Source organism: Arenibacter troitsensis (assembly GCF_900177645.1).
Taxonomy (GTDB): domain Bacteria; phylum Bacteroidota; class Bacteroidia; order Flavobacteriales; family Flavobacteriaceae; genus Arenibacter; species Arenibacter troitsensis.
On record NZ_FXAO01000014.1, the window covers coordinates 1 to 57671 of the forward strand.

General features: G+C 38.5%; 36 protein-coding genes (1 of these 36 running past the window's edge). 11 read left to right on the forward strand and 25 right to left on the reverse strand.

Annotation, left to right across the window (positions count from 1 at the left end):
- Positions 1 to 2375 (forward strand): ThuA domain-containing protein (locus tag B9Y87_RS20710; RefSeq protein WP_176225694.1); only part of this gene is annotated, 2375 nt, incomplete at its 5' end.
- Between the two features lie 189 nt (positions 2376 to 2564).
- Positions 2565 to 4640: a CehA/McbA family metallohydrolase domain-containing protein gene (locus B9Y87_RS20715; protein WP_085500861.1), complete on the forward strand. Its 2076-nt coding sequence runs from the start codon at positions 2565 to 2567 to the stop codon at positions 4638 to 4640.
- Between the two features lie 75 nt (positions 4641 to 4715).
- On the opposite strand, the gene B9Y87_RS20720 is transcribed toward B9Y87_RS20715, so the two are convergent.
- The 3 genes from B9Y87_RS20720 to B9Y87_RS20730 all read right to left on the reverse strand — a co-directional run bounded on the left by B9Y87_RS20720 (position 4716) and on the right by B9Y87_RS20730 (position 10585).
- A complete protein-coding gene (locus B9Y87_RS20720) occupies positions 4716 to 6044 on the reverse strand; it encodes a vanadium-dependent haloperoxidase (protein ID WP_085500862.1) in 1329 nt (442 codons plus the stop codon).
- Positions 6041 to 9586 (reverse strand): VCBS repeat-containing protein, encoded by a 3546-nt coding sequence (locus B9Y87_RS20725; RefSeq protein WP_085500863.1) that lies wholly within the window; start codon positions 9584 to 9586, stop codon positions 6041 to 6043. The genes B9Y87_RS20720 and B9Y87_RS20725 overlap by 4 nt, the downstream gene beginning before the upstream one ends.
- Before the next feature lie 537 nt (positions 9587 to 10123).
- The gene (locus B9Y87_RS20730; RefSeq protein WP_072861073.1) at positions 10124 to 10585 is read right to left on the reverse strand and encodes an Lrp/AsnC family transcriptional regulator; all 462 of its coding nucleotides are present in this window, start codon (positions 10583 to 10585) and stop codon (positions 10124 to 10126) included.
- A 157-nt stretch (positions 10586 to 10742) separates the two neighbouring features.
- On the opposite strand from B9Y87_RS20730, the gene metE reads away from it, so the two are divergent.
- Positions 10743 to 13070, forward strand: a complete 2328-nt coding sequence (gene metE / locus B9Y87_RS20735; RefSeq protein WP_085500864.1) for a 5-methyltetrahydropteroyltriglutamate--homocysteine S-methyltransferase — start codon at positions 10743 to 10745, stop codon at positions 13068 to 13070.
- A 363-nt stretch (positions 13071 to 13433) separates the two neighbouring features.
- A complete protein-coding gene (locus B9Y87_RS20740) occupies positions 13434 to 15104 on the forward strand; it encodes a response regulator (protein WP_245808768.1) in 1671 nt (556 codons plus the stop codon).
- Between the two features lie 161 nt (positions 15105 to 15265).
- On the opposite strand, the gene B9Y87_RS20745 is transcribed toward B9Y87_RS20740, so the two are convergent.
- The 6 genes from B9Y87_RS20745 to B9Y87_RS20770 all read right to left on the reverse strand — a co-directional run bounded on the left by B9Y87_RS20745 (position 15266) and on the right by B9Y87_RS20770 (position 27129).
- Positions 15266 to 19348: a PAS domain S-box protein gene (locus B9Y87_RS20745; RefSeq protein WP_085500866.1), complete on the reverse strand. Its 4083-nt coding sequence runs from the start codon at positions 19346 to 19348 to the stop codon at positions 15266 to 15268.
- Between the two features lie 221 nt (positions 19349 to 19569).
- Positions 19570 to 19977 carry a response regulator gene (locus B9Y87_RS20750; protein ID WP_085500867.1) on the reverse strand — a complete coding sequence of 136 codons (408 nt, stop codon included), beginning with the start codon at positions 19975 to 19977 and terminating at the stop codon, positions 19570 to 19572.
- A 458-nt stretch (positions 19978 to 20435) separates the two neighbouring features.
- Complete coding sequence (locus B9Y87_RS20755) at positions 20436 to 20834, reverse strand: response regulator (RefSeq protein ID WP_176225695.1); 399 nt, start codon at positions 20832 to 20834, stop codon at positions 20436 to 20438.
- Positions 20824 to 21855, reverse strand: coding sequence for a response regulator (locus tag B9Y87_RS20760; RefSeq protein ID WP_085500869.1), 1032 nt, complete (start codon positions 21853 to 21855; stop codon positions 20824 to 20826). Before B9Y87_RS20760 ends, B9Y87_RS20755 begins: the two co-directional genes overlap by 11 nt.
- Before the next feature lie 4 nt (positions 21856 to 21859).
- On the reverse strand, positions 21860 to 22294 hold the full coding sequence (locus B9Y87_RS20765) for a response regulator (RefSeq protein WP_085500870.1): 435 nt from the start codon (positions 22292 to 22294) through the stop codon (positions 21860 to 21862).
- A gap of 83 nt (positions 22295 to 22377) precedes the next feature.
- Positions 22378 to 27129, reverse strand: coding sequence for a PAS domain-containing protein (locus B9Y87_RS20770; RefSeq protein ID WP_085500871.1), 4752 nt, complete (start codon positions 27127 to 27129; stop codon positions 22378 to 22380).
- 1064 nt (positions 27130 to 28193) lie between these two features.
- Here B9Y87_RS20770 and B9Y87_RS20775 point away from each other — a divergent pair.
- Together B9Y87_RS20775 and B9Y87_RS20780 are read left to right on the forward strand one after the other, a co-directional pair.
- Positions 28194 to 28949: a glycoside hydrolase family 16 protein gene (locus B9Y87_RS20775; RefSeq protein ID WP_176225696.1), complete on the forward strand. Its 756-nt coding sequence runs from the start codon at positions 28194 to 28196 to the stop codon at positions 28947 to 28949.
- A gap of 39 nt (positions 28950 to 28988) precedes the next feature.
- Positions 28989 to 31520, forward strand: a complete 2532-nt coding sequence (locus B9Y87_RS20780; protein ID WP_217807558.1) for a glycosyl hydrolase family 95 catalytic domain-containing protein — start codon at positions 28989 to 28991, stop codon at positions 31518 to 31520.
- 355 nt (positions 31521 to 31875) lie between these two features.
- On the opposite strand, the gene B9Y87_RS20785 is transcribed toward B9Y87_RS20780, so the two are convergent.
- On the reverse strand, positions 31876 to 35889 hold the full coding sequence (locus B9Y87_RS20785) for a hybrid sensor histidine kinase/response regulator transcription factor (protein WP_085500873.1): 4014 nt from the start codon (positions 35887 to 35889) through the stop codon (positions 31876 to 31878).
- 602 nt (positions 35890 to 36491) lie between these two features.
- On the opposite strand from B9Y87_RS20785, the gene B9Y87_RS20790 reads away from it, so the two are divergent.
- The 4 genes from B9Y87_RS20790 to B9Y87_RS20805 are packed head-to-tail and all read left to right on the forward strand — an operon-like array spanning position 36492 to position 44062.
- Positions 36492 to 39620: a SusC/RagA family TonB-linked outer membrane protein gene (locus tag B9Y87_RS20790; protein ID WP_085500874.1), complete on the forward strand. Its 3129-nt coding sequence runs from the start codon at positions 36492 to 36494 to the stop codon at positions 39618 to 39620.
- 15 nt (positions 39621 to 39635) lie between these two features.
- Positions 39636 to 41555 carry a RagB/SusD family nutrient uptake outer membrane protein gene (locus B9Y87_RS20795; RefSeq protein WP_085500875.1) on the forward strand — a complete coding sequence of 640 codons (1920 nt, stop codon included), beginning with the start codon at positions 39636 to 39638 and terminating at the stop codon, positions 41553 to 41555.
- A 39-nt stretch (positions 41556 to 41594) separates the two neighbouring features.
- On the forward strand, positions 41595 to 42857 hold the full coding sequence (locus B9Y87_RS20800) for a DUF5000 domain-containing lipoprotein (RefSeq protein WP_176225697.1): 1263 nt from the start codon (positions 41595 to 41597) through the stop codon (positions 42855 to 42857).
- A gap of 14 nt (positions 42858 to 42871) precedes the next feature.
- Positions 42872 to 44062, forward strand: coding sequence for a DUF4998 domain-containing protein (locus B9Y87_RS20805; RefSeq protein ID WP_176225698.1), 1191 nt, complete (start codon positions 42872 to 42874; stop codon positions 44060 to 44062).
- A 234-nt stretch (positions 44063 to 44296) separates the two neighbouring features.
- Here the strand turns inward: B9Y87_RS20805 and B9Y87_RS20810 are convergent, their stop codons facing one another.
- The 14 genes from B9Y87_RS20810 to B9Y87_RS20885 form a co-directional block, all read right to left on the reverse strand.
- Positions 44297 to 44572, reverse strand: a complete 276-nt coding sequence (locus B9Y87_RS20810) for a hypothetical protein (protein WP_085500878.1) — start codon at positions 44570 to 44572, stop codon at positions 44297 to 44299.
- Between the two features lie 123 nt (positions 44573 to 44695).
- On the reverse strand, positions 44696 to 46144 hold the full coding sequence (locus tag B9Y87_RS20815; RefSeq protein WP_085500879.1) for a type IV secretory system conjugative DNA transfer family protein: 1449 nt from the start codon (positions 46142 to 46144) through the stop codon (positions 44696 to 44698).
- Positions 46141 to 47175 carry a MobB family relaxase gene (mobB, locus tag B9Y87_RS20820; protein WP_085500880.1) on the reverse strand — a complete coding sequence of 345 codons (1035 nt, stop codon included), beginning with the start codon at positions 47173 to 47175 and terminating at the stop codon, positions 46141 to 46143. Before mobB ends, B9Y87_RS20815 begins: the two co-directional genes overlap by 4 nt.
- Positions 47138 to 47725 carry a BfmA/BtgA family mobilization protein gene (locus tag B9Y87_RS20825; RefSeq protein ID WP_085500881.1) on the reverse strand — a complete coding sequence of 196 codons (588 nt, stop codon included), beginning with the start codon at positions 47723 to 47725 and terminating at the stop codon, positions 47138 to 47140. Before B9Y87_RS20825 ends, mobB begins: the two co-directional genes overlap by 38 nt.
- A 456-nt stretch (positions 47726 to 48181) precedes the next feature.
- Positions 48182 to 48631: a JAB domain-containing protein gene (locus tag B9Y87_RS20835; RefSeq protein WP_085500883.1), complete on the reverse strand. Its 450-nt coding sequence runs from the start codon at positions 48629 to 48631 to the stop codon at positions 48182 to 48184.
- A gap of 69 nt (positions 48632 to 48700) precedes the next feature.
- Positions 48701 to 49036 (reverse strand): single-stranded DNA-binding protein, encoded by a 336-nt coding sequence (locus tag B9Y87_RS20840; RefSeq protein WP_085500884.1) that lies wholly within the window; start codon positions 49034 to 49036, stop codon positions 48701 to 48703.
- A gap of 567 nt (positions 49037 to 49603) precedes the next feature.
- Entirely contained in the window at positions 49604 to 50404 is an 801-nt protein-coding gene (locus B9Y87_RS20850; protein WP_085500886.1) for a DUF4138 domain-containing protein, read from the reverse strand.
- Positions 50401 to 51363, reverse strand: a complete 963-nt coding sequence (gene traM, locus B9Y87_RS20855; protein WP_085500887.1) for a conjugative transposon protein TraM — start codon at positions 51361 to 51363, stop codon at positions 50401 to 50403. Before traM ends, B9Y87_RS20850 begins: the two co-directional genes overlap by 4 nt.
- Positions 51353 to 51970 carry a conjugal transfer protein TraK gene (locus B9Y87_RS20860; RefSeq protein WP_085500888.1) on the reverse strand — a complete coding sequence of 206 codons (618 nt, stop codon included), beginning with the start codon at positions 51968 to 51970 and terminating at the stop codon, positions 51353 to 51355. Before B9Y87_RS20860 ends, traM begins: the two co-directional genes overlap by 11 nt.
- Before the next feature lie 21 nt (positions 51971 to 51991).
- Positions 51992 to 52834: a hypothetical protein gene (locus B9Y87_RS20865; RefSeq protein WP_176225699.1), complete on the reverse strand. Its 843-nt coding sequence runs from the start codon at positions 52832 to 52834 to the stop codon at positions 51992 to 51994.
- The gene (locus B9Y87_RS20870; protein ID WP_449371716.1) at positions 52834 to 53349 is read right to left on the reverse strand and encodes a conjugal transfer protein; all 516 of its coding nucleotides are present in this window, start codon (positions 53347 to 53349) and stop codon (positions 52834 to 52836) included. Before B9Y87_RS20870 ends, B9Y87_RS20865 begins: the two co-directional genes overlap by 1 nt.
- Positions 53350 to 53426: 77 nt before the next feature.
- Positions 53427 to 55856, reverse strand: coding sequence for a TraG family conjugative transposon ATPase (locus B9Y87_RS20875; RefSeq protein WP_085500891.1), 2430 nt, complete (start codon positions 55854 to 55856; stop codon positions 53427 to 53429).
- Positions 55843 to 56127, reverse strand: coding sequence for a YhgE/Pip domain-containing protein (locus B9Y87_RS20880; protein ID WP_085500892.1), 285 nt, complete (start codon positions 56125 to 56127; stop codon positions 55843 to 55845). Before B9Y87_RS20880 ends, B9Y87_RS20875 begins: the two co-directional genes overlap by 14 nt.
- Positions 56127 to 56414: a hypothetical protein gene (locus B9Y87_RS20885; protein WP_085500893.1), complete on the reverse strand. Its 288-nt coding sequence runs from the start codon at positions 56412 to 56414 to the stop codon at positions 56127 to 56129. Before B9Y87_RS20885 ends, B9Y87_RS20880 begins: the two co-directional genes overlap by 1 nt.
- Positions 56415 to 56578: 164 nt before the next feature.
- Between B9Y87_RS20885 and B9Y87_RS20890 the strand changes: the two genes are divergently transcribed.
- Positions 56579 to 57250 (forward strand): N-acetylmuramoyl-L-alanine amidase family protein, encoded by a 672-nt coding sequence (locus B9Y87_RS20890; RefSeq protein ID WP_085500894.1) that lies wholly within the window; start codon positions 56579 to 56581, stop codon positions 57248 to 57250.
- Positions 57251 to 57309: 59 nt separating this feature from the next.
- On the opposite strand, the gene B9Y87_RS20895 is transcribed toward B9Y87_RS20890, so the two are convergent.
- Positions 57310 to 57671, reverse strand: partial view of an ATPase gene (locus B9Y87_RS20895; protein WP_085500895.1) — the 3' portion only. Its footprint extends 292 nt past the window's final position; 362 of the gene's 654 nt are visible here — the last part of the coding sequence; its start codon lies off the right edge, out of view — the gene reads right to left on this strand; it ends in the stop codon at positions 57310 to 57312.

Genomic DNA, 57671 nt, shown 5'->3' on the forward strand with positions numbered 1-57671 from the left:
AATATAGAAATCAAATGTATGTTTGTGAGCCTACCGGACATCTGGTGCATATTGCCAAAATTGTCAAGGATGGGGCAGGGTACAAGGAGGTCGATGGTGGCAATATTTTTGCCAGTACCGATGCATGGACCGCACCGGTCTTTGCCGAAACGGGACCCGATGGAAATTTATGGGTGGCGGATTGGTACAATCCCGTAATCCAGCACAACCCTGACAAACGGGGAATGGACAACCAGATCTGGAACGCGGACAAGGGAGAAGGCAACGCCCATTTAAATAAACTGCGCGATTATGGCCATGGCAGGATTTACGTAATTACCCATGAAAATTCCGATGATTCGGAGATCACCTCCTTGGACCCCGAGGATGATGAGGCACTTCTGGATGCGCTTGAAAGCGATAATATGTTCTGGAGAACTACGGCCCAACGTTTAATAGTAGAGAACAAAAAAGTGGCCTTAATCCCGGATTTGATCAAATTGGCCAGCAACAATAATGTTGACAAAAGCGGTCTAAATGCAGGCGCATTGCACGCCCTATGGACCTTAAAAGGCCTGGGCGTACTCAATGGTTCCAATGCAGAAGCCAACGAGGTGGTACAGAAAGCATTGACCAGTAGTTCCTATGGCGTAAAACGGGCCGCACTGGCTTTGTTGCCTGCTACCAAAGAAAGTAGTGAAATCCTGGCGCAATCCGGCCTGTTAAGTAGTCCGGACCCACAGATCAAGCTTGCCGCGGTATTGCGTGCTGGAGAGCTTCCAGAATCCAACGCACTGTACACCGAAATAGAAAAATTATCCAAAGACGATAACGTCACCTCGGACAAATGGCTCAATGCCGCATTAAAAATCTATTTCAGGGAATTGAATTTCCAAGAGGTAGACCCTTCTACTGTAGTCATGATAGTACCCTCGGCCGAAGAAAAAAAATCTATATGGAAATATACTACCGACAAGCCTGCCGATAACTGGACGAAATCGGAATTCGATGATTCCGATTGGAAAAAAGGAGCAGCCAAGTTTGGAGGCAATAACATGAAACAGGTGAACACCCCTTGGAGCAGCTCCGATATTTGGATGCGACAGGAAGTGATCATTACTGATGGAATATCGGAACCTGTAATCAAAATAGCCCATGACGATGATTATGAAGTTTTTGTAAATGGTCAACTTTTGATATCGGAAGCGGGTTCCAGCGAATCCTATAAGTACATAAAGCTCGATAGCGACAAAGGTGATCTGTTTAAACAAGGAAAGAACCTAATTGCGGTCCACTGTGTAAATACCGGTGGAAATCAACACATAGACATGGGCATTGGCAAGGTAGGCAAGATAAATGCCGATGTAACCTTTGTCCTCAATACCGTAAATCAGGAAATGGCCTATGATAAAAAGACACTTCATGCCACAGCGGGTCAGACCGTAGAGATAGTCTTGAACAATAAAGATCAAATGTCCCATAACTTAGTGGTCATCCAACCTGGCAGTTTGGATACTTTTGGGGCCATGGTAGATGGGTTCCTGAAGAATCCTGAAGCGGAAAAAATGGGCTATGTGCCCAAATCGAGATATGTACTTGGAGCAACGGATATGTTGACACCGGGGGTTACAGGGTCCGTAGTGTTCAAACTTCCGGATACTCCCGGCATATATCCCTATGTCTGTACTTTTCCCGGGCATTGGCGAATGATGCAAGGGGTTATCATAGTAACAGCCCCGGGATCCTATATTTCCGAGAATAAGGAAGCCCTAAAAATAGCTGCAATGGGCGGGGGCGGTTCCCATGACTTCCTAAAGTTTTTTGGCATTGCAGATGGAAAGATCCTCAGTGAAGGCGGCAAGAACACGTTTATGTACACGGAAAATTCGATGGAATTGGGAACCTTGCTCCCAACGACAGATGTACTGGTTTTGAGCAACAACAAACCTTTGGACAAAAACACCAGAAATACCATTATGTCCCGGGTAGATGCAGGGGATATGAATATGCTTATTTTCCACCCCAGTACCTGGTACAATTGGGAGGACTGGCCGGAATACAATAAGACCTTGGTTGGCGGGGGCTCCAGGTCCCATGAAGACCTACAGGAATTTGAAGTAAGGGTGGTTCAACCGGATCACCCCATAATGAAAGGCGTTCCCTCCAAATTCAGGATCGTGGACGAATTGTACCGTTGGGAAAAGGACCCTGAAGCGGAGATAGAAGTTCTAGCGGTAAGTAAGGGCTTAAAATCCGGGGAAGAATACCCAACGGTCTGGGTCGTTAAACATCCCAAGGCGAAAATTGTAGGGAATACTCTGGGGCATGACGAAAGGGCGCATGACCACGAAGCATACAAAACTATAATAAGGAATAGTTTGGAGTGGGTAGATTAAAAAATAAAATGCAGTGGTCCCGACGATGAATCGGGACCTTTTTTTTAAATAGATTAATTCATCACAAAATTCAGGGAGTCAATTGTAAATGGCATAACATGGGTTAATACTTTTTAACTTAGGATCCAATGTATATTTAAGCTACTGCATTTGAACGGACTTAATACTTAAACTAAAACATCGCTACAAATGAGATTTTACCTTATTATTGGGTTATTGTTCTTCGGTCTTCTTATAAATGCCCAAGTACCTGTAGTATTGCCAAGCAATCCCAGCGAAAACAGTACCAACATTGCTTTGAATAAAAATGATCTTATAGTCACTTGGCCATTGGAAAATGGCAATAATTGTCAATTGGCTATCAACTTGGACAAAGAAGAGCCCCTATTTCGCTCAATTGCCATGGGTAGGAACAATCATTTCAAGGCCATATCTTCAAATGTAGATCCAGTTTTCATTTTAAACAGTGGCAGTCGTACTTTGCAAGCGGATAAAGGTTGGACCATCTTTTTTGATAAGGCACCAAACCGACCATACACTTCCCATGTATTAAATATCAACAAACGGGAGGCGAACATAACCAAAAACGGAAATAGGACCATAATTAGCATTGGGGATATAAGCGCTCCAAATTTTGATGGCTTCTTAGAAATAACGATCTATAATGGAATTCCACTTCTTAATATTGCCGCCGTTATTACAACTCAAAAAGATTCGACAGCCATTCTTTTTGATGCAGGTCTTGTATCGGATCAACCTTGGAAAACAATTTCCTATTCCGATATAACGGACGAATTTGTACAAACGGTAAGCAATATAGATACCAGTACAAATTCAGCCGTAAAATACCGTACCATTATTGCCCAAGAAAATGAGGGTTCAATTGCCGTTTTTCCACCTCCTCACCAATATTTTTATCCGCTTGATGAAGCATTTAATTTAAAGTCGGTATGGCATGGACCAAATTACAGGGGTATGGTTTCCAGATACGGTTTGGGTATTAGACATGAGCCTGAAGGCGATCACCGATATGTGCCTTGGTTCAATGCTCCACCTGGAAGTAAACAACGCCTAAATTTCTTTTGTCTTATTGGAGGTGGCCAGGCCGATAGTTTGTTGGAAGATGTGAAAAAGTATACCCACTCGGACCAATATGTTCCTTTAAAAGGGCATAGGACTATGGCAAGCCATTTTCATAATGAATTTATTATGAACGTTGTAATGAAAAATGAGGTCATACCAACAGCCCCGGAATTTGTAGATGTATTTAAAAAAATGGGAGTCGATATCGTTCATTTGGGAGAGTTCCACTACACCGCCCATCCAAAAGGACCTGATGAAATACGTTTAAAGGAATTGAGTGCCCTCTTTGAACAATGCGAGAGATTGTCCGATGAGGATTTCCTCTTATTGCCAGGTGAAGAGCCCAACGAGTTTCTCGGTGGACATTGGATGTCCATATTTCCAAAACCTGTCAACTGGATAATGTCCAACAAAAGCAATAAACCTTTTGTTTCCGACGACAAGGTGTACGGAAAAGTCTATAGAATTAAAAACAAAATGGAGATGCAGCAATTATTGGAATCGGAGAATGGATTGGTATGGACTGCCCACCCACGAATTAAAGGATCTACAGGATATCCTGATGCTTACAAAAATGAGGATTTCTTTAAATCCCAACATTTTTTAGGAGGTGCGTGGAAACCCATGCCGGCTGATCTATCCTCTCCAAAATTAGGAACAAGGGTGCTGGATCTTTTGGACGATATGAACAATTGGGGGGACAAAAAGAAAATTATTGCCGAGGCCGATCTTTTTACAGTGACTATGGAAAATGAGATGTATGCCCATATGAACATCAATTATTTACAATTGGATACCCTACCCAAATTTAAGGATGGTTGGGCCCCAGTTCTTAATGCAATGACCACTGGGAAGTATTTTTCAACCACAGGCGAAGTTTTAATTCCTAATTTTAGTATTAACGGCAAAGGGTCAGGAGAAACTATAAAATTGAATGCTGGTGGTGAAGCAAAAATTCACCTGAATATAGATTGGACGTTCCCGTTAAATTTTCTGGAAGTAGTATCTGGTGATGGCCAAACGGTATTTCGGGAAAGGTTGGATTTAAGCAAAACAGGGGCCTTTGGTTCAGAGGAATTTCAACTTTCCCTAAACCTCGTAAATAGAACATGGGCTAGGGTAGAGGTCTGGGACATAGCCGCTAATGGAGCTTTTACACAGACTATATATTTTTCCAAATAAGATCCCAATTAGTTCTAATTTTGGATTTTGATTCAGTGTTCAATCCAAAAGGTGCAATATTTAAACCTTGGAAAACTACCCTTCGTTATTTCTTGTCTTAAGATTGTTGACAAAGAATTCTCCAATCGCATACCCTTCATCCTGTCCATTGGCTATGGCGGGCATATAATGAATCCCCCCATAAAACCTACTGATCGCCGCTTCTTCTGCAGCTTTTTTAAACGAACTAAAATTACGAGTAGGCAATCCGAATTCTTCTTCAGTAGAATCTGCAAAAGCAAAATTATCCCCGAACAACTTGGTCAGCATTATTGCCGCACTGGAGGATACAACACTGTGTCCGCTAGTATATTCGGGAAATGGCGGGGTTTGCAGTACAGGTAACCAATTTGGATCAATGTAAATATTGATATAGGTTTCTGGTCGTATTACCGCGCTCCTATATTTTTCATCCCAACAGCTAATAAAGGCATCGGCCAAACTTACTGCCAGACAAGCATAGGCCTCGGCGGATCTTACAGCTGAGGCATTGACTTTTTTGCATACCAATGAAGTGATGTTCATCCAATGTCCGTTAGGGGAAATTTTCTTTGTAGCGTACATTACATGCCCCCTTACATTCATTTTAAAAGGATTACAATCCCAAAATTTTGCTATCTCAATCTCCTCTTCCGTGTTTTTGCGAACTTGATTATACACTGCAATGACATCCTTATAAAAAACACTACTGCTATCTACGGAAAATGGTGGTGGTGCTATCGGCTTAAACTGGGCTGCGGAATCTATTAAAAAAGTTCGGAGTTTGTTCCAGTTAGGTTCAATGGCTTTAATATAGGCCGGTGGGGTCGGTTTCCAAGAAGCAGAATCATTTTTAACGCTGTATTGCGGCAAGGTTCTTGTCTCTTTATATTTGTCCTCGGAAGCCCACTTGAGAATATGTTCAGCTACCTGTTGTCCGTAGGCTAAGGAGTTATTATATACATCATCAGGTATCCCAATGTCCTTAAATTCTTGGAGAATAACATCTTCAAAATCATCTATCCTTTCCTCTGATATTACAAAGGATTTTCCCGAAGTTAGTATGGCATGTACTGCTGCCAAGGTGAAGCTATATTCCTTTTTCCTGTCAGGAGTCGGAACAGTTCCGAGCCCATTCAACTGTCCAGCCAAACTGACATAATCTTTCTGGTCTTGAATTAATGTTTCATATGCCGCTACGGAAACATAGGCATAGGTGCGACTGGTTACAGGAGGTGAATAAATATCGTAGACCATAACATCTGTAACCTGTTTGATGGCTCTATGTACAAAATCGGCGTGCTCCGTTTTTGATTTCCAATTTTGTGCCCAAATTGAATTTAGGCTACTTATAATTAATATTCCAAACCAAAATAGCCTCTTCATAAAACGTTTCTTTTATTTCCTTTATAATTAGTAATTGTGATCTTGGCCATATCTTTTTCAATTGGTAGTTTACGTGTGGATTGTGACATATAAGTAGAACCGTAGTAGAATTCCAATCTTTTTTTACGTCCATCATTATATATGATTTCAGCAGAAAAATCATCCACATTAAGATCCACCCAGCGATCGATGTTTTTTTTGGTTGGATTATTGCTGCTAAACACCAAAAGATCATCTTGGTTTTGGGTAGCAATTAGTACCGGTTCATTTTTTGCGGTATATAATTGTGCCAACCCTTTTGCGTCTCCAGGGACATGAAAACCTGTATTGGCGGATGGCAAAGCGTTAAAATTACCTTCACCGTCGCCTCTTAGGCAAAGGCCGTTAAAGGCATCGTGCCTTCCGCTATAAGGATCCATCCCATAATCGTTGCCTACCAATAGAAGATCCAAATTTCCATCTCCATCTAGGTCATTGGCCAACATGCCATATACAGGTGCTTCCTGTGCCTGAAGTGGCAGTGGGTGCAATTCAAACTTTCCGTTACCCTTGTTTTCAATATAGGAAGTGCGCATTTCGGTGCTCTCCAGGATTATGGCACTCTCCTTGTCAGTTTCATTCCATATATCGTCCATACTGGCCAAGCCATAAGATTGATAGGTAGGGAACTTCTTTCGCATTGTAATTACCTGGCCAACCAGATCGTCCCTTGAAGCAATGGGAAATGATTGACGGTTGCCATCATTCCCGGTCATATAACAGAATACCATGGCATCTAGGGAACCATTATTGTCGATGTCTTTGGCGATTATGGTCATCGGTTCTGTTGGGGTAGCCGTATAATTGGTATTAAGACCCAAATTACCGGCAACATAATCCATGTCACCGTCATTATCAAAATCTCCTGCCACTAAACTATTCCACCAGCCGGACTGTTTTTCTATGCCTACATCCACTTTTACCAAAGATGATCCAGTGTTTTTCAAAAATGTTATGGGCATCCATTCTCCTGCCAATACTAGATCGGTTTTTCCATCATTGTCAAAATCGGTCCACAAGGCATCTGTTACCATACCTATATTCTTTAATCCTGGAGAATAGTCATTGGTGACATCAATAAATTTTCCGTTCTCATTTCTTAATAAATAACTTTTTGGTGCCGAAGGATATGCTGCAGATACGACCCGACCTCCCACGAAAAGGTCTAAATCACCATCACCATCGAAATCTGCGGCCTTTACACAGGAACCGTTTGTGAAATCTGGGGGGAGGCTATTAAAATCTCTTTCAAACATTCCTTCGCCATTGTTTATAAAAAGACGATCATTACTAATGGCATGATTGGCAGGGATTTCGTAACTCCCACTTACCATATATAGATCAAGATCATTATCATTGTCAACATCTAAAAACAGTACCCCCATATCTTCGTACAAAATATCCTCTTCCTGCAAAAACCTTGAAGAATCCATTGTGAACTTGGCATTGGCATCCTGCATAAAGAACACACCGGGATTGTCTGAGGAGCCTCCGATATAAAAATCTTCGTAGCCGTTATTATCGATGTCACCTACGGCTATTCCGGGGCCAAACTGACTTAATTTATGGGGTAGGGTACTTTGGATATTATAATCTACAAAATCGGTTTCCTTTGGTTTGAAATTTATATTGTAAGTGCTGGCCGAGTTCCTGAATAATGAATTGGCCGAATTGTTAGTAGGGATGGCGTTTAGTTTATGGGAATCATTATACTTAAGCGTAAGGGGCGCGCCCAAAGAAATATCTTTTTTTAATTGTTGTTTACCATCTGGCCAATAGATCCTTAACGAATCAATTTTTTTTGCTGCTCCCAAGCCAAGATGAGCTCTTTGGTCGTGCGTAGATAAATAACCTCGAATGGGGTAATGTTCATAATGCAGTTGACGATTCCCAGAATAGAATATTTTTATGGACGCACCTACACCATTAGTATTAAATTTAGGTCCTTCCAAATTAATAGTCAGATGACTGCCTGTTTTATTGGTAGTGTTTTCATAAACAAATGCTGGTCTATTAATGTTATTTATCAAAACGTCCAAATCTCCATCATTATCAAGGTCGGCATATGCTGCACCATTGGAAAAGGACAAATGGTCTATTCCCCAAGCCTTGGAAACGTTTTCGAAGATTATTCCATTGGTGTTTTTATATGCATAGTTGGCTAGTTTTACGACTGGCAGGGAATCTGTCATGGCCAAAGTAGCGCTTTGTGAACTACCACTTTGTCCATTGTCATAGGCTATATAGTCTAAATCCGTAACATCCCTAGGTAGGCCATTAGTAATAATGATATCACGGAGCCCATCATTGTCGAAATCGGCAACCAAAGGGCACCAACTCCAATCCGTTTGATATATCCCGGCCATAAAGCCCATATCCTTAAAAACAGATTTACCATTCTGGTCAGGGCCGCTATTTATTTGCAAAACATTTCTAACATATTGGTGGTTGTAATTGTATTGGCTATTGTTGATATAGTTGTAATATTCATTGCCACTGAGCATTCGTTTTTTACGAAGATTGTTTTCCGGAAGCATTTCCAACGAAATCAGGTCTACATGACCGTCGTTATTGACATCGACGATATCGGTGCCCATGGCGTTCCAAGCTGTGTGTTTAAAATAGTCGTCCAGGCGATTTGTGAAAGTGCCATTTTTATTATTAATGTAGCACAGGTCGTTGGAAATGAAGTCATTGGCCACATATATATCGGGCCAACCATCGCCATTGATATCCGTAATAGCCGCTGCATGCCCCCAACCTTCCAAACCTATTCCCGCTTCTTTGGAAACATCGGAGAAAGTTTGGTTACCATTATTTCGATATAACCTATCCGTGTTCTTGGCACTGCCGTCCGTCAATTTCGCCCGGTAATAAATGGGTGTTCTAGGATCATATATTTCATTGGTCACTTGGTACATATCAAGATCACCATCCCTGTCATAATCAAAAAAATAGGCTTGTGTACTATATCCATTGTCAGCAAGTCCGTAGGCCACCGCGGATTCTTTAAATATGGGAACACCTTGTTTATTAACCCCTTGATTAATATACAGTAAATTGGTTCTGCGAATAGGATCCGACCTAAAGGATGCGGACAAATAAATATCTGGCAATCCGTCCGTATTTATGTCCACTACTGATACTCCTGTAATCCATCTGTCGTGCCCATTAACATTGGCAATTTGTGTGATATCCTGAAACTGCAAATTGCCTTTATTCATGTACAATTTACTCGATACCATGTTTCCTGCAAAGTAAATATCCATAAGGCCGTCTTGGTTAAAATCACCAATTCCTACACCTCCGCCATTGTATATATTAGCCTGATTGAGAATATTAAGTGTATCATTTTCGAACAGTTGATTGTTAAACGTTATTCCCGTTTTTGATGCTGGCAACAATTCAAAAAGTGTAGGGTTGTGCTGTGCCGAAGTTCCGGAAATGGAAAGAACAAAAAGGATCAATACATTAAAAAGCAATATCTTTTTAGATATTTTCATACTCCAAATTCTTTAAAATTAGCCATAAGGGTTAACATGTTACCCAACATATAAAGTTGGTAACATGTGTTCCTATTAATAAAATGTTGGGAGGTAAAATTATGGATGTTTATAAAACAGGAGAAGTTCATATTGTTCTATTGTTCAACAATACGTGTCAAATACTATGGCCCACCAACTCCTTCGCAACATATTGAACTAGGTTGACAGAGGACTAGTGGTAAAATAGTGTATGGATAGGAAGTTACCCGATCAACCCAACACTGATAACCTCATTAAATATCTTCAATTACCAAACTAGGGGAAACTTGGAAAGACGCACTATGACCAATAAATTAGACCTCGAATGCATGAACGTTGAAAATAGCCTTGAGACATAAGGTCATCCCTAATTCAAGGGATTTAAAATTTCCTCTATGGATTTGAATAAAATTACCAGGTGAACAATAACTTTAAGATAGTGCAAGTAGCATTTCCAATCAAAAGAGGAGCTATTGAAGGATACCAGTGGAAATTGGACATTTCAAAGATATATCTTTAAATCGGCACTGAATAGGTATTTTTTATTTCGCCCATAACAAAAGTACTGTGGGCACTTCCTATATTTTCTATTTCACCTAGGTGATTTAGAACAAAGTCTTGATAATGCTTCATATCCTTTACCATAACTTTTAATAAAAAATCATAATCTCCGGATACATTGTAACATTCTGTAACTTCATTAATTGCTAAGATATCCTTCACGAACTTATGACCAATTTCACGGGTGTGCTGTTTTAGGGTAATATTACAAAACACAATTAGGCCCTTATCCAGTTTTTCCGCATCAAGGACAGCGACAAATTTTTTTATATAGCCATTTTTCTCCAAGCGCTTTACCCTCTCAAATACGGGAGTGGTGGATAAATTTACCTTATTCGACAATTCTTTGGTCGTTAAATTGGAATTGGTCTGTAATAATTTCAATATCTGATAATCAATCTTATCCAAATCGTTCATAGAATATTTTTCTGTTAATTGATTAATAATCCATTTCAAAAGATAAAAACACTAAAACATTAATATAAAATAGTGATTTCATCTAAATTTTGATTCAAATTTAGAATTTATAATCCAAAGTTTAAGCTTTGTATGGAATTATAAATAATCATTATATATGAAAACAAACCTATTAGGTTACCCTAGAATTGGCGCCAAGAGAGAGTTAAAAAAAGCCTTGGAAAAATATTGGAAAGGGGAAATCACTGCAACAGAATTACATCAAGTCGGTCAAGCAATTCGTAAGGAAAACTGGTTAATGCACAAAGAAGCGGGAATAGATTTGATTCCATCCAATGATTTTTCTTTATACGACCAGGTATTGGATGCAACCATGGCCTACGGTAATATTCCCACTAGATACTCAGAAATTAAAAGAAGTAAATCGGATTTGGACCTTTATTTTGCCATGGCAAGGGGGCTACAAAAAGATAATTACGATGTAACCGCATTAGAAATGACCAAATGGTTTGATACCAATTATCATTATCTGGTCCCTGAGTTTTCAAAGGATCAATCCTTTGAACTGTACTCCACAAAAGCTGTTGATGAATTCAAGGAAGCCCTATCCCTGGGAGTATTGACCAAGCCAGTCTTAATTTCCCCTGTCACATATCTTTATCTTGGCAAGGAAAAGGAGGACGGGTTCCACCGAATGGACCTTTTGGATTCTTTGACACCTATCTTTTTTGAATTATTGGAACAATTGATCTCTGCCGGTGCAAAATACATTCAATTGGACGAACCCTGTTTAGCACTTGATCTTGATGACAGGGAAAGGAATGCAATAAAAAAATTATACTTAAATATTGCCCAGAAGTTCCCCCAACTTAATGTCATATTAACCAATTATTTTGATTGTTATGGCGACAATTTAGAAACAGTTCTGCAACTTCCGGTATATGCACTGCACTTGGATCTAGTAAGATGTCCATTACAATTGAATGATATCTTGGAGTCGGAACTGTACACAGGACAACAGATACTTTCCTTAGGGGTTGTCGACGGCAGAAACATTTGGAAAAACAATTTTGATAAAGCTTTGACCTTAATTGACAAAGCCAAAGAACATGTTGCCCATGAAAAGATTTGGATAGCTGGTTCCTGTTCCTTTTTACATACCCCGTACGATTTGGACCTAGAGGAGGATGAGGAAAATCTACCGACAAAAATTAAACAGTGGATGGCATTCTCCAAACAGAAACTTAGGGAGTTGGCAAGCTTAAGCCAATTGGCTTCTGACATTCCCTCAGAAAAAGCAGCTGTAGCATTGATAAATAATAGGCGGCAGTTTATAGAAAAACAAAACTCGTCACTAATTCATCATCCGCGGACCAAACAAAGGGTACAATCATTGACAGAGATAGATAAGCAGCGAAAAAACAGCTTTGGTATTCGTCAAGAGAAACAAAAACAGGAACTGAATCTTCCTTTATTTCCCACGACCACCATTGGATCGTTTCCCCAAACAAAAGCGGTAAGAGCTTGCCGGGGAAAATTGAAAAGAAATACTATCACCCAAGAGGAATATGATGAATTCATTCGAAAAGAAACTGAAAACACCATCCGATTTCAAGAAAATATTGGATTGGACGTCCTAGTTCATGGCGAATTTGAAAGAAACGACATGGTGGAGTATTTCGGGGAAAAGTTAAAGGGTTTTGTATTCTCAAGTAATGGTTGGGTACAAAGTTACGGCAGTCGATGTGTAAAACCTCCGATAATATATGGAGATATCCATAGGAATGAGCCTATGACGGTTAAATGGACAACATTTGCACAATCATTGACCAAAAAGCCAGTAAAAGGTATGCTTACAGGTCCTGTTACTATCTTACAGTGGTCTTTTGTAAGGGATGACCAACCTCGGTCCACGACCTGTAAACAAATAGCTTTGGCCATAAGGGACGAAGTTGCGGACTTGGAGAAAGCTGGAATAAAGATCATTCAAATTGACGAACCAGCCATAAGGGAAGGGTTGCCCCTAAGGCGCGAGCAATGGACCTTCTATTTGGATTGGGCCGTTGACTGCTTCAGACTGGCGTCATGTGGAGTAGAGGATAGGACACAGATACACACCCATATGTGTTATTCAGAATTCAATGATATCATACAAAACATTTCGGATATGGATGCCGATGTGATAACCATAGAAACCTCAAGATCGGAGATGGAACTATTGGATGCATTTGTCCAATTCAAATATCCGAATGAAATAGGGCCAGGTGTTTACGATATCCACTCTTCAAGGGTTCCCAACGAGGAGGAAATGGAATATTTATTGCAAAAAGCAACGAAACTTTTGCCCATTGAAAATCTATGGGTTAATCCGGATTGCGGTTTAAAGACAAGGGAATGGCCTGAAACTGAATCCGCCTTGATCAATTTAGTAAAAGTTGCAAAAAAAATGCGGGCCAAATCAATAGCTACTCCTTTCGTAGAGTAGCATCCAAAAGATATTTAGCGGTAATCAAACTGGTAAATCCCCTAAAAAAAATTTAGGGGATTTAACTTTTATAGCCTATTCTAACCTGATTTTTCAAAGAATTCCAATACTAAAGCCAATTACGAATTAAAAAATATTCTCTAGGTTCATGGCGGTTGACTTTGGCAAGAACCATTGTAATGCAATAATGCAATAAAATATATTACACCCTTTTAAGAACATAAGTATCTTTTCTAGATCATTTCGATTAATTGGGGGCTAATCCGAAACCACTTATTTTCAAACCATTGATAAGTGGTGATTCTGATTATTTTGTTTCTAACAAAGGTTACTTATATTTACAACCCTTAAATCCCCCGAACCATGACCGAATTCTCTAGGAGAAGAGTACAACTTGTCCTTACACTTTCATTACTGACCACGATAATTTCCTTTGTTTGGTTCTTAATAGCTCGGAGCCTTGATATGCATGAATTGAGTGTTTACCTCATTGCGGCCACTCCCTTTTTTATCCTTTCTGCCATTATTTCAAAAATGGGAAATCTCACCTTGGCCAGATGCATCTATCTAATCATTTTCAATTTAGGTGTAGCACTGACCTCTTCTTTTGTTGGTAAGGCCGGAAGTGCAGAATTTATTTTGTTATTTTCAATGGGATTGCCATTTCTATGGTTTTCGTTTAGGAGGGAAAAACCCCATATAGTTTTATTCTCAGGGCTTTCCTTGATTTTTTGGTTTTTACTGTACTTCACGAATTTTGATCTTTTCACCACTGACCATATGGATGTGGAAATGGCAGGATTGTATATTTACCCACTTTCCATTTTGACAACTATTTTCTTGGTTACATTTCAATTAATATATTTCTCCTTTATAAACAATGGATTTTATTCGAAAATACACCATCAAAGGGAAGAGGCCATAGAGGAGTCCAATGCCAAATCCAAGTTTTTGAGTATGATGAGCCATGAGATAAGGACTCCACTCAATGCTATTACCGGTCTCTCCCATATATTGGGCGATACTAATCCAAGGGAGGATCAAAAGGAGAATATAGATGCCTTGAATTATTCCGGAAAAATATTGCTGAACCTACTCAACAATGTTCTGGACTTCAGTAAAATGGAATCTACCAAAATTGAGCTAGACCCCATTCCTACCAACATAATGGCTGCAGTGAGGCAGATAAAAAAGATTCACGAGCCAAGTTGTTTGCGCAAAGGCATCCAAATGGATTTGGAAATTGATGAAGATTTACCGAATGTTTGGTTGGATATCGTACGTTTCAATCAGGTCATCAACAACCTCATTTCCAACGCTATAAAGTTTACTGACCAGGGACGTGTAATTTTAAAAATTGTAAACCATGGTGAATTCGATGGTAAGGTTATCATAGGAACTGAAATCGAAGATACTGGAATAGGTATTCCATTTGAGCTACAAGAAAAAATTTGGCAGGCTTTTACCCAGGCCTCAAGCAGTACGAACCGTTTATATGGAGGTACCGGTCTAGGTTTACCAATTGTAAAAAATATCGTTGAAGCTATGGGATCCACGGTAAAGGTTGAAAGTAAATCCGGAGTAGGAAGTCGTTTTTATTTTAATTTGGAATTAAAATTGGCTTCGAGTATAGAGTTGGAACAAACTATCAATAAAAAGGTTCACGATTTAAAAGGCAAAAAAATATTGTTGGTGGAGGACAATCTAATCAACGTGATGGTTGCCAAACAGATACTGGAAAAAGCCAATTTGAATGTTGAAGTAGCTTATAACGGGCAAAATGCAGTCGATATGGTTAAGGAGAACGACTACGATGCCGTTCTGATGGACATACAAATGCCAGTAATGGATGGCTATACGGCTTCCAGGGAAATTAGAAAATTCAATACCTCAATCCCAATCATGGCCCTATCGGCATCTGTCTTTCTAGAGGTCAAAAACAAAATTATGCAAAGTGGTATGAACGGTTTTATATTCAAACCTTTTGATCCTGAAGACCTGCTCAATAAAATAGAGGAAGCTATAAGCACTTAGACATTGATAATAAATGGAATATCGAAGCCTAAAATGGATTAGAGTATTCATCTAATTATAATTTTGAAAATGGGTTGGGCAACCGATAAACTTCGTTTAAAAATATAGCCTATATCAGAGCTTAGTCCATTAGAACCGATAATGACCTACTAAGTTAGAATTTATCGGGGGGGTCTATGATTTTGATTAGAAATAACGGACTGGGATTTTTGTACAATTTCCTGAATTATGCCGTCCAATTCCGTGGCGGATTGGTATACATGATCAAGTAATTCATTCTTCTCCGTTTCATCCACCATATTTTCATTGAACAGGTCTATTATCCCCATCAATCGGGCCAATGGGGCACGTACGACATGGGATTGTGTCCATGCTATTTCCCGCAATTTATCATTTTGCTGTTCAACAGCAATTTGGCTTTCCTTCATTTCGGTAATATTTCTAATATAAAGCGAGTAAGTATTCTCCGAATGATAAACACTAATTTCCAGCCATTCATTCAATACAGAAAAATATTCTTGAAAATATACAGATCCATCTGTCTTAATCGGTTTGTAATATTTTAAAAAGAAAACGGGGTCGACAATATTCCCAAGTGCTTTCCAGATATTGATGCCAATGATGTTTGCTCTTTGAACATTGAATAATTCCTCGGCCACCTTATTCCAATAGGTTACGTCCCAGTTATTATCGACAGAAATAAAGGCATCCCCGATACTTTCCAGAATACTATGTTTTTCATTATTGGCCAATTCCACTTTTAACTGTGACGTTTTAAGATCATTGATATCCTGGAAACTTCCAAAAATCCTTAGACAGTCGTCATCGATGAAATCAGGCTTTCCTATCATCCTGACCCATCGTTCATTTCCCTGAGCCGTAATTATTTCAATTTCCAAATCCCAAGATTCTCCCTTTTTTACTGCATTGTGCATATAGGATACAATGGTTTCCTTGGTTTCATTATCTCGGCAATATCCCAGTACGCTGTTAATGGTAGGAGAATAATTGTCATCCACTTCATGAATTTTTTTTGTCATTTCGGACCAATAGATATGACCGCTCTTTAAATTGAGCTCCCATGCACCAATAACCGCTAGATCCGTGACTTCATTAAGTATATTTTTAAGTTCCTTGTTCTCCGTAATATCTTTTGCGACTGCATAAATTGCATCCTCCTCAGGGATCGGTCTTGCCGTCCAACTAAGCCATATAGTTTCCCCGCTTTTGGTTATATAGCGGTTTTCAAAGTATTTATAGGAATTACCCTTATACAAAAACAATTGTTGGTTTCTTGTTTTTTCACGATCTTCAGGATGGACAAACTCAATAATTTTTTTAGAAAGCAATTCTTCCTCGGTATACCCTAAGAGTTTTGAAGTGGCAGGGTTAATTTTTTTGAAATATCCGTCATAACTGGCCTTACACAAAACATCGGGGGCAAAACTAAAAATTCGGTCGAGTTCATTTTCAAGGAGTTTACGATTTATTTCCGCGGCCAGATGATTCGAGAACTCCTGATGGTGACTTTCTTGTAAAATTAAGGGCTTTGATTCAGAGTCCAGACCTATAATAAGAACACCAAAAACATTTTCTTTGTGAATGAGTGGTATGCCGACGAGACTCAGTATTTGAGGATCTTCGCCAGGTAAACTTGTCATAGCTCCATTTAATTCCCTGACATCCCATATTTCCATAGCCATGTTTTGCCATACGGCATCTGCCAGCCTTTCTGAATATTGAAAAATAGCTTCATTTCGTTCGCCATTGGGCGACAAGTTCTTCAGGTTGCTTTTTAAATTATGAACTAAGAATTTTAATTGCGTGTTCTCGCTATTGGGCAGCCAGATTTCACCGAGGGCATATTCTCCAAAATCGGACAAGTAACTTAAAACACTTAATAAACAAGGTTTCAGTTCCTTTTCGTAACTGAACAATACACTTACATCTATTATTAATTTATTTAAAAGTTCCCTATTTTTTTGATCACTTACATCCCGCTCAATGGCTATCCAATGTGTGAACCACCCATTTTCATCGGCAACTGGATTTAAGGACATGTTGGCCCAGTATTCCTTACCATTTTTTTTATAATTTACAATAGTAATCTCACATGGCTCCCATCGTCTCATGGCCCTGCTCAATCTTTTCAATTCAGTCTTATCGGATTTTGGTCCCTGAAGAATCCTAGGTGATTTACCAATTACATCTTCAAAAGTATATCCTGTCATATTGGTAAAGGCGCTATTTACGTACAGAATCCTAGGTCCTGGACTATCGAATGGTTCTGCTTCCGTAATCAATACCGCGTCCTTTGTATTCGTTACTACCGATTCCAACAATTTTAAATGTTGTTCTTCCCTTTTTCGTTGGGTAATGTCCTGTACGGTGCCTTCGTATTTTTTATGTCCATTGTGCAAACTAATAATTGGCCGCCCAAGTTGATGTATCCATTTTAAAGAGTTGTTGGGCAATACAATTCTGTATACGAAATCATAATTTATATTCTCGGATATTGCCTTTTTGTTTTGATCAACAAAGGCTTCACGATCGTCCGGATGAACAGTATCCAAAAAGGAATCATAATCCAGTGCATTGGAATCCTTGTTTCTTTCCCAAATATTATACACTTCCTCTGAGAACGCTAAGGTTGAATCATCAAGGTTCCAATAGCCAAGTTTGGCAATGGCCGAGGCCCTTTTTAATTTTTGTTCCGATTGCTTTAGCTCTTCCAAATATTGTTCCCTCTCGCTTACATCGGTGCAATTGACCAGGATACATTTTACTCCATTAATGGTAACGTGCTGCCCGACAATCTCCATTTTCACCAGATCACCGTTCTTCTTTTTATGTAAATATATCCCAGAATTGAGGGTATCATCCTGCATTTGAAACTCCCTTATCCCTTGCAACAATTTAGAGATCTCATTCTTAGGTCTTAGGTCCATAGCGGTCATAGTCTTGAACTCTTCCCTTGAGTAACCATAAAAATTAAGCATGGCCTCATTTACATCCAAAATCAGTAAACTATCAATCTCTAGTATATATTTGGGATAGGGACTGGAATTGAAGAGCAAACGGTGCTTTTCCTCCGAAGCTTTAATCATTTTATTATGTAGGACCCTTTCTGTAATATCCCTGGCATTAATAACAATGCCTTGGATCATGGGGTCATCTTTCAAATTGATAAATAGAATTTCTACCCATTTCCATTTACCATTTTTATGTTTAAAGCGGAAAGGTTTGGATACAAATGGTTCATTGGTCAAGAACTTTGAAAAATTATAGGCTACTTTCTCCTTTTCGGCCTCATGGACAAAACCAAAAAAGTTTTGGTCCATTAATTCTTCAGATGAATAACCCAATGCGGATTTCAATGTTGAGTTTACATAGGAATAATTTCCTTTTTGGTCCACTATGGCCATCCAATTATAACCGGCTTGAATAACCGAGGTATACTTCGGATTTATAAGTTCAATTTGTTGCCAGACCTTTTTCTGGGTCGTTATATCCTGTATATCCCCTTCAAAGAAAATAAGTTCGTTATCATCATTGACTTTAGAATTGCTGACCTCGATATTAATAAAAACGAGATCTCCTGATTTATGTACAACCCTACATTCCAATTCATTGCGAAGAAAATTATTATTGTTCCACTCCTGCCAAATGGCCATCAATTTATCTTGATCCAAGAAAAAGACCAAGTCGACCCAATTATCTATAGAGGACAATTTTAGCTCATCTGATTTAAAGCCAAGCATTTCAAAGAACAGTGGGCTTAACCAAAGATTATTGGTGGTAACATCAAATTTCCAACTGGCTGTACCATTGACTTCCGAGTAGTTACCAAGGTTGATATTAATATTGTCAAAAAAGGCTTGGTGGGATTTAGGTTTTACCTTCTCAACCGGTGCACTAATTAACGGAACCGTCTGATTCGCCAAAGCCTTGATCAGTGCTGATTGATGCTTATTGAGCGTGATAGTCTTATGGGAAAAGAAACAAATAATTCCCACTGCCTTTTTGTAGGAATCCACCAATGGAGCTATAATCAAATGCTCGTTAGGGGCCCTATGGTTGTTAGCGGGAAGTTCCGTTTGCCTTTCATCTTCAGTACCTTTTAATTCCAATAATTCGTCAGGCGAATTTTCCAGATGATCCAGAATTTGTTTTTCCAAATAGGTTCCTGCATACTTGCCATTATCATCCTTTCCTGAGGTAATCGGCAACTTCAAAATTTCCATTTCGATCGCAGTCGAGTCCAGTATAAAAGATGCCAATTGGCAAATCTCGTTATAGTTCCTTCGAGGAATTTCCAATACTGAAAACGTTGGGAGTGATTCTATTCTGTTCTTAAACACTACATATTGCTTTTTGATTTAAAGAAACCATTTAAATGAAACATCATTGATCAGTGTACTTTCAGATTACGAAATGCAAATTGCATTTTTAAATAACCTAAAAATTAATTCACCAGACTTAACCAATAATATTTGACTTCTTTAATAACTCGTAAAAACTCCTTTATCTCCAAGGGTTTGTTAAGGTAGCAGCAAGTATGTCTATTAAAGTGAGGTTGCAAATAGGACTCTGAAGAAGTCAATATAATCACAGGGATATAAAAATTATTTAGATCTCCAATTTTGGAAAGGAGGTTAACTCCATTGCATTTAATCAGCTCCTCGTTAGCAATTATTAAATCTGGGATTTCATTTTTATTATTCAGTAATATATTTTCGATATAGGTGATAGCCTCGGGCCCATCTTCGAATAAATTTATATTACAAAGCTTCCCATTTTGTTGAAGGGCATCTTTAATCAGTATGGCATCGACCATACTGTTCTCAATTAATAAAACATTTTTTGAATTCATTTCGGGGGAAAGGTTAAGATATATTTAGATTTAGGTACGATTCTTTAACTTCAAATATGACTATTTATTCTATTTATTTGATAATAATTTACCTTTTTTTCTATTTATTCATCTGAAATAATTCAAAAACCGTCATGAAATGTGACATTCCGATTAAATATACCCCAAGAATTAAGAAATATATGGACTCAATTCCCAATATGGATGTGCTCATTTTGGGGTGGTCATATTAATGGCCAATTCAGGTTTTCAGCTACAAATTAATTAAAGGCTGCTATAGTATCGTGGTAGAATTTAAAATGGAATCGTTTCAAACAAGCCTGTATATGATGAAAAATGAACTAGGGGGCATTAGAAAAAAAAGTAGACACCTTTGTGCATAGGTCAAATCAAATATGACATATTATAATGTCACTAAGAACCTGTATCAGACAGGTCAAATTTTAGCAGGACTTCTACTAAATTCCCTGTTTCAAAAAATCCATTTCCTTCAATCCCAAAATATCCTGTCTAGTAATAGGCTTCTCGAAGTATTTCAACACGTTGGGGTACTGAGCTGATTTAGCCTTATCCACACTACTACAGGAAGACGTTATCATAAAAACATGTGTTTTACTTTCTATCGAATTAAGATGAATGGCGTCCAGAAACTCCCAACCGTTCATGATGGGCATGTTGATATCCAAAAAAATGGCATAATGGGTTTCAGGGTCACTTTTCTTGAGTAAGTGCTCCAGGGCCAATTCACCATTGGCAAATGTTAGGGGGGAAGTATGAAATCCCGCAGAGACTATTATGCGTTTTGCTATCATGACGAATATGGGGTCGTCATCTACTATTAATGCTTCAAGTTTCATAAGTGTATCCATTATTCAATGATAGTGCTTCAGCCTTTTGTACTACCTCCCTAACTATTTCATCCATTTCTTGGGTGGACTCTTTTATATATTGCAACAAGGTGGATCTTTCGTCCTCATCCAAAAGCTCATTATCCAGCATGTTCACAAGCCCAATGATTCTGGCCAATGGTGCCCTTACCACGTGCGACTCCAACCAGGCGATCTCCTTTAATTTCTTATTTTGTTTCTCAATAGCATCAATCCTTTTCAATTTATCCGTTATATCATGGGCCAATACGAGCCTCACTTCACTTTTTTCAGCATCCATTACGCTACTAAAAATTTCAACCTGGATCAATTCATTGCTCTTTTTTTTATGAGTTAGAATACCGTTGAAATTTTGGGATTTACTTTCCTTGATTTTGGTAATTAATTCTTCCAAGTTATCCAACTCGGTCTCGGGCCTCAGGTCCTTAAGCGTCATGGACATAAATTCATCAAAATCATACCCATAGTTGTCCATTGCAGCCTGATTAACATCCAAAAACCTCAATGAATCGATATCGAAGAGCCACATGGGCAATGGACTAATGTGAAACAACTTACTGTACCTATCTTCGGATTCCTGTAAACTAATTAGTGTTTTTTTCTTTTCAATATTATAAACAATACTCTTGTAAAGAGAAATTGCTGAAAGGTCTTCTTTTAACAAATAATCCGAAATACCCAAAGACAGGGATTTTAGAGCAAACGGAAAACTGTCAAAACCCGTTAATACGATAATTGGTACTTTAATATTGTTACTGAGAATATCAATGATCAAGGCCTCCCCACTTTTATCGGGAAGGGTAAGGTCCAATAAAATACAGTGACAGACAAAATCCTCCTGTTCAAACAAAATTCTCGCCTCGTTATAATTATGGGCCCTGATAATTGTCGGGTTCAAAATCCATTCTTCCAAAAAATCCTGAATTAAGATGATGTCACCAGGATTATCCTCTATGACCAAAATGTGGTATGGTGTTTTATCTTTAATCATGCAACTAATATTCTACAGCCGGAAGGGATCCAATATTAATCCAAAAATCTTCAATGCCATTGATCGCTTTTAAAAAATCATCCACATCATTTGGTTTGGTGATAAAACAATTTGCACAATGATCATAGGATTCATTGATGTCCTTTTGAGAGGAGGAGGAGGTCAACATAATAACGGGGATTCTTTTTATATCCTTAGTTCTTTTTATTTTTTTGAGCACATCCAACCCATTGATCTTTGGTAGATTAATGTCCAAAATAATTAAATCCGGAGTCTCCGCATTGGCATATTTTCCATCTTTATATATAAAATCCAGGGCTTGTTTTCCATCCTTCACCACAGAAATCCTGTCAATAAGATTGCGTTCCGCAAAGGCTTCCCTGATCAATATAATATCACCTAAGTTATCCTCGGCCAATAAAATATGTATTCTTTTCATAGTAGTCCTGTCAGTCTTCCAATGTAATATTAAACGCTTATAAACTTGTTAATATTACCGATGCTTATAAAAATTACCACCCGCTATACAATAATAATTTCCTTAGGGATCGTGAAATAGAATTTACTTCCTTTATTTTCAATGGATTCAACCCATATTTGACCTCCAAAATTTTCCACTATTTTCTTGACAATGGACAGCCCGATACCGGTCCCTGAATAATCTTCACGACTGTGCAATCTTTGAAAAATAAGGAATATTTTCGGAAAGTAATTCTTATCGATACCTATACCATTATCCTGAACTGTAAATTCCCAATGCCCATTGAACTCTTTGTAGCCAATTTCTATTTTTGCGGGAACATCCTTTTTCCTGAATTTAATGGCATTACTTATCAAGTTATGAAAAACTTGAACAAGTGGAGCGTTAAAACCCTGTATGGTGGGTAATTCCGCTACTTTCACTTCGATTTGATTTTCGTTTATAACTTGCTGTTGGGCAAAGAGGACGCCACTTACCACTTCGTTCAAATCTATCCTTTCCAAGTTTTGTATATCTTTACCGACCCTTGAATATTCAAGTAAATCCAGAATTATATTTCGCATTCTTTTGGCTCCGTCTACAGCGAAATAGATATATTGATGGGCTTTTTCGTCAAGTTTGTCATTATACTTCCTTTCCAGCTGTGTTAGAAAACTGGTGACCATTCGCAAGGGTTCTTGTAAATCATGCGAGGCCATATATGCAAATTGTTCCAACTCCTCATTCGAGATAGCCAATTTTTTGGCATGTTGTTCCAATTTTTGGTTTATTTCTTTTAAGGACTTTTCGTAAAGCTTTTGTGCAGTTATATCGGACATGGCACCGACCATTCTGTTTGGCTTCCCATTTTCGTCCCGAATCAATATTCCTTTATCAATAACCTCACTATAGTTTCCATCCCCTTTTAAATATCGATATTCCTCACGCCAATGATTGTTGTCTTTACTTACCAACATTTCTTCCAAGCTGGCAATGACCCTTTCCCGATCATCGGGATGTAAATGGGAACTCCATGATTCCAATGTTGGACTTCCCTTTTCAGTATTATATCCGAACAAGGTAGTAAATCCCTTTCCCCAATACAGGGTATTCTCCACCATATCCCAATCCCAGATAGCATCGCTAGTAGCTTGTGTTACCTTTTCAAATCGCTCATAACCTTTCTTTATCTCAAGATCTGCTAATTTCCGATCGCTTACATCTTTAAAATAGACCGAGAGCCCAGTAATAGAGGGATGAGCGGAAATTTCGAACCATTTATCCAGTGGTTGAAAATAATCTTCAAAATGTACTGCTGTCCCTGTTTCCTTAGCCCGCATATATTGCGCATGGATACTTGTATCCAAGGCATCGGAAAAAATATCCCATAAGTTTTTCCCAATAATATCGTCCTTTCTGACTTCTGTCAATTGCTCAGCGGCCCTATTCCAATATTTGACCTGCCAATCATTATCCACCGCAAAAAATCCATCGCCTATCCTTTCCAATATTTCACTTTTCTCCTTGAGTGTACTTTTAAGTTGAAGTTCACTTTCCTTTAAAATATGTATATCTTGGATACTACCAAAAACCTTATGGGTCTTGCCATGCAAGTATTCCGCTTCCCCGATGACCCTGATCCACTTAATATTTCCTTTCCCAGTCTTGATCTCTACTTCCAAATCAAACTTTTTTCCATATTTGACCAGATCCCTTAAAACCATTTCAAATTCCGAACTATCCGAACCGTGGTAAAATGAAAGGACATTTTGAAAGGTCAGCACATATTGATCATCCACCTCCAATAATTCCCTTGTCATAGGAGAACATATAAGGGTATTATCCAAATCGGTATCTATTTCCCAACTCCCTATCCTAGCCAGGTTGGTGGCGCGTTCCAAGCCTTGTTCCAGCACCTTCCTATCCGTAATATCTATTATAAGGGAATCCCACACTACGGTTCCGTCAGCCATTTTGGCGGGTTTCCCTTTCCCTTCGTTCCAACGGATTAAACCATCATCCGTTCTATGTCGCCACGTACATTGCCATGGCGTAAGATATTCGGCAGAATCAAGAATGGATTGTTTTAACAATTCGAGGTCACCAGCAGCCTCGATTCGCTCCCATATTTTTGCCGTACTGGCCATACATTCCTCTGGTGACAAACCCCAAACCTCAAAGGAACCATCACTTACAAAGCTTAGTTTATCAGATCCGTCAGGAAATAAATTGTACTTAAATATTACACCTGGAAGGTTGTTGGAAATGGCCTTCAAACGCAATTCAATAGTTTTACGAGAATCTATATCCTGGAAACTACCATGAATTCTGGTGCACTTACCATTATTAAATTCCGCTTTACCTATAGCCCTTACCCAAACTTCATTTCCTTTGGCCGTAATAATTGGTAATTCAAGATCCCATGGTGTTCCGTTTTTAATACTATTTTCAATATGGTTTTTTATAACGGGACGAGCATCATTCCTATAAAAATTTATTCCCTTTTCCAGGTTAGGCTCATAATTTTCCTCTACCTCGTGAATTTCCTTTGTTATTTTTGACCAATACACTTTATTACTTTCCAAATCAATTTCCCAACTTCCGATTCTCGCCATTTCTGTGGCCATGTCCAAGAGATTGGCAAGGGATTTTTCCTCTGTAATATTTTTAGCAACCCCATAGATTAGGCCTTCCTCTTTAGAAGGGTTATAAGTCCAAGAGAGCCATAAACTATTTCCAGATTTTGTGACATATCTGTTTTGTGTGGTCAAAATCCTATTCTCATTTTTCAATTTTATAAGGCATTCTTCAGCCTTATTAAAATCATCCGCATGCAGCAATGCATTGGGTTTAATTTGAAGAAGCTCTTCTTCACTATATCCCAACAGTTTGCAACCGGCCACGTTCATTCGTTTGAAGGTTCCCGTAAAATCCAATTGACATATAATATCCGGAGCGGTATCGACAAGCTGTTGAAGCTCAATTTCTACCTGTTTTCTTTTAATCTCAGTAGCCAGCAAAGTGGTAAAATCACCTATTATATCCGGCAATTCCTTAAAATTGTTTTTTAACTTGCTAGTACCCAATACCAATACTCCAATAATGTCATTGTTCTGGATCAATGGTAGACCGATCATATCAACGACTTGAGATTTTATCGCCGCCTCGCCTCTTTTAAATTCTTTCTTTTCCGCAACGGATTTCCAAAAAATATTTTTCTTGGTCTTCCATACTATTCCGGGCAAACCTTCCGCATAGTTCATGTTTTTAATTGAAGCACATTCTTTATAAAAAGTCTTACCGGGCTGATCATTTCCATAATGGGCAACAAAGTTCAATCTTGTATTGTCCATATCCACGAGCCAAATTTCAGTTGTGCTATAATTTCCCGTGGTCGCCAATAACTTGGCAATTTTCTTAAGGGATTTGGTCATGGTATAATTCTCCCCTAAAATTTGGTATATGGTCGCCCTTAATTTAATTAAAATGGATTCCGTTTCCTGTTGGGTTACATCATTTATCACGCCAATCATTCTCATTCCCTTTCCTTTACTATCCCTGATTACAAATGCTTTGTCCTCAACGAAGCGATAAGTTCCATTAGAATTTTTAAAACGGTACTGCACATTCAGTCGGCTTTCCTTACTATTGGTCAATAAATCCTTGATAGTGCCACGTATCCGTTTACGGTCCAGACCATGGATCAACCTTAGCCTTTCATTAAGGTTGGCTGGTTGGCTTTCTTGGGTATATCCGAACAACCTTGCAAAACTATGGCCCCATCGAATTTGATCGGTGGCAATGTCCCAATCATACGTAGCATCATTCGTAGCCTTATTTACATAATTATAAAGTTCATTACTGGCCATCAGATCCATGCTTTTACGGCGATTCTCCAGAATGATACCTAATAGGGATGCGGAACGGGAAAATAATTTCAATTCGGTATTGGTAGGTTCCTTGACTTCTTCATAATAATTGGCGAAAGTCGCCACAACCTCTTTATTTGCATTAAATATAGGTTCTGACCAACAGGCCCTTAAATTATTGGGAATTGCCAAAGTCCTATAGTCCACCCAAAGCGGATCATTATCAATATCCGTTACCACCACTCGTTTTTTCAAAAACGCTGCAGTCCCACATGATCCCACAGTTGGTCCAATTTCCTCTCCATTAATGGCCTTGACAAAAACTTTGGGCAGGGAAGGTGAAGCATAGTTATAAACCTTATGGCCGTCAACTTTAAGTATCGAAGCTCTCATACCTGGAAATATATCTTCCAGTCCTTTGGTAAAATCATATAAAAGATCGGTCAATACATAGTCCATATCCATGGAACGTTCCATAATGTCACGCTCCAGCCTGTCCAATGCATTAATCTGTTCTTTTTCGGTAACATCTGTTCCCGATACCAGAACACAGGGACTATTGTTGACAGGAATTTTCTGAGCCGTAAGTTCCATTTGCAGTATAGAACCGTCCTTCGTGATATGGGAGTGGACACCTACTTTTAAGGGCCCTGATGAATTCCTTATTTCCTCATTGGTCTCCATAAAACTTTTGACATCATTTTGGGGTAGAATTTTCCCGACCCCCAGATCTAAAAACTCTTCCAAGTTGTATCCATAAGTGTCAATTGCTGTCTGGTTTGCATGAATAAATTTTAGTGTATCCTGATCATAGATCAAAACGGGTATAGGACTATAATCAAAAATGGAAAACATTTTTCCATCATTATCAATAATAAAACTATTGGTCCCATTATTTTGATTTGGGGAATTTCCAGGTAGGGTTTCCTTTTTAACTGAATTCATATATAAATATCACGATGAATGATTACCAAAAGTTAAGGTATTTCTTTCAAAAAATATGGAATCTCCCATAATTCTTCCAATTTATGGATTCTTCAACCCCAAATTACAGATGACAATAATAGCAATTTCAAGGGTTGGCCATCGCTGTCCTGGAATTATTAATTTAACGAATGGCACGCACCGATTTACGCACCTACAATCCCACAACTTCTCATTGAAGAAACTTAATATAATACATTAACTAATTCTCAATGATTACGAATAATCACTAATAAAATCAAATTAGCAATTTTCAATGAACACATAATGTTGGATCTGGAGCAATTGGTTTTAAAAATTACAACACCATAGGAGAATACACCAAGTCAAAATCAGAGTTCATCGGGTTTGTTATGGAGTTTGCACTAACAGAGAAAGGTCTGGTAAAATAAATGATCGTTTAAGTTCAAATAGGTACAAAAATGGATCCGCAATGTATTTGGGCAAGATGGATCTAAAAACCGCCAATGAAGTCATCGGTAACTAAATCAAAAAAAGAATACCAAATTGGCTATTTACTACTTATGAATTATTTTATGTTGACACGATTGCCAAAAATACTGGCAGATTACAAACCTAATACCTTTATAATACCAATGTTAAATCTGTATTTTTGGTAGTTGACCTTCACTATGAATATTTCTAGAATCCACTAAAATTCTTAAGTGGCCTAAGTACGGTTTAAGATTTCAAAATAGACTAAAGCAAAAACTACTATACTATTGTGTTGACCAGTGCCTAAATATGTGATTAATCATTAATTTTTATAAACCAATACCTTATTTTCTGTAGTAAGCTGATTTACAAACAATTACCGATTTACATTATTCCTGATAGATTAGCTCATATCTCAAATTCAACACGATATTACCCTATTTTCAGTCAAAAAACGACCCGAACTTGAAAACATATTATTCTAGTTTTACAAAAAAATTACTCAACGCTTACCATAATTATTGTGGTAGAATATTAAAATTTCAACCCAAATTGTATAAGACAATATGCTTAAAAGTTCTATTACCTTTGTGATATTATTAATAACCCAGATTTCCACCCCTTCTTTTGCTCAAGTCTTCTTTGACGATTTTAATGAACCAAAAATCAATGCGGACTATTGGAAAATCTTGAATACCAAGTGGGGGGAAAATCCCTCAAAAGGTACGCACGGAGGGGTTGTACCCGATAATGTATATGTACAGAATGGAAATTTAGTGATACGCGCACTAGGAGATTATTACAGGGGTGATGTTAAAGGGCATGGACAAAATACCAAAGTGGGTGGTGTAATCGCTACTAAAGAAAAATTTGCTTCTGGGAGTTATGAGGTTAGGGCCAAGATTTGCCCCCAATCAGGGGCTTTATCTGCATTTTGGACCTATTATTATGAGAACGAGGATTATAATCATGAAATCGATTTTGAGTTTCCAGGACGTAATCAACACCCCTACAAACCAGAAGATTCAGATTTAACATGGGGTCTTTTTTCAAACTGGAGAGGGGTTGGTGATGACCTTCATAGAACTGCCGATAAGTATTTAGGCAATCAGATCGACGGTGAGTTTCATTTGTATCGGTTCGAATGGTACGCTGGTACCAAAACGCAAAAACCCAAAATAGAATGGTACTATGACAATAAACTGATCCATCGATCACATGAGCAAATTCCGGACCACCCTTCCGAATTCTTTGTAGGAATATGGTTTCCATGGTGGATATCAGAAGCTAATTTTGATACGGACTATATGTATATCGATTGGGTCAAAATTACGCCTTACCAATAAAACAAATCAATTCATAACCTTATACAATATAGAATTCAAATGAAAGCATTATTTGATACATTTTACAGCATAACCATTATAACTACGTGTACTTTAACATTTTCCACCACATTTGCTCAAAATTTGAATTTACCTACAACTTATGAGCAACTTGAAATGAGGTCATCCCCATTTAAAGTTACAGATTCCTATCTCTCGAGGCACGATATTATTTTTCAGGCACCAACAGATTTGGAGGCAGAAGGTTTCCCTATGGGGAACGGCAATTTGGGTGGAATGATTTGGAACCATGACAATGGTATAGAAATTCAAATTAATAAAAATGACCTTTGGTCCGCTCCAATACCCGAAGAAAGTGATATGAGTATCTTAAAACATGCTGCGAGGTTAAAAATAGACTTTGGTGCTCCTGTGTTCAGTTGGATCCACCTTGGTGATTTTACAGGCAGACTTTCCCTTTCCAATGGAGAAGCGACCTATAAAGCAAGTTCTGGAATCGCATCTACCCAAATTAATACATGGCTTGCCCATGGCAAGAATGTGTGGGTAATTGAGTGTAAAAACCTGCCTCTTAAAGACTTTACAACAGACAAACTAACGACTACAATATCATTGGAACGCATAGGGAGTAGGTCTTTCACAGGATGGTATGGCGGTGGGTTTCCGAAAAATGAAAAAATTAGCTTGGGCAATGCCAATACGATAATCCAGGAAGAGGATCTGATTTTACGAGAAAATACTGATGGATTGAATTTTGTAGTTGCCCTTCGGGTTATTGATGCATCTACAAGGCCTGCCATTATTGGAAGTCATAGGGGGGAACTTAAGACGGACAGTCCTGAACTGACCATACTGGTAAGTGTAGTTACATCTAAAGAGAGTAATAGCCCTCAAAGGGATGCCATAGCCCTTTTAGATAGTGTAGAAAAACAAACGATTGCCGATCTAAAACAGGAAAAAGACAATTGGTACCACAAATTTTGGTCCAATTCATTTGTCAAATTAGGCAATGACTACCTCGAAAATATATATTACATGCGCCGATATTTAATGGCGGCCGGTTCACAAGGGCCTTATCCGATTGCTTTTAACGGTGGGCTTTGGCGCTGGAATCGTGACGTGATTAACTGGGGAACCCCCCATCATTGGAATACCCAACAACAATATTGGGGCCTAGCAGCACAAAATGACCTTCAGTTAATGTCCCCTTATATTAATACCTATCTTAAAATGACCCCTTATTTAGAGGACCTGGCCAATGAAAAAGGAGGGGGTAGTAATGCCATATTACTTACAGAGGCCCATGACTTTGATGGAAAACAGGCCAGCAAGGATTGGGGGCCCATGGCCAAAAGTTATACCCAGGCCAGTCAAGTGGCCCAATTGTTTTGGGATTATTATCAATTTACGGGAGACATTAATTTTTTAAGGGACGAGGCTTATCCATTTATGAAAAAAGCCTCTAACTTTTATTTAAAAAAATTACAATGGGATAATCAAAAGAAACAGTACCATTTAGTATCCACCCTTTATGAATCTGAAAACATCAAAAAGGCCAAGAACGTACTTTCGGATAGGGTTGCCATCGAAGCCTTGTTCCGCACCTGTACTAGTGTGGCAAAGCAATTAAAAACTGATAGAAACAAAATAAGGGAATGGCAAAATGTGATTGACAACTTGTGGCCAATTGGCTTTGAAACAGATACAAACTGCGGAGAATTGGCAACAGCGGCTGAAGCTTATTTTACGGATAAGAGATATACTCCTTTTAATTGGGCCGTTGGTGGTGCACCGGCTTTCCCGTCAGGACTTATCGGTATTGACGATAGTGAAAGTCGGCTGGGTAAGGCAGTGATTAATTTCATAAAATGCAATGGTATGGTAAATGCCCATTATCCAACACCTATTATTGCTGCACGTATGGGCATGGGCGATGAGGCCCTTACGTACCTGTTAAACGGTATAAAAGAACATCAGAATTACCCCCAAGGATTGCTGACCAATGTAACGGGGTATCCCCATAACATATACAACCTGAAGTCCGTCCACGATCTTATAGGTGGCTACAAAATACGTTCTAAACCATTTTTCCAAATGGGAATGGAACCTATTAGCAACTATGCCACTACGGTAAATGAAATGTTGTTACAGAGCAATGAAGGTAAAATTAGGGTGTTTCCCGCCGTACCTTCAAGTTGGAAAGATTCAAGCGATGTTGCTTTCACACTACGTGCAAGGGGTGCCTTTATAGTTTCTTCGTACATGGACAAACAGGGGAAAATCAAACAAGTTGGCATAAAGAGTCTAAAGGGTAACACTTGTCTACTTCAAAACCCATGGCCTGGAGAAAAAGTCACTGTTTATTCAAACAATAAACTAGTTAAGTTCAAAAATCACGCTGGGGATGTCGTAAGCTTTGATACCAATACCGACAGTGAATATATAGTCCGTTTGAGTGATGAAGGTTCAGAATTTGAAAAAATCATTTATAAATCAGAACCTAACAAAAAGCCCAAGCAATTAGGTCCACGTACCCTAGGTAAGATAAGTGGCTGGAATGAAGATTTTTAACTATTCCCAAAATCCTGTATGCAAAATAAAAAGGCATTTAAGTTAAGGAAAGGCCATTAAATATAATGGATAAAGTAAGACATTTCACAAATGGAGAACGACGAAGTAGTCCTACTTAAAATTCAACATTAATTGCTTATCATCACAAATAAAAGTGGAATACGCCCCTAAAAATAACTTTAGGGGCATTTAATATATCGAATTATTAAATATAGAAATAGTACAATAGAGAATTGGAGGGTAGAAACAGCCTTGTCAAGAAAAGGTTCAGTAATATTCTATAAAACCATTTTCTGGGGAACGCTTAGGACTGGTATTAAATATAGATTGCGTTGCCCTCTATTGAATGGTCTGATCACAAATTGCTGTGGGGAGTTTTTCCGAACTCTGATGGGGTTTGTCCAAATTGTTCCTTAAAGCACAATCTAAAATACTTGGGTGAGGAAAATCCAACTTCATAAGCAATCTCAGAAATATTCTTATCACTTTTTGTTAGTAGTTGGACAGCGTGCTTCATTCGGACCATCCTTATAAATTCATTGGGGGAAAGCCCTGAAAGGTTTTTCAACCTTTTATAGAAAGGGCTTCTGCTCATTGCAATTTTGTTGGTTATATGTTCAACCTTAAAATTTGAATCCGATATATTATCCTTGATGATCTCTATAACTTGTTTGAGGAATTGTTCATCTGCCGAAGTTGAAGTGATAGCTTCAGGCTCCATTGCTATTTCAGTTTTAAAACGTGCAATTAATTTTATTCGGTTCTTGATTAAATTATGCACTTTGTGTATTAGCAGTTCGCTATTAAAAGGTTTGGTAATATAATCGTCAGCGCCTTTACCCATGCCTTCAATTTTTTGATTGTTGGATGTCAAAGCTGTTAAAAGAATTATAGGAATATGACTAGTTGAAAAATTTGATTTCAAATGTTGGCATAGTTCCAGTCCTGATAATTTTGGCATTAAGATATCAGATATTATGAGATTAGGATTCAAGTCTATTGCCATTTTATAACCATCTTCTCCATTTGAGGCCTCCCATACCTCAAAAAACTCTTTAAGGCTTTCTACAATATATTTCCGTAGGTCCTTTTCATCTTCGATGACAAGCACCGAATATTTATTGGACTCCAATTCAAGTTGATCACCTTGCAAATACGGTTCTTCTGTTTGTTTAAATACTAATGGGACATTCCCGTTTTCCATTTCTTCGTTGGAAGAGTCAATTTCCGGAATCTCCATATTGAAATGGCTGCTTCCAAGAGGTAATCGAACTGAAAAGGTACTTCCAGATCCTAATTTACTTTTTACCTGTATAGTTCCTTTGATCAATTTTACCATATCGTGGGTTAGGGCCAATCCGATTCCTGTACCAGTATTAGTATTACTCTTTACTTGATAAAAGCGCTTAAAGATATTGGAAAGTTCATTTTCCGGTATTCCCTTGCCCATATCTATTACATCAATTACCGCTTCATTCGTATGTTGATCCATGCTCAGATCGACTTCAATTTCATCATTTTCCGACGAGAATTTAATTGCATTTGCCAAAAGATTGAACATAATTTTTTCAATGGTGCCTGAATCAGACAGTACCTCAAGGTTGTCTATATGGGGTGTATATTGTATTGAAATAGATTTTTCATTCGCCATCTCTTTAAAAGAATCACATATTTCACCAATAAACAGGACTAAATTGATTCTGGATATATTAATATTAATCTCTCCTAATTCCAATTTTCTAAAATCAAGAATCTGGTTGATCAAAATTAGCAACCTATTCGTATTTTTTTTAATAAGGTGCAATTGCTTTCTTTGAGACAAATCTACCTTGGTATTCGTTATGAGTTTATCAATGGGACCGAGAATAAGGGTAAGGGGGGTTCTAAGTTCGTGGGTTATATTGGTAAAGAATTGAATTTTGTTTTCGTTGGCCTCTTCCTGCCGAAGTTTGTCCATACGCTCTGTCCGCAATGTTTCCTTTAATTTAATTTGTCTCCATATATACCTATTCACATAGAACAAGAACAGCAATGCCATGATTATCCATAAACTAATGGCCCAAACGGTATTATACCATGGCGGATTAATCCTAATTTTTAGAGTTTTTCCATCGTTGTTCCAGACCCCATCATTATTTGAAGCCTTAACTTGAAACACATATTCCCCAGGTGGCACATTCGTATATGTTGCTTTTCTTTGCCTATCGGTTTTATTCCAGAATTTATCAAATCCATGAAGGATGTGCCTATATTCATTTTTATTAGCCAAGGTGAAGTTAATACCTACAAAATCAATAGAGAAAATATTCTGGTCATAAGCCAACTCAATTTCGTTTTGATTAATAAGGTTTCTAGAATCAACTGAATTAATAGAATCCAAATGACTCTTATTTTGGTTGTATATTGAAATTTTAGAAATAACTATAGGTGGAATTTTGTGATTCTTTTTAATTTGGGTAGGAAAAAAACTATATACCCCGTTTGTACTGCCGAAATAAAGTTTACCATCGCTACCTTTTAAAGTGGCATTTTCGTTAAACTGGCCTTCAAATCCATCATCAAAACCAAAATTTCGGAATTTATTCCTTTTAATATCATATTGAAAAAGACCTTGTGTAGTAGCTAACCATAAATTACCCATGTCGTCGTTCAACAACCCATTAATTACCGTACAAGATAAGCCATCATCCGTAGTATATTTCCTTGTCGTACCATCTTTGGTTTCGTATTGGAATAATCCCGATTTCGTCCCTACCCAAACGACATCATCAACTTCAAGAATAGAGGTCACAATAGGATTGGAATCATCAAAATTCACTTTTTCCATGATACCCAGTGAGGGTAAATATCTTGCCAAAAGGTTATTGGTTCCAATCCAAATAGATGAATCGGCCATTTCTTGGATGCACATTACCAAACCTAGATCCTGGCGGTCCTCTTCGTCGGTTTTGTTAATATGCCTAATGAGCATTCCATCTGAATCGTGGACAAAAACACCGTTTGAAGTACCTATCCAAAGATTTTTTTTGCTGTCGATGTGCAGACTTTTTATCACTTCATTGTGTTTTGTGTCGGCTGTAGGATGGTCTATAAAAGAGAAAATCGAATTCTTCTCTCGAAACAGATTTAAACCATTTAAGTAGGTACCTACCCAAATATTGTTCTTATGATCTGCTATAATGGAATTTATTACATTCTTATCCTTTTGCGGATGCAAGTAGTGCTCAAATAAATTAGTTTCGGTGTTGTAAATATTAATGCCGCCACCATCCAATCCTACCAAAATACGGCCATCTAACGTTTCACTGAGACACAACACAGAATTACTGCTAAGTCCTGTTAGATTACCTTTTTCATAGCCCCAATGGGAAAATTTAGATTGGTGTGGATCAAAAACCTTTAAACCAGAATTGGTGGTGCCTATCCAAATTATTTCGTTCCTGTCCATAAAGAGCGAGCTAATGGCATAAATTGGAAACTCGCTTTCTAAATCTAAACCTTGAATTCTTTTGGATTTTCGATTATATCTCATTAGACCATGTCCATCTGTGGCTATCCAAATAATAGAATCATTGACCTTCAAAAGATCCGATATAAATAGGGCCTGTTTATTGTCTTTTGTGTTGGATATCGTCTCCAGCTCCGTCAACTTCTTATTTTGGCCCAATTGAAATAATCTTTTCCGTGACGCCAAAATAATCTCGTCGTTTTCACATTTTACGCCATTGTAAACAGGCTCATTCCCCAAATTCAACTTCTCAAGGTCCACATCCGAATTGAATGTCCTTTTGTCCGTATTGAATGTCTCAAACCGGGAATTTTCAAAGCTCAAGATCAATTCATTTTTAGTAAAAGGAACTATTGTTGTGATAGGGGAATCATGGGAGGATGGGTACGCAATCAAACCTTTATTCTCTGGTGTATAATAAAGCATTTCGCCTTCACTTGTCGAAAACCATAAATCCTCTCCTTCCCCTTGGTAAAATGATGAAATTGAATACTGATCAAACTCCAAAGGTGGCGCGATTATTTTTTGGGTAGTAAACTCGAAAATCCTGATGCCATTACTGGTGACAATCCAGATATTCCCGTAATTATCCATAAAGAGGTGTTCGATATAGAACAAGGAGTCCTTTTCTTCAAACAAGGACAAAGAATAAGTTGATTGCCCATCAAATTTGTAGAGCTCATTTGAGGTACCCACCCAGATATACCCTAAAGAATCTTGGATGATATGCCTAACATTGTCACTATTTAATCCACTAGAAAATTTAAAGGAAGTAATTGCAATATCCTTTTTTTCATCTTCCTGGGAAAACGTTTCCCAAGAAAAAGTAAAGATAATAAGTAAAATAATCACCCTGTTCATATATCGTTGCTTTGTCGTTGTTTATTTTGTTATTAAGGCCATAAAAAAATTATTTACTGCCTTATTTTTTTTATCATAAATACAGTAATCTCATGAATACCTAACGGGAACAAAATTCCAGTTACTTACAAAAATAAGCAAGGGACCAAAACCTCTGTCAGGAAATACGATTTCACCCCTATTTAAGTCAATTCTTTCCGTTACAACAATACAATACTGCCTCTTCTTTAATCAAAAAGTAACCCTCGATTACTTAAGTATATGGCTAGTTTTACTCCTTTAAGAATCACAGTTCCTTATAAAAAAAGATATGGTTACGAACTCTTGAGACAGGACCACATTTTAAAAATAAGAATTTAAGAACGACGCAAATATTAACTAAATCAATTATCAACCTTAAAAATCAAATAGGCTTATGAGAAGATGTCATTTAATTGAATCCCTTCAGTTAAAAAAAAAAAAAAAACTAAGAAGGGAAAAACCATAAAGATTAGTCTTAATAATCAACCAAGCTTGCCTACGATGGCGTAATATCAACTCAACGGAAACGGTGGGATTTGATATTAAAAGCATTTAATTCCAAAACTAAATACTTATTGTAAATGAAGAATTTATTATCACTATTACTCTTAATTTTCACGACCCAGACAATTATGGCGCAACAAATCCAAGTTACCGGAGAAGTACTGGATGCGGACGGAAATCCATTACCGGGCGTAAATATTATTGTTGAGGGTTCAACTAACGGTGTAATGTCCGATTTTGATGGTAAATATGCCATCGACGTGAACACTAATGACAAATTGGTTTTCTCATATATCGGAATGGCAAATCAAACTATAACTGTAGAAGATCAAACGGTTATCAATGTTACCATGACAGCTAGTCACGATGAGCTCGATGAGGTAACCGTTGTCGCCTTTGGAAAACAAAAAAAGGGTAGTCTTGTTTCTGCCATTACTACCATACGACCGGAAGAATTACGTATCCCCTCAAGCAACCTTACAACAACCTTGGCCGGTAGACTGGCCGGATTGATATCCTATCAACAAAGTGGAGCTCCTGGAGATGATAACTCGCGATTTTTTATCCGCGGAGTTACAACTTTTGGTTCGGGTGTTCCCGATCCCCTTATTTTGATAGACAATGTAGAATTGACTTCCCAAGATTTAGCGAATTTAAATCCGGACGATATTGCCAGTTTTTCAATTCTTAAGGATGCAACAGCAACAGCATTATACGGAGCTAAGGCAGCAAACGGAATAGTTCTTATTACCACTAAGGAAGGACGGGAAAGCAAACTTAGAATAAATGTAAGACAGGAACAATCCATTTCTTCCCCGACCAGAAAATTTGAAATGGCAGATCCAGTAACTTTTATGGAATTGCACAATGAGGCTGTTGCAACCAGAACGCCGTTGGCACACCGTCCATATTCACTTGAAAAAATTGATAAAACTAGGGAAGGAGTCAACCCATATGCCTATCCCGCTGTGGACTGGCTAGACTTGATGACAAAGGACGTAGCTTCGAATAGTCGAACTAGCATTAACCTATCGGGTGGGGGCAAGATTGCCAGTTATTATATTGCTGGTACAATTACAAACGACAATGGTATTTTAAATGTGCCTAAAAGTAACGGATTTGACAATAATATCAACCTAAAGAAGTATGGAGTTCGATCCAACATAAATGTAAACTTAACCAACACCACCTTAGCAAAAATAAAGGTTAGTGCACAGTTCGACAATTACAGAGGACCAATCCCTACAGGTAATGATGTATATAATAGTAGTTTAAATGCCAACCCAGTGTTGTTTCCAGCTACTTACGAGCCAGATTTGGCCTTTTCAAGTGCCTCACACATATTGTTTGGTAATGTTGGTAACGACTCCCCTCAATATTACAACCCTTACGCCGATTTGCATAGAGGTTACAGGGACACACGATCTTCAACAGTGATCGCTATTTTAGAGCTGACTCAAAAGTTGGATTTCATTACCAAAGGCTTGGATCTAAGAATGCTTATAAATTCCTCCACAAAATCAAACTTCTCAATATGGCGATCCTATAACCCATTGTACTATGAACTGAATTTATACAATAAACAAACCAATGAATATACTTTAAGGGAAATCAATCCAGCCACAGGTCGCCAAACTCTGGACTTGGAAGGTACTGCAACCGATGCGACCAATTTGGTGTACATGGAAGGTGCATTGAACTACAATAGGACATTCAACGAGAAGCATGCTTTGGGAGGAGTTCTAGTTTACACAATGAGGGAACAGTTGTCCGGCTCTGCAACGGATTTTCAATCATCATTACCGTTCCGTAATTTAGGTTTAGCAGGAAGATTTACATATGGTTATAACAATAAGTATAATTTAAATCTGAGTTTTGGTTATAACGGTTCAGAAAGGTTTAGCAGCAAGAACAGATATGGCTTCTTTCCTTCAGCTGGTTTAAGTTGGACCGTTTCAAGGGAAGACTTTTGGAAAAATTCGAAAATCAATGATATTATCACCAAGTTTAGGTTACGTGCCTCCTATGGTATAGTGGGTAATGATAGAATTGGGGATGAATCAGAGCGATTCTTTTACTTATCAGATGTAAACTTAAATGCAGGAAGCTATGGTAGGTTTGGAAACAATTTTGGAGAAAGTTCCCAAACGACAAGAATTAACAGATATGGCAATGAAGATATTACCTGGGAAAAAGCATATAAAACCGATATTGGCATCGAATTAGGTCTGTTTAATGACTTGGATGTAAGGTTGGATCTCTATCATCAAACAAGAACAAACATTTTAATGTCACGAAGTGATATTCCAACGACCATGGGACTTACCTATATCCCAAAATCAAATATTGGAGAAGCGGCAAGTAAAGGGTTTGACCTATCCGCTGATTATAATTTCATAGGTAATGATAGATTCTGGGCTACATTAAGGGCGAATTTGACATATGCTAAAAGTAAGTTTCTAAAATATGAGGAGCCTTCATATCCAAATGCACCTTGGCTTTCCCGTGTCGGTCAACCAATAGGACAACAATTGGGGTATGTGGCAGAACGATTATTTATCGATGATTTGGAGGTAAGAAACTCCCCAACCCAAATGTTCTCAGGCCTTCCTGTACAAGGAGGGGATATCAAATACGTTGATTTGAACAATGACGGGGTAATTAACTTTTATGACCAGACCTTTATCGGTCATCCTACCACGCCTGAGTTAATTTATGGATTTGGTGCCTCGGTAGGCTATAAAGATTTCGACATATCGTTCTTCTTTCAAGGATCTGGACGTTCGAGCTTCTGGATTGATTACAATTCCATGTCTCCTTTTAAACAAGAATCAATAGGAGAGGAGGGAGCTATTGGAAACACGGCACTTTCCCAATTCATTGCCAATGATCATTGGTCTGAAGACAACCGAAATTTATATGCCACTTGGCCACGATTGGCAGCTTCACAAGATTTACTAAATAGCAATAATGCCCAGCCCAACACTTGGTTCTTAAGAAATGGCTCCTTTTTGCGCTTAAAATCGTTCGAGATTGGATATACGATCCCAAAAAAGTTAATCCCATGGAAATCTCGCCTGTATTTTAGTGGGATTAATTTGCTGACCTTCTCAAACTTTAAATTATGGGATGTTGAAATGGGGGGAAATGCTTTGAACTATCCCATACAGAAAGTTGTCAATTTAGGACTAGTCATAAACTTATAATTTTAAACTAACACCATGAAAAAAATAATTTTTCTAACCACTTTATTGATATCGCTTTCCTGTAATAAGGATTATTTGGATGTAGTTCCCGATAATGTGACGACTATAGCAGATGCGTTTCAGAATAGAAACTATACAATGAACTACCTCTATACCTGTTACAGTTATTTGCCAGAAGTATCCAACCCTGATCAAAATCCTGCGCTAGTGGCAGGAGAAGAAATATATTATGATGATCAATCAGTAAGGGTCAAATATCCGGGTAATGTAAATCCACAAAAAATTTCTAGAGGACTACAAAACTCAACATCACCTTATTCAAATTACTGGGATGGAGGATCTGGAGGAAAAAGTCTTTGGGAAGCCATACGAATCTGCAATACTTTTTTAGAGAATGTAGACAGGCCAACAGATTTGGATGAAAGTGAGAGAAATAGATGGATATCAGAAGTCACATTTCTAAAAGCCTATTATCACTATTATCTTTTTCAATTGTACGGACCAATTCCAATTATGGATACTAATTTACCTCTTAATGCCAATTCTGAAGAAGTTAGGGTATATCGTGAACCTGTAGACGAAGTAGTTGATTACATTGTAAGTAAAATAGACGAATCTCTGGAATATTTACCCAATAATATAACAAGTGCCATTAATGAAATGGGGCGTATTACAAAACCGATTGCCTTAGCCTTAAAGGCCAAGACACTAACATTAGCGGCAAGTCCCCTCTTTAATGGCAATCCTGATGTTGCTCATTTACAGGACGGTAGGGGAATTTCACTTTTCCCTTCTGGGGAGGATCCAACTAAATGGACAAGGGCACAGGTTGCCTTAAAGGAAGCCATCGACGCTGCACATGAATACTCAAATGCCCGTTTATTTGATTATAGGGAAAATAGTCTATTGGATTCCGAGAGTTTATCTGATTCCGTCCTTCTTGTACTTAATATAAGGCAAGCAATTTGCGAAAGGTGGAATTCCGAAATCATATGGGGGAGTACTGAATCAACGAGACAAATTCAAATTAATTCTGCAGCCAAATTAACTAGCTCCGAAAGGATCAATGGAAGTTTTGCACAGTTTCATAGTCCCACAATGAGAATTGCTGAGCAGTTTTATTCAAGAAACGGGGTCCCTATCGGGGAAGATAGGGAATGGGTTGAGAATAATTGGTATGCCAACCGATTTACAAGTAGGTTGAACAATCCTGAGGATAATCATCAACCCTATCTCAAAGTGAATGACTATTCCCCCATTTTACATTTCAACAGGGAGTCTAGGTTTTATGGAACTTTAGGTTTTCATAACGGTCTTTGGATAAGATCTGAGGAAGAGCCTTATGTTTTAAATGGACTTGTCAGCGGAAATGCAGGTCCATACCAGAATGAAGACTTTTCGGCAACCGGATATTATTCAAAAAAATTGGTAAGCATTTATACCAAACCTGAAGCACCATATGGAATCATCACTGAAGATTATTCTTTCCCGAGGATAAGGCTGGCAGACCTGTACTTGTTATATGCGGAAGTATTGAATGAAGTTGGGGCTCCAGAAGGTGAGATATTCGAATATGTGGATAAAGTTAGGGAAAGAGCTGGACTTGAAGGAGTGGTTGATTCGTGGTCCATGTATTCGGTCAATCCCTCCAAATATACCTCCCAACAAGGTAGAAGGGAAATTATCCATCAAGAAAGATTAATTGAACTTGCACTTGAAGGCCAACGCTATTGGGATTTAAGAAGATGGAAAAAATTAAGTGACCAGATGAACAATCCCATTTGGAAGTGGAATATTTATGACGAAACCGTAACCGGGTATTTTGATCGGGTAGCTTTGGAATTTAGAGTATTTCAGGCAAAAGATTACTTCTGGCCTATTAAATTGTCATCAATAGATGTAAACAATAATTTAATCCAAAATCCCGGATGGTAATAAATCAATTGAATGTATTTCAATTCTAAAACTAAAATTATGAATATAAACTTAGAAGAATCAAAAAATATAACCAGGCCTATTTTATTTGGCTTACTATGCTTTTTAATTATAGGTACCCTATTTTCATGTGAAGGCGAAATAAATGCTTTGGATTTAAAATCTGGGGATGGTACCTCTCCTTCCGATCCGGTAGTCGACAAAGTTATTAATATGAGTGGTTCGGCAACGATTGAGTGTTTACTTCCTCCTGATGAAGATGTACTTTATTTGATGGCAGAGATAACACTCAATGGTGAACTTCGCAAAGTAAAATCTTCATTTTACAATCCAGTATTGAAAATTGAAGGTTTTCCAGAGGCCGGAGACTATGAGGTGATTATAAAATCGGTCGATAGAAATGAAAATGTATCCAAAGGTATTACTACGATTGTATCTCCAACTACACCTTCATATATATCTACCGGAGATAATATTTCAATGGAAGCCACTTTTTCGGGTGTTTACGTTCGTTGGCAGGAAAATGTGTCTAAGGATAATTTAATTCTTCAATTACTAGGTTACGATGAAGATAACGAAGTAGTAGTACTGGATGATCATTATACCAATTTTGAAGAAGGTAGTTTTTTGTCCACGGATCCGTCTTATGGCTATGAAGAAAGGGCTTTCGGATTAAAAGTATCAAATCGTTGGGGCTATTCTTCAGATACTACTTGGGTCAATATAAAGCCGAAGTTTGATGAGCAGTTGGATAATACCATAATGTCCCCGGTATTGGATTGGGCAAAACCCAATACCGATGATATTGCCGAAGGTCCTTGTGAGGATGTTGGCCCTAATTTTAGAAATCCACAAACCCAGTTCAGTCATCTTTTCGATGGTGAAATCAATACCTACTATGAAACAGGAGAAGGGGTTCCTCCTTTTACTTTCACCTTTGATCTTGGAGTAACAGCCAATTTAAGTCGATTTAGGTATTATCAAAGAAGAGGCCCTGAATTTTCCTTTTTACACAATACTATAAAAAGATGGCGAGTATATGGATCTGAAACAAAGGAACCATGTATCGATGACCCGGCATGGAAACTACTTGGGACTTACGAAATGACCAGGCCATCCGGAGAAGATTACACTACCTCTGAGGATATTGAGGCATCGCAAGCTGGACTTGATTATTTTATTGATATCGAAGCCACTAGTACTCCGGTCAGGTATATAAGATTCGCAATTGATGAAAACTGGTCAAATGGTACAATGGCCCATTTCGGTGAATTGATGCTTTGGGGCGTTAAAGTTGAATAATTAAAATGAAAAAAATGAAAAACTTATATATATATGTAATTTTGGGGATAGGTCTTGTATTTTCCTGTTCCAAAATGGAAGATAACTTTAAGGATTATTTAGGTCGAGAGGACAAAATATATGCTGGCAAAGTAGATAGTGTATCTTTAAGGACGGGTTACAATCGAGTCCAGTTCGATATTTCGACTAGTGTCCGTAACTTAGAAGTCGTGCGAGTATTTTGGAACGACTTTGCTGACTCTCTTGATGTAGGTATCAGTGGTGAACCTGGAATCACTACCCAAATTTTAGATGGGATTTCTGAAAAGGACTACAATTTTAATTTTGTTAGCATTGATACCCATGGAAATAAATCGTTACCATTTAGTGTGCCTGGAAAGGTATATGGTGAAAAATATATTGCTGTCCGTTCCATAAGACCAATAAAAGAAATTCAATTAATAGATACTGAAAATTTAATAGTTGTTTGGAATGGTATTGTGGATGACGGGGTTTTTTGTGATATAACTTACACCGACATTAATGATCAAGAGGTAAGTTTAAGAGTACCTATGTCTGATACCGAAACAGAAATTAATGATATCAATGCAAAGCTAGGGTTTAGTTATACTACCGTTTATATGCCCGAAGAGGATGCCATTGACGAATTCTTTTCCGATGTCGTTCAGGTTCAGCCCGAAATTGCCTTTGAGCTCGGTAAAGAAACTTGGTCCTTGGTCAGCCTACCCACAGACGTTAGAGGTGATTGTTATGGCGGAAGTATAGCAGGTTTATGGAACGGTAAAACCAATGATTATTATCATAGTGGCTGCTATGGTGATGTTGAGGACCTTATTCCACATCATTTTACATTTGATTTGGGGGTTGATGCAAATTTGGTCAAGGTTCGACTTGACCCTAGAACTGGATGTTGCCAGGGAAGAAACCCAAAACGTTTTCAAATATGGGGAATTTCCGATTTAACGGATGCGGAAACTACCCTGGATTCAAACGACCCCAATTGGGAACAAGAAATGATCGATAAAGGTTGGGTCCAATTACTTGATCACGAAACCGCACCTAGTTGGAATGGGTCGGCCGAAGGATATATCACGAATTTAACGGACAACACAAGTGTTAGATTTATTCGCTACAGAATTCTTGAAAATTGGAATGGGGAACCATACACGGCATTGTCTGAATTAACATTTTGGTATGGGGAGTGATATAAGTCCAAATCCATAAAGAAAAAATTGTCTTTTCTTTACCATGGCAATACCATAAGAAGGGTTGTTCAATTTAAGCCGAGGGGACATTGTCCCCTTGGTTTTTTTTATCTCCAAATGTTAACACATAATGTACACAATAGAATTTAAGGTGACTCCGATCGGATAAGCTTCTAACTAGTTCCAGGGAATTAAAGCGGATACAATTCTAATAATAATTCTGATTGATATAGATCAATTAAAATTGTACTTTTTAATCAAATGGCCATATTCATTAAGTCCGGGTTCTGTCAGGTATGTCATAATTAATTGCCATAAAAGCTTAGTCATTTCACCATTTTCCTTAAATCTGAAATTGTCTAGAACCTCTCGTTGTAATATCCCATGGTTCAAGTTTATATCGGGATTACTGACCCCGTTCATATATTGGTGTATTCTGCCACAGGGGTTGTTTCCTGTTTCTTGGTAGGATATTTTTCCAGTTTCATATTCGTCAAGGATTGAGGACACCTTTATGTTATTGATATTCTAAAAAAATGGCCAATTGTATTAACCACATAAACTTAAATGATATACCAATTATGGCGGAATACAAAATAGAGGGCTGATTTAAAAACTGTAATATCCTAACAGCTATGTGCCAATACCAGTTATAGTATTAACCTCTCTATAAATCCTTTCAAAATTCATTCTCAAATCTTCCGGGGTAAAGTAATTGGTTTTGGGCGGAACTTCTTTTTTAATGTTCTGTAATTTGAACCGCAGTTTTTTGTCGCTTCCATCGGCAAAGGCAATAAACTCGCCTTGTTGTAGCCTAAAGAACAGATCTGCTCGTCGTTTTGCTACTTCCTTTTCCCCAGTGGTAATGCGCGTATCAAAATTGAGATTATGTCCACGGTTGACACTGGTGGTCTCTTTTCTTACAATTTCAAAAAAGCGTTCGTAATATTTGGCGGTATCCGGGTCATTGACCTTGCCAAAAAACTGATAGGATAAGTTGCTCAAAATGGCCTTACCCACCTTATCGCCATAAAGAATTTCATTTTGCACCTTATCCTGCATAACATAAACCGTAGCAATATCATAACTACGTAGGGTAGCGGGGATACGGTGCATATTGGGCAATCTTATGGTCGGGGCCTCTTCCATGAGTAGGAAGGACGGTCGCTGGCGTCTTACACTCATTTCTTTGATTACGGTATGCATTACTGCCGCGATGATGGGGGAAAAGGCCGATTCATATTTGGGGTGGTTCACTAAGGAAATCACGGCCGGGTTTGCATTGTTGTTTATATTGAGAGGCACTTCATCCTTGGACAGTACCATAAACAATTGTTGTGAACTGATTTTTTTTAAGGCATTGGCCAAGGTACTCCTTACTCCGGCCGTCTGCCTTTCGGAATCCAACCCATTGATAAAGGCACTGGCCATAGCTTTTGAAGTAAGGTCCGAGTTTAGAAAGGCTGCTAAAATCTTGGTATTCATAGTTTGAAAAATGGCTATCAAATGAGGGAGGGTACAGAACTGAGGATAGGTCGTTTTTAGCTTCCAGATCAATCCGGCCAAAAGTCCTTCCACGGCATCGTTAAAAAATCTAGTTGTGCTGTTGGTATTTGATTCGTTCATTTCCAACAGGTTTTCCATAAGTACTTTTGAAATTTCGTTGACACTTTCCTCATTATGTAGATATTTCGGTGCAATGGGATTTACCCGATAATGGATCTGATCGAAAGCTATAGTATAGAACTTTATTTTTCCGATGTCCTTGAATAGGGGATAGGCCATTTCGGTAAGTTCGAAATTCTTATAATCGTGAAGGATTCCACAAAAGTTCTGTGCGCTAAAATGCTGCAGAAAATTGTAAATGACGCTTTCCGTTTTACCGCTTCCCGCAGCACCGATTACGGAGGCACCACGTTTTATATTATCGATTTTGAACTTGCCCCGATGCAGTTTAAAATGAACCTGGTACCTTTTGTCCTTAGGGCCGGACCCTTTGTCACTATATGCATAGATCAGGGTAGAAATAAATAAAAGTGGCACAACTATTCCGAGAACGATATTTGGCCAAGCGGCAGTCATATACCAATGGAAGCGGATTGAACGGCCTTATCAAGGCCACGTTTCAACCTTTGAATAGTTTTAAGGGCCAGTTGGGCCTTATTGGTCGGTATGTTCAACATAGAATAGTCCAAACCAGTTTTGCGCATAATACTGAATGCGATGTGCTTTTCGTGGGTAGGAAGTCGCGATATCATGGTGAAATATTGTTTTGGATCGTTTATAAATGTTTTTCTCGCGTGATAAGTTTCGGCATAGTTGCGCTTATATTCAAAAAGTTTGTCAAAAGTCTTTTCCGAGGCAGAAAAAAAACTATCCCTATCAAACCCACGTTTTACGGACTTTCCATTAAAGATGGTGTCCGAATGCCGGTATTTGCTCCCTGGGGACAAGCTATATTTGTTGGACATATCCTTACGGCTTACGATAATATGAATATGGGTTTGGGGACCTTCCTTGGCCATCCCCTGAACGATACGTTTTCCGTTCTGTTGGTGGGGAGCCTCCTTTTCCAGACGCGCAATCCTGTTTCTTAGTTTAGTAATATTACCTTGGGTTTTACCTTGTTCGATCCTTCCTATCCGGTTCTTGAGGTCCAATATTTTGGTAGCATAGGGTTGATTTTGCCGGACCTGCCAGTCCGTACCCTTAAACGTACGCTGATGTTCAATTTTCGCAAAGAATTTAATATCGTTTAGGGATACTGGTCTACCGTCTATTTCGCGATTAAAGCAAGCCGCATAGTCCTTCATCACTTCAATAGTATAGCGTTTAAGGTCCTCGGATGGATTTTGTAGGCGTTTGAGTTCATAGGCACTAGGATTAACGGTAATGGAATAGAATTTGGGCTCTGTCCTTTTAAGTTTTGCCGTATTCCCATCAATTTCCCGTACTACTTCATCTGTGGGAACGTCCGTACTAAATTGATTAAAAAAGTGTTCATGATCCTCAAGGGACCTTTGTTCGTTCTCCTTTTCCAGGTATGCCACAAAATCGGCCACACTCTGGCCAAAATTACCGTCCATTTTTTGTTTCGTTATGGTGATGTACATGGGTTGAATTATTAATAATATTCTTGAATTCCTCCTGGGTTAAATTAATTTTTAAGTAACCTCCTCCAAAATTGCCCTTGACAAAAGTGACGCTATCACAAAGCCTTTGCAGATCAGATTTAATGAAATGTAATTGTTGCTTCACAACATCATATTGATTGCGGTAAAATTGAAGTTCTTCGTTTTCGGTGATGAGCGGTTGCGCTTCAAAAATGGGATCTACTCGGCTGGATTCTTCTTTGCCCTTATCTTCTTGGAACAGGAGTTGAAGCATGGTGTTGGTAGGTTTGGTCTGATTCTTTTCAATGTTCTTGATGATGGCCACCAGGGCATTAATACGTTTTTTGAGCCTGTTCTCCATAGTGGTCATATTGGGCCCCAGGGATTCATTGGGTGAAATTTGGTTTCCTTCAAAAAAGTTCATCATGGATTCGAGGGTTTCGGTATGGGAACGCCCCACCTTTTTGGAAAACTTCCTGAAATGGTCTGCAACAGGGCTTTTGATACTTATTGCTGAAAAGTTGTATGTCTTAGTATAAAGCGGTTTCATTTACTGTAAAAAATTGCGCCAATACAGGGTCTCTGAAAGGATTTACATTAAATATTGAAATTATGATTTAAATTAATAAACTTATATTACTGAATATCAATTTAATAAAGTTAATAACATCGCCTTGGCGTGTTATCCTCTTGCTTCTCCTTTTTGTACGCCGAGGGTACAAAAATTCCGAACCACTGGTAAACAGTTGCTTAAAAAAAAGAACACTTTCAGTGGTAATATCAGCACAACCAATACCGATTATTGGTGTATAAAAGTTAAGTCATTTACCGAGAAAACAGAAACGAGGATTAGGTGCAAAACACTGGCTTTGATATCAAAAAAAATGAAATATAAAAAGGGTAGAAAATAAGTGGCGGTCATAAAAAGGACCCAATACAAAAATGTACGGGTCCTTTTGTTTTTGTTGGGGCGGAATGGACGGTTTCCATCCCTTATCAAATGGATTTAGATTAGGCCATTATCAGAAAAGCTAAAGTATTGTCCATCTGGCGCGATTATCAAATGGTCAAGGACTTTAATATCCAAAAGTGCTGCCGCCTTTTTGATTTTATCGGTCAATTGAATATCCGCCTCGCTCGCCTTTAATTTTCCACTTGGGTGGTTATGGCAAAGTATTATAGCCACCGATAGGGATTTGAGTACTGCGGCAAAAAGTATCCTTACATCCACCAAGGTTCCTGTAATTCCACCTTGGGACAGGTTAAGGATTCCTTTTACCTTATTGCTGTTGTTCAACAAAACCACTTTGAAGCATTCTTGGAGTGCTATGGTATTTTTGTTCCATTGGTCAAACAATATGTTCGCTGCATCCTGTGAGCAACCAATGATGTGCCAGAAAGGAGAACGTATTTGTTCTTTGTAACTTATCTTTATTTCATTAACTTTGTAGTTCATTATCAAGTATTTATAAATTAATGAGTTAAAAGAGGGATCGATAATTCGGGCGATACCCTCTTTTTTTTGTTATTTACTGCCCATAAGGAGTATTTCACGAGCTTCCACTTCGGTAACAAAGCGTTGAATGCCATCATCGGTGGAAAAGGAACGGGTTTTCAATTTTCCTGTTACTGCAATTTCCTTTCCTTTGGAGGCGTACTTTTCCACGATTTCGGCGGTCTTGCCCCAGGCCACTATATAGTGCCAATTGGTTTCCTTTTGTTTTTCACCTTTCGAGTTTTTAAAGAACACATTGGTGGCCAAGGAAAACCTAGCTACTTTTTTACCGTTTTCAAGATTGGTAACTGTTGGTTCCTGTCCCACATTACCGATTAACTGAACATTGTTTTTAATAATTCCCATGATTAAAAAAATTAAGGTTAAACATTTGATTTACATTATTTTGATTAACTGATTTACTTATTATATCCGGAGTGTTTTCCTTTCCTGATGCATGCAGGCTTTTTTGGCCAAGCCGGCTTACTCTTATTGGGTATTGACCACTTCCATTTGAGGATAATCGGTATGATTCCATAGTTCCAATTTTTGATTTACTTTCCATAGAGCCGTCGTTGTTACCTTTTTTTGTTGCTTGATGGTCCACAATATTTTTGGAAGGAAACACTTATAAACAGTAGGGGATGGGAGCGCTGGCTTTATGCAGTTTTCCTTCCAAAAATGTTGTTGTTTTGCCTTCAAAAAAAGAAACGGCGACAACTGTGGCAGTGAAAAAGGAGATCTTGGAAAATACCTATATCCGGAAGTGGTCGATACGCCCTCCTAATGAGAAGTCTTCAGCAGAATAGTATAAGAGAGCCTACACCCATTTTATAAGTCTAAATCCCAACCCCTGTATGGACATCTACTTGGTATTCGATTAGTCCATCACTATAGGGGAACCAGTATGACAGCACTGAAATGAACCTGATACTATAAATTGGACTGTAGTACCAAGGTTCTACCTCCGTTGAGTTCCCTTAACTCAATGGCCAATTTTTCCGATGCTGCCAAAACAAACTTTGGCAGCACATATACGAACTGCCTGCTCTGCCCTTTTTTGAAAAGCTTTGGAAGGTTATGGGCATAAATGGTGTTTAATGGCAAACTTTGAAAGGAAGATTGGCGTCGATCGGTGCCATTTAAGGTGTACACATTAAGATAATCGATTTCAAAATCGACTCCCGATGCATTTTTTACCTCCATCTTCAGAAACACCTCCGAGCCATAATAGACCGGTTGAAATAATTTTAAATACAAGTCCTTTTCACGGATCAATGCCACCTTTTCAGATGCCGACTTCAAAACGGACTCCGAGGCTCTTTTGAGATAGTCCATTGTTCGGCCCAAGGAATCCACTTTTTGCTTCATTTTATCGATGTCATCCATTTTAGGGGTTTCATTTCCAATACTTTCTTGCTCGGTAAAAAAGTAATTGTGCTGGGTCAAATCGGGTCTGTATTTTAAAATATAGGAATACACCTGCCCATTGGTAGTCACCACCAACAGATTACTGTCAGGGCCGGGTTGTGCCTGCAAGAGCCCGAAATGCTGCTGTGTTTCGCGGTTATAGGTAAAAACAAAATGGGCCGCACCCGTGATCCCTTGGCGAACGGGTTCTGGAAAAAAAAGGGCCACATTTTTAAGTTCATTGGCATAAAGTGTATCCAAGGGTTGCTGCGCGGACAATCCAAGACTGATGAAGCATATTGCTAAGATGATTATGGTTTTCATTGCAGATTAATTTTAAAATTGTTCTTGTCGTATTTTAAGATGAGCTTATAATTGTCTGATATGCTTGCCCGAAAGCTCCTTCGGTTGCGTTGGAACACTTTTCGAACTCCCTTAATTTGTGGCATTCCGGTAATATTTATATCGTCGACGATATCGTTCACCACTTCATTGGTTGCTTCGGCCCTAAAATTGTTCCTCAAATAAATTCCTTCAGATCCATCCTCAAGGTCGTAGGCCTTGAACTTGACCGGTAGGTGATCAATATTTTCAATTCGAATCAAGGTCCTGTTCGGCTTAAAACTTACAAATCCGTAGATACGTGTATTTTTAGGAATCAATACATTGTTGATCTTGGCATCCTTTATTAGGCGCATTCTTAAACGTTGGTCCGCCTTAACAGTTTGGTCGCCGTCCACACGGACCATGATAATTGGATCCGAATTCCCGGAGCCAATTGTCTCAATGGGGTGGGAATCAAAAAAAAGCTGGTGCTCCAGGGCAAGAGTCTGGGATGCCACCTCGATTTCCTTCTCCCCAATATATTCATCTGTCTTCTCGGTCTTTATATGCCTGGACTGGAATCGGGAAAGCGTATCACCATTCAGGGTTTTACCGGTCCTTTTTGAATATCGCATCTGTCCTTGTTTATAAATACTGTCCACCAGTTGCATTTTTTTCTTGTCCAGCAATTCAGGGTCGTACAGGCCGGTGGAGTCCAACAGGTCTTCATCGTAGACACTAGGAGCGAGGGTAGGTCTCGCCGTCTTCATATCATTTATGGCATCCAATTTGGAATCATATATCTTCTGTTCGTTCATGATTTCAGGAACAGGTATTTGATCAGCCTCCAGTTCCTGTCCTTGTTCGCTGTCCAAAACGAGTACAGCATATGCCGTAATAAAAAGTAGTATACAGAGTAGAATGGAGGTAAACACAATTTTGTTCTTTTCAATTTTCATATTTATCCAATTTTCGTAGTGTATTTTCAAAGAAATCGGTAATCATGAACCCATGGGTGTTTTTGGGAAAGTTCCTGTCCACCCTAAGGAGTTTACCGGTAGTGGTCAATTCATAGATGTCGGTGGATAAGCCCCTATTGATCTCAAATATTGTTTTAGTTTCAAAAAGATATGGTTCCCTGTCCAGGACAATTTTGGATTTTATGGCCAGCACCTTTTGTACCAGGGAATATTGCAGTAATCGGTTATATACGCCATCTACTTTTTTCTGACGGTACAAATCGGCTACACTGCTATTGCCCAACCATAGGGCTTTTTCCAAATTACTCTCATAGTTACTCGGATCGATGCCGTAGAAATAGTCATGGAACAATTCCAAATGGGCTAGGGCCTCTACCTCGAGATTCTCCTTTTGATCGACCAATTTCAGGGGAATGACCTGACCATCAGCATTGACCATAAAAGCCTTGTTCAATACATCATTATGGAGTTTCAGTACCAAGAGGAGCGCAATGGCACTTATGGTAGTTGCCGCAATAATAATGGACAGGACTATAAATCGATTCTGTCCTAGTACCTTGTAGATGTTGTTATAAGGTGTTTTCATATTGTTCTTGGGATTAAAGGGTTAGGAGACACTAAAGAGCTTAAGGGTAAAGGTTATTGCCCTACGGTACAAAGTGAATTTTAATAGGACAATGAACCCGATGGAACCCAGTTGAATAACAGGTGCGAAAGTTTGACTGCCCCAATCGGTACCAAAAAGGTTGGACCAAAAATTAAGGTTCACCTCGGTATAAAAATTATTGATAAATACATTGACCAGAAAAAATGCCGGGACCAGCATATAGACCCCTGCATATAATCTAAAAAAATTATAGGCCATGGAGCGAAACTTTTCAAACACGGCCAAGCTGATGACCAATGGAAAAAAGGCCTGCATAATTCCCAATAAAAAGAATCGTTGGGCCAAAAAAAGAGGATAGATAAAGAGGTCCAATAGCCAAAGGATCAAGCCTATGATAAACGACAATATTTTAAGTCCGAACAGTGGAGTTACCAAGGCCTCGTAGAGTAGGGCCAACGCTTTTTTGGCAGCGTCGATGGCGCCCACATCCTGTTCGATATCCAAATCCTGCAGCTGTAAGGGTAGGAGTGCCGGAGCAGTATCCCTAAACTGGGTTTCTATAGCTACTAGAATGTTATCGAATGCGGATAGCACCTCCGTAGAAAAAATGGCCAGTACGACTACCGCAAAGTTCTTGGCCAATTCACCAGGGGTCAATCCCCAAGAATAACCTTCATTGTTGGCCACGCCCTCATTGTATTTCTTAATGATATTGATCAGAAATAGGACGACGGACAGGGCCTTCATCCCGGTAATGGCCGTCTGCGAAAAGCTACTGTTTTTAATGGTCTGAAAGACCGTATCCACATATTCAAGCCCTATTCCCAAAAATATCCCCGACATCAGTAGTTGATTTCCCTGTTATTGATTTTATCCTGCATTTGCCTAAAGGCGATTATCTCTCTATAGCGCCTGGTCTTGGCCTCGATCTCGGCCACCATTTCTATGGATTGCAGTTCCTTTTCCTTGAGAATGGCCGTGCGTTCGGCATCGGTCATTTTCAAATTATCACTGGACAGTACTTGATCGATATAGTCCATGGACATCATGGAATTTTCAATTATTCCCTGAAAGGAATCTGAGATACGGCCAACTTCTTCGGGCCGTATATATGGGGAATTTAGGATCTGCCTTAGATCCTCCTGCACCATATCATAAAGACGCTGATTGTTCTTGGCCAATTCCTTTACCGCATTCAATTGTTTGATTACGCTATTGACCTTATCGATATTCTCCTTCTGTTCCTTTAAGAATTTTACAGTCTTCAACAGTTCTGCGGTCTGTTTCCCGGATTCCAGCAGCGATTTCATAAAGGAGATGAAATTGGTATTGTCATATACCGGCATGCCCTGGGCCATCGCGTTGCTTTTAACAACCAAGGACAAGGTCAGGGCCAACAATAATTTATAATTAAAAAGTTTCATAGTATATAGGTTTAAATGTTGCTTTTATTGGAAGGATTAGTTTGTTGCGCTACAAACTGCGTAATGGCGGTCTCCATATCCCCGTATTTTCTATAGAGGGCCATAATGGTTTCATTCTCTTCACCATCGGTTAGGTAAGCGGCATGGACTTCTGGCGGAACTTCCAATCGAAATATGTTGCTATCCTTCCCGATTTTGATAAACATTTCCGTGTATTTACGTTCCCCTTTCAGCTGGTTCCTTATGGATTTTAATTGGTTAAGATCATGTGAGGAAAGATGGAGCCTGTTGACCAGTTCATCATATCCCTTTTCATTCCTCAGACTATAGATGACCTGAGTATTTTCAAGGATACTTGCGGATGTCGAATTATTTGGCAGTTGGTTGATGGATTGAAGGATGATACCTATAGCCCCGTTTTGTTTACGTATGGCCTGGTAATAGAATTCCACACTTTCCAGAACGTTCTTAAATTTTAACTGTTTGGCAAACTCATCAAATAGGATGATGCCCTTTTCCGCCTTGTTCCTCCAAATCGTTCTTTGAATGGCCGATTTGATCAATTTCAACATAACGGAGAGAATTTCCTTATTATCCTTTACCTCGTCAAGTTCAAAAACGATCAGTCGTTTGTCCTCCAATTTATAGGTTTGGTCTGTGTTTGTATTGAACAGAAAACTATATATACCATTTTCCACATATTCCGAAAGAATGTGAAGGAAGTCATAGACGCTAAAATGCATTTCACGGATCTGGAGGTCCGTGACCAATGAATCTTTATGGTCATCTACATACTGGTACAGTGAAGCCAGTGAATGGCCAGTTGTGCACTTGGAATAATAAGACAACAGGACCTTTTTAACGGCTACCTCCTGTGCTTTGCTGGTTTCATTGCCCGTGGCCAAAAGCTCCAAAATAAAAATGGTAAGATCTTCCAGCCTCTCTGGAGTAAGGTCGGCTTTATCACTGATGTAGAAGGGGTTTATACCCAGGTTTTTCCCTTGTTCATATCTAAGAACAATATGGTCATTGGGGTAGAGCTTGGCAAATTTATCATAGGAACCTCCCAAGTCGATGACCACTAGGCGTACCCCACTTTCAAAATATTGGCGCAGAATGTTATTGGCCAAAAAGGATTTACCTTCCCCAGTAGGTGCAAAAATAGCAAAGTTGCGTGCCTTTATGCGCTTTCTGGCTTCATCCCAAACATCCTTTAAAATTGGGATGTTGTATTGCCTATCGTTAAAGACAACACCCTTATTATCTGAAATATATACACTATTGTTAATGTACAGGCAAAGGGCATGCTTTAGATCGGCCACGTACAGATCCCCGTTGGAGAAGTTGGAGGTAAAGCAACAATAGCTGTTAAGAAAATAATGTTTCCGCTCTTCACCTTTAGGATAATAGGGAACGATGTCCAATTCCTTGAACTCTGTTTTGATCTTGGTGGCAATCCTGCCCAACTCTTGTGTCCCCTCTCCCCAAAAAACTATATTGAGATGTCCCCGGACTATTCTAGAACTTTCATCATCATTGATCTTTGCCAGAATATCCTCTATTTTTTTTAGAACGACCTTATTTTGAGTTCCAAAATTGGAACTCTTATTAAGCTCCTCAATACTTTTCTCTAGATATTTCCGCCATTTATATTTATCGTCCAGATATATGATCTGATTGACGATATGGTTTTCATGTAAGTTGAGTCCCAAACCATCTATAAATCCTTGATGAAATACAAAATCATCGGAGGTGAACCTGTCATTGGGCCTACTGCTTTGTAGCATATCGCCAAAGCAGAGTTCACTATTGATGGCCATGACGTCAAAATCATGGTCACCGATCTCCAAACACTTTTTATTCATTTGGATATCCGTGTCAAATCCATGGTTATAACCATTGAAGTAATTATTGGTCGATTCCAGGATACTTTCCTCGCACATTGGTGCAAGGGTTATTTTTCTGCTATTATTAATAAAGGACACGGCATCATTTACCGCATTGACAAATTCGCGGGCATAATGGTCCATTTGCCTATGAATACCCTTATCCACTTTGCGAAAGGGGTTGACGTATTTTGTAGTATTGAACGTTTTCTTTAGCGGAAGAACAAAAAAGAGAAAGGAAGAGTGGTCCAAATATTCCCGTCCCTTAAAATAGTGGTAAGTGGCTTGCTGAAGAAAACTTTCATTGGGCAAATTTTCGGCTGAAAATCCGGCCTTTCTATAAACATCTTGTTTATGCACGATGGTACCCACGGGTAGCGCCTTAAAGGCTTGAAACCAAGACCCATGAATTTCCTCAAAATCCTTCTCCGACAAGGAATAGATCTCCGGATACCCCACGGAATAGCACTGGACCAAGTTGCCATTATTGGCAAAAATGACATTCCCTTGAATATCCATTATAGGATAAAATTCGGATAAGTTAATTGTCTTCATAGTGCAGGTGACTTGCTCTTTTATTGTTAATAGTGTGTGGAAACACTTTTTTCAAATGGAATACGGTCGGGTTGTTATGGCAAAAGGAGAGACATACAAAAAGTAGAATGTTGAAAATGATAGCCGAAATAATCGCCCCTAAACTGAAAGAAAAGATGATGAACATCAAGGAACCTATAACGGAAGTCATCTGAAGTGCGAACAACATAAGGGGGAGTCCCATTATCATGGCCTTTTTACGAATGTTCCTATATACCACGTACTTTTTCATTAGACAACAATTCCGATGAGATAGGTGAAGATTCCAACAACTGCACCGGCAATAAGTACAAATACAAGAACACGCGTAATACCTTTTTTGAGATCGGCGTTTTCCCCAAAAAAGTGTCCCGCGTTAAAAAGAAAACCGATAAGAAAAATCACTCCCAGAATAATGGGGAAAACGGTACGGATGGTATCGGATACGTCATTGACCGATTCTTCAATTCCACCAATTTGAGCGAAAGCAGGATTGTAAATCAGTAAGGTAAGGCAAACCTGATAGTATAATTTTTTCATGTTGTTCAGATTTAGTTTTTAGACTTTTTAGCTACATGAAAAATAGTTTATATTTATATATAAAATTCTGACAATCAATAATTTGTGAATAAAATATTAAATGATTCGTTTTAATGTGTTTTGATGTCAATTAACATGAATTTGAATTATAATTTGAAATTGATATGTTGATAACCTTGAAAATCCGGAGTAGGGCAGGTTGCAAAACCGTCATATTTTGGCTCTTGATTTTAAAAATGTGCTCCAGTTTTTGTCAATTAGAGCAGCCTAAAAAGATTTTGGTCATCGATCCCGGCCATGGAGGTAAGGATACCGGTGCCATAGGTGTCCATGGGGTCCTTGAAAAGGAGGTAGTTTTAAAAATTGCCAAGGAAATCCTAAACCACAACCACATAATATTGGATGACAGGATAGAGGTTTATCTGACCAGGTACAAGGACACATTGATATCATTATCAGATAGGGCAATGTTGGCCAGGGAATTAAAGAGCGATTTGTTCATTTCTTTACATTGTAATGCGGCCATCACAGGAGCCAGTGGAATGGAAATTTTTGTAGCCAATAAGGATAATCCGCACATGGAATCCTCGGTGCAGTTGGCCACCTCCGTTTTAGGTGAGAGCGGACGCAAACTGGGCATTAAGGAAAGGGGGGTAAAGGTGGGCAATTTTCAAGTACAAAGGGAAACAATGGATTATTGTCCGACAATTTTAATAGAAACAGGATTTGTTACGCATGTAGATGAAGGGGATTATTACAAAGAACCTAGAAATATCAAGGCAATGGCATTGGCCATATTGCTGGGAATTTATAATTATTTAAAAAGTGGGGACTGAATTTTACCGAAGGTAAATGACATCCTGGAAAACCATATATATTTTCGATAAAGACGTACCTAAATTCTCTTATCCATACTATCTTCCTTAAAGGCGATCAAATTAAACAATTGCCTCATTCTAGATCGAACACGGCCACCATAGCGTTCCTCGAGTTCCTGAGCATTGAGATTGGTCGTAGCGTGGGTATGGATATTATGGTTCAACAATAGTTCGTATCTGGAAAGAAGTATTTCCCCCATTACATTGCAATCTTTGCCAAAATATCGTCCCGTAGGCTCCACTCCCAGATCATCAAAACAATAGGATTTCCCCTCACCGTAGTCTTCCACAATTTTAAAACCGATATTATTAAATGCAAAAGTGATATTTCGTGCCGGTATCACTTCATAAGTTCGGCCGTAAGGAGTCAGATAGCGCA

Bases quoted from the DNA above. Each gene is read 5' to 3' on its own strand.
- metE (WP_085500864.1), top strand. From the start codon at position 10,743: ATGAAAACAAACCTATTAGGTTACCCTAGAATTGGCGCCAAGAGAGAG.
- B9Y87_RS20850 (WP_085500886.1), bottom strand. From the start codon at position 50,404: ATGAAAACCATAATCATCTTAGCAATATGCTTCATCAGTCTTGGATTG.
- B9Y87_RS20765 (WP_085500870.1), bottom strand. From the start codon at position 22,294: ATGAAAAGAATACATATTTTATTGGCCGAGGATAACTTAGGTGATATT.
- B9Y87_RS20745 (WP_085500866.1), bottom strand. From the start codon at position 19,348: ATGGAAATTTTGAAGTTGCCGATTACCTCAGGAAAGGATGATAATGGC.
- B9Y87_RS20815 (WP_085500879.1), bottom strand. From the start codon at position 46,144: ATGACTGCCGCTTGGCCAAATATCGTTCTCGGAATAGTTGTGCCACTT.
- mobB (WP_085500880.1), bottom strand. From the start codon at position 47,175: ATGTACATCACCATAACGAAACAAAAAATGGACGGTAATTTTGGCCAG.
- B9Y87_RS20780 (WP_217807558.1), top strand. From the start codon at position 28,989: ATGAAAGCATTATTTGATACATTTTACAGCATAACCATTATAACTACG.
- B9Y87_RS20770 (WP_085500871.1), bottom strand. From the start codon at position 27,129: ATGAATTCAGTTAAAAAGGAAACCCTACCTGGAAATTCCCCAAATCAA.
- B9Y87_RS20870 (WP_449371716.1), bottom strand. From the start codon at position 53,349: ATGGCCCAGGGCATGCCGGTATATGACAATACCAATTTCATCTCCTTT.
- B9Y87_RS20875 (WP_085500891.1), bottom strand. From the start codon at position 55,856: ATGAAGACAATTAACTTATCCGAATTTTATCCTATAATGGATATTCAA.
- B9Y87_RS20760 (WP_085500869.1), bottom strand. From the start codon at position 21,855: ATGATTAAAGATAAAACACCATACCACATTTTGGTCATAGAGGATAAT.
- B9Y87_RS20725 (WP_085500863.1), bottom strand. From the start codon at position 9,586: ATGAAAATATCTAAAAAGATATTGCTTTTTAATGTATTGATCCTTTTT.
- B9Y87_RS20740 (WP_245808768.1), top strand. From the start codon at position 13,434: ATGACCGAATTCTCTAGGAGAAGAGTACAACTTGTCCTTACACTTTCA.
- B9Y87_RS20835 (WP_085500883.1), bottom strand. From the start codon at position 48,631: ATGAACTACAAAGTTAATGAAATAAAGATAAGTTACAAAGAACAAATA.
- B9Y87_RS20860 (WP_085500888.1), bottom strand. From the start codon at position 51,970: ATGAAAACACCTTATAACAACATCTACAAGGTACTAGGACAGAATCGA.
- B9Y87_RS20715 (WP_085500861.1), top strand. From the start codon at position 2,565: ATGAGATTTTACCTTATTATTGGGTTATTGTTCTTCGGTCTTCTTATA.
- B9Y87_RS20800 (WP_176225697.1), top strand. From the start codon at position 41,595: ATGAATATAAACTTAGAAGAATCAAAAAATATAACCAGGCCTATTTTA.
- B9Y87_RS20840 (WP_085500884.1), bottom strand. From the start codon at position 49,036: ATGGGAATTATTAAAAACAATGTTCAGTTAATCGGTAATGTGGGACAG.
- traM (WP_085500887.1), bottom strand. From the start codon at position 51,363: ATGAAAATTGAAAAGAACAAAATTGTGTTTACCTCCATTCTACTCTGT.
- B9Y87_RS20805 (WP_176225698.1), top strand. From the start codon at position 42,872: ATGAAAAACTTATATATATATGTAATTTTGGGGATAGGTCTTGTATTT.
- B9Y87_RS20790 (WP_085500874.1), top strand. From the start codon at position 36,492: ATGAAGAATTTATTATCACTATTACTCTTAATTTTCACGACCCAGACA.
- B9Y87_RS20890 (WP_085500894.1), top strand. From the start codon at position 56,579: ATGTTGATAACCTTGAAAATCCGGAGTAGGGCAGGTTGCAAAACCGTC.
- B9Y87_RS20795 (WP_085500875.1), top strand. From the start codon at position 39,636: ATGAAAAAAATAATTTTTCTAACCACTTTATTGATATCGCTTTCCTGT.
- B9Y87_RS20825 (WP_085500881.1), bottom strand. From the start codon at position 47,725: ATGAAACCGCTTTATACTAAGACATACAACTTTTCAGCAATAAGTATC.
- B9Y87_RS20880 (WP_085500892.1), bottom strand. From the start codon at position 56,127: ATGAAAAAGTACGTGGTATATAGGAACATTCGTAAAAAGGCCATGATA.
- B9Y87_RS20750 (WP_085500867.1), bottom strand. From the start codon at position 19,977: ATGAATTCAAAAAATGTTTTATTAATTGAGAACAGTATGGTCGATGCC.
- B9Y87_RS20785 (WP_085500873.1), bottom strand. From the start codon at position 35,889: ATGAACAGGGTGATTATTTTACTTATTATCTTTACTTTTTCTTGGGAA.
- B9Y87_RS20885 (WP_085500893.1), bottom strand. From the start codon at position 56,414: ATGAAAAAATTATACTATCAGGTTTGCCTTACCTTACTGATTTACAAT.
- B9Y87_RS20865 (WP_176225699.1), bottom strand. From the start codon at position 52,834: ATGTCGGGGATATTTTTGGGAATAGGGCTTGAATATGTGGATACGGTC.
- B9Y87_RS20720 (WP_085500862.1), bottom strand. From the start codon at position 6,044: ATGAAGAGGCTATTTTGGTTTGGAATATTAATTATAAGTAGCCTAAAT.
- B9Y87_RS20730 (WP_072861073.1), bottom strand. From the start codon at position 10,585: ATGAACGATTTGGATAAGATTGATTATCAGATATTGAAATTATTACAG.
- B9Y87_RS20755 (WP_176225695.1), bottom strand. From the start codon at position 20,834: ATGAAACTTGAAGCATTAATAGTAGATGACGACCCCATATTCGTCATG.